This window comes from Alkalihalobacterium alkalinitrilicum (genome assembly GCF_002019605.1).
In the GTDB taxonomy this organism is placed as follows: domain Bacteria; phylum Bacillota; class Bacilli; order Bacillales; family Bacillaceae_F; genus Alkalihalobacterium; species Alkalihalobacterium alkalinitrilicum.
In genome coordinates, this window is sequence record NZ_KV917368.1 from 895,837 (window position 1) to 953,507 (window position 57,671).

A 57,671-nucleotide genomic window follows, 5' to 3' on the forward strand; every position below is an offset into this window, starting at 1 on the left:
TAAAGGATGGTGGATATTATATTGTTCAAGACCGTACGCCTGAAGATTGCCTCTTAGTGGGTAGTGATCGTCATATTAGAGGGTATTTCTTTGAACTTTTTCCGAAACTAAAGGAAAAAGAGTTAAATCGCAGGCATAAGAGTCAATTGGTAATCGAAACGCTAAAGAAAGTTGGTTTTAATAACATTGAAGAAATGAAGTTATGGGAAACAAGAAAAGTGTACGATACGAAAGAGCAGTTGCTACAAGATTTAAGTGAAAGAACGGGAAGAAGTATTTTGCATGAACTAGATAATGTAGAATTAAATCGTTTAGTCAATCATATCGATCATTCTTTGCCAACAGATGGAAAGATCGTTGAAAGAGATCGATGGACGATTTGGAAGGCAGTTAAATGATGGTATTGGGATTTATAAGCAGGAATTTAAGTAGATAGTAACAAGGAGTTAGAAGATGCAAATTAGATTAGCAAAGGTAGAAGAATTGCAACGGGTGTTGGATATATTGAATGAGGTTACATTAGATTTGAAACAAAAAGGAATCAACCAATGGATTGAACCTTGGGATGAAAATAAAGTTTTAGATCAGATAAATAATCATTACATTTATGTTTTATTAAACAGTGAGGAAACCATCACAGGAACCTTTTGTTTATATGATATAGATAGGATCAAAGAGGTATCTGTTGGTGAAATAAGTAAATATCTATCTCAAATTGCTATTTTGCCAAAATATCAAGGTAGAAATTATGGTTCTAAAATCACACAATTTGCTTGTTCCTTAGTAAAAGAAATGAATCAAACGTTATATTTAGACTGTTGGGCTGGAAATGATAAGTTAAAAGAGTTCTATAGTAACAATGGATTTGAATATATCGGGGATTTTCCAGAAGAAGACTACTTGATCAGCATGTTTAAATATAATTAACTACCCAATAAATAGGGTATATTAGGTTTGATTTACTGAAATAAGAGCTCTAGAGTCCGCTTAAGTTAAAAAAAGCTAGTTTAATCATTAAGAAGTTTAAACAAATCCTGTATTCATTTGTACAGGATTTATTTTTTGTTAACGTATATCGATTTCATGTAAGAAATAAAATGAATATTCATCCGAAATAAATTTCTACATAGCCGTATTAACGATACCTTCAATGGATTATAGGCACCGATATCAGTAACAACTACCTAAAAGGAATCATATTTTGTTGAAGAGAGGAAACGGAATATCTGGTGTTTTTATATTTTTAAATCTAATCAAAAACTTCGTTCAACTCTCCAGTCAGGTGCTGGATTAACCTGATAATTAAATACAAAGGGGAAGAAAAATGCAAAATTATCAAAACCAATTTCAAAATTATCAAAACCAACTGCAAAATTTGGAAATGGATCAATACCAGGTTGGTGAGTTAATGCCTATGGATACTTATAGTCAAGATGAACGCCAATTAGGTCTGTTTGGAGGCGGAGGCTTCCATCGTTGTGGAGGTTTTCGTTGCTTCAGTTGCTTTAATTGTTTTAACTGTTTTAATTGCTTTAACTGCTTTAACTGCTTTAGATGTCATAACTGTTTTAGATGTCATAACTGTTTCCGCTGTTGGGGGAGTTAATCGTTCATTAAGAAAATTTAGTTATTTAATGAAAAAAAGTGTCCTTGCATGTCTAATCGCAGGGGCACTACTTTTTTAATTAATCATAAGGGACAAATAAAACTACATAAAATAGTAGTGCATATTTTGAATCGATTAGAAATAAGGAGGAGCTGAATGGCAAAAATTAACGCTTCCGCACGTCTGAAGGTAAAAAGAGATACATTTTATCTACCTGATCAAGAAGGTGGTGTGTATTTTAGAAATAACGAAAGCTCATTCCGAATAAAAGGAAATACCATCTATCTGTGGATTGAAACACTGATGCCAATGTTCAACGGGGAGCAAACATTAGGTGAATTGACAAAAGGACTAACAATCCCTTATAAGAAGAGAGTATATGAGATTGGAGAAACGTTGTACAAGAACGGGTTTGTACGAGATGTAAGTCAAGATCGTCCACACCAATTAAATCGTACAGTTCTTGAAAAATACTCTTCACAAATTGAATTTATTGAGAATTTTGGTGATTCTGGTGCGTACCACTTTCAAGAATACCGTCAAGCGAAAGTTCTAGCAGTCGGTGCAGGCTCCATTCTCGTTTCATTAGTTAGTGCATTAATCGAATCTGGACTTCCTAAGTTGCATTTTATGGTTACGGATTCAATACCTACTAATCGGACCCGGATTTATGAACTGGTGGAGAATGCCCAAAAAACTGATTCCGAGATTGAAGTAATGGAGGTCTCTTTTGAAAAAGGGAAGCAAAAAAGTTTTTGGGAACAAGTGGTGCAGGACTATGATGGGGTTCTTTATGTCTCGCAGAACGGAAATATAAATGAACTAAGGGAACTTAATTCCGTGTGTAAAGAGGAGAGGAAGGTATTTCTACCTGCCATATGTTTAGAGCAAGTTGGGCTATCAGGTCCAGTCGTTCATCCTGATTCAGATGGATGCTGGGAGTCTGCATGGCGTCGCCTCCATCAAGCTGCTGTTCATGCCGATCGACAGCCTACCAATTTTTCTTACACAACTGGATCGATTTTAGCCAATGTCCTTGTATTTGAATTTTTCAAGAAAGCTGTAGGAATTGCAGGGTCAACTCAAAGTAATCAAATTTACCTGCTGAATTTTGAAACATTAGAAGGAAACTGGTTATCATTCATCACACACCCGTTAGTTACCTCTACAACTAAAACGACCATGCTGATTGAAGACCTTAATTTAAGGATTAAACAGCAATTGAACAGAATTACCTCAACTAGTAACCTATTGGAATACTTTAGTAGATTAACTTCCGAAGAAATAGGAATTTTGCATTTATGGGAGGAAAGTAATTTGCCACAGCTTCCTCTGGCACAATGTTATGTTCAAGCAGTTAATCCGTTGACTTACGGACCAGCAGAGCTCCTTGAAAAAGTTGTTTGTGCAGGTTTTACACATGAGGAAGCAAAAAGACATGCTGGGCTGACTGGCATTGAAATGTATGTTACACAATTAATCGATGCACAAGTTAAGGGATTCTCAAGCCAGAATCATCATGTTGACTCAACCATACCAGAGGGTTTATTAGGCATTGGAGCAGGGGAAACAATCGAAGAGGCTGTATGTAGAGGGCTACAAAGATTTTTAGATGAAACATTAAAAGAAAGAAAGGTGGAACAACGGAATACGATTTTTGATTTGCAACCAGGTTCAATAGATGATAAACAATGCAGATTTTATATAGATGCGTTGACTACCTTACATGGTCCACTAATCATCGATGAAAAAGAGGATATACTAGGCTTCCCTGTTATAGGAGTAGGTTATAATGGTCGATGGTCCACTAAGGCAGGTTTAAATACAACGTTAGCATTACGAAATGCATTAGAACAAGCACTTTTGAATACTGAAAACGAGACGAATTCACTGGAAAGGCATGAAATGGAGCCAGCCAAATTTCTTGAAAAGAAGGAATCCAAACTCAAAATTCCTTCTTGTGATGAAATAACTCAATTTGAGCTATTACAATCTTCCATTCAGGTCCTAACAGAAAACAAGAAACGCTTATTCGTTTATGATCTTTCTATCGAACCTTTTTTAAAAGAGCAACTAGCAGGAGTTTTTGGCGTCCAAGTTCGAGGGGAGGAATCATAATGGCATCCTTAATTCTAATGGATGGAAAGGGGTTATTGGCAGATTTTGTCTATAATCAATTGTCCGGAAACATTCTCATAAAGCGTCAAAGTATATTAGAAGACTTTCCTGATGAAACAGAATTGGCTCTGGTGCTCCACGATTCTTGGCATCCAAAGGTTCATCAAAAAGCGGAAGAAAGATTCAGGGACGTTGGTATCCCTTGGCTTCGAGGTTTCATTTCGTTTGGGGAGGGAATCATTGGTCCCTTAGTACGCTCCGATACATCGGGATGTTCTTTCTGTGCTGACATGCGACGTATCATAGCGGGATCTGATCGTCAAGAAATGTGGAAGTTTCAAGGAAGAATGCCAGAAGAAGAAGCTATACTGCAAGATGCTTGGGCATCACAAATAGGTCTGTTTCAAATGGCAACTTTGATAAGTAATGAAGTGCGGCGGATTCTTCAAGGCGAATCCAGCAACATCGAAGAAAAAGTGTTCATTTTGAACCTGAGAACGTTATCGAACTCTCGTCACTTTTTCTTGCCTAATCCATCGTGCCCGATGTGCAGTTCATTACCCAATGATACATCAGAATTAGCTCAAATACGGTTAAAATCTAGTCCTAAAATCAATGGTGGCGGTTATCGCAGTCGTTCGATAGATGAATTAAAAACAGTGCTAGTCAAAGATTATCTTGATTATCGTACTGGGCTCATGAATGGGAAGATGCAGGATGTCAGGCTACCATTTGCTGATGTTTTAGTGAACATGCCGCTGTTTGGAGGAGATGAGGGAGTAGCAGGGAGATCTAATTCTTATGAAATGAGTGAGCTTACTGCTATTTTAGAAGGATTGGAAAGATATTGTGGGATCGAGCCTCGAGGAAAAAGGACAGTCGTTCATGATAGTTATCGTCATTTAGAAAATAAAGCACTAAATCCTACAAGTGTTGGTGTACATGAAAAGGATCAATATGAAAAGCCTCATTTTCCGTTTAAACCTTTTAATCCTGATGCCCCAATGAATTGGGTCTGGGGTTATTCTTTCTTACAAGAACGTCCTATTCTGATTCCAGAGTTACTTGCTTACTATAGTTTGGGCTGTGGGGAGGGCTTTATATACGAAACATCAAACGGATGTGCATTAGGGGGGACTTTAGAGGAAGCCATTTTCCATGCTATTATGGAGGTTGTCGAGCGGGATTCGTTCTTGTTAACCTGGTATGCGAGGCTCCCTCTTCCGCGGCTTGACCTTCGTTCAGCTAACGATATAGAATTACAGCTGATGGTCGACCGTATTTCTGAGGTTACAGGTTATGACCTTTATTTTTACAATTCGACGATGGAACATGAAATTTCAAGTGTTTGGGCAGTGGCAAAAAACAGAAGATCCAAGGGTGTAAACATTATTTGTGCAGCAGGTGCTAACCCTGATCCTGTAAGGGCTGTAAAAAGCACGATTTACGAGCTTGCAGGAATGATGTTTAGGGATGATGAAAAATTGGAGATAAACCGACAGAAATATAAAAGGATGCTTAAAGATCCGTTCGCAGTACGTACTATGGAGGACCATGGTATGCTATACGGTCTGCGAGAAGCAGAGGAACGACTAAATTTTTTGTTGGATAATCATCGACCTTTACGTACATTTGCTGAGGAATTTAAGGAACCACCAACCAATACTGATCTAAAAGATGATCTTCAGGATATCCTTCAGAGGTTCCGCCGTTTAAATCTTGATGTTATTGTGATTGACCAAACCACGCCTATAACCAAGCGCAATGGATTGTTCTGTGTAAAGGTATTGATTCCTGGTATGCTACCAATGACATTTGGACATCACCTCACCCGTGTAAAAGGGTTGGAGAGGGTACTTAGTGTACCCATGCAACTAGGGTTTGTGAAGAAACCGTTATTGTATGAACAGCTTAACCCATATCCCCATCCATTCCCATAATGGAAGAGTAGGAGGACAAAAGATTTGGAGCTTGATACATTTCTTCATCAACTACATTTTGACACGGATAAAATCTTTCCACCAGATTGGCAGGTAGATTGGGAAGGTGCACCACTTCCCTATAAATTATATCAGGAGGCATTACCTGAGATCGCGCTTACTTCAGAAGTACCCTTAACAATCAAAAAGAGAGAAAATGCTCTAAACCCTAGTCTTGAAGAGCTTGGTCATTTCTTATGGTATGTTTACGGTCTTACTCAATACTCTCAATCTATTTTACTTGATGGAACCGAGGAAAAGAATGTGAGCTTTACTCAATCTTTACGGAGATTTGTTCCCTCTGGCGGTGCCTTGTATCCTAATGAATTATATGTGTATGTAAATCTGGATGACGCTCCTAAAGGAATATATCATTATGATGTAGCGCACCATCGTCTTATTTTGTTACGAGAAGGAAATTACGATTTCTACTTATTTAGAAGTCTTGAAAATGGTCTTCCTATTTCGGATTGTTTTTGCACCGTTTTTGTCTCGACCGTTTTTTGGAAAAATTTTTATAAATACAATAATTTTTCCTACAGACTCCAAGGGTTAGACGCAGGTGTATTAATTGGGCAATTATTAGAAGTAGCCAATCGAATGGGGTTCTCTACACGGGTAAATTATCAATTTCTTGATCAGTCTATTAATCATTTGCTAGGGTTATCCGAACAGGAGGAAAGTGTATATGCGGTAATCCCATTAAGTATGAAACCTTCAATTACTTGTGTTGACAACGATCAAAAAAGAGAAGAAATGGTTTCTGCATCTGAATTGTGTCGGGAAGTTCCAGTGTTGAATCATGTTTCCTATAATCGTTCAAAGAGAGTCATTGATTATCCGATGCTGAGAAAACTTAATAAAGCTTCGATGTTTGAAACAACGCATTCATTTGTGAAAATCAAGAAAATTAGTTGTGAGAATCCTCCATTAGATAGGGAGATGGTATTGTTTCCATTTACGGACTGTTTTTCGTACGACCTCGCATCTGTTTGTAGGAAGCGGTATTCTCCCGATATTGATTTTATGTTAGGAAAAGTAAGCCAAACACAATTATCTACTCTTTTAAAAGAGACATTTTCTTTCTCGTATCAAAATGACATTGACGATACACAGGGCCAAGTTGAGACTCGTGTTTCTTTATATGGCAGTTTTTATAATGTAGAGGGAATTCCTAATGGTGCCTATTCTTATGAATATGGCACTCATGCACTTCGGAGAATAACAAAGGGGGATTACCGGGAGTTTTTACAATCTGGTTTAACCATGCCGAATGTAAATTTGTATCAAGTTCCACTCTGTTTTCATGTGGTTGGAGAAAAGGATCATCTCAAAGGGATATTAGGGTATAGAGGATATCGTATTCAACAGATGGAAGCGGGCATTCTTGTGCAACGGCTGCTCTTAGTGTCGAGTGCTTTAGGAATGGGGGGGCATCCGTTGTTAGGATTCGATGCGAACCAATGTGATGATCTCTATAGGATCAGATCGAAAGGAAAAACAAGCTTGATCCAAATTCCCGTCGGTTCATACCGTCCACGTGCCTGGTTAAGAGGGAGTTTACGTAGCTAAGTGGTAAGAGTAACACACTGTTTTTCGTGCAAAAATGGATTTTTACAGTATAGGATTTCATAGGTACTGAACTTGAGCAGGATCATTGATTCGATAGAATGGTAGATGCAGTTTTGACTTATGGGAAGATGATGTACGACGATAAAAGGGAATTAACTGATGAAGAAATTGATTATTTTTTCAGCAAAAATACGATAAGTACATGGTTGGGTTGTTAAGGAAAATTCACAATATGGAAAACCTTCAATAAACAGGATTGATATTGTTAAAGTATAAAAAGTAGGTGCAGAAGAAATCTTTCTGGACCTACTTTTTAGGTGGATTTATTAAATTTTTCTATACTAACACCAAACAATGATTTTAAAGGGTACTGTTTGGGCAGGGATGCTTTTAGTAGCAGGTCCGTAGATGACAATTAGGTTTCGGTTAGCGGGGTTATTTGTAAAAGGCTGTGCGTTGGTCAAAACGATTTCGGTATAAGGAGAGAGATTTAGTTTTAATTGGCCATCACGACTTACTAACTGTGAGTCAAAAAAATCAACTTTTACATTTTGATATGGGCTTTGTTTTACCATCACAAGGGCTTGGTATTGAGGTGGATAAATGAGCGGTACAGGTGCATCGCCATCATAATATCCCGTCACTTGGTCACCGATTCTTACGATTGCCTGGTTTACAAAATAGGTTGTCGGTGAAACGACGAAGTTCACAATTCCTCCCATTCCATCTTCTACAGACATGAATTTATAACAACCTGCACCTTCACCATTACCCCCAACGAAAAAATCTTGAATCGAAGTAAGTGTTCCTTGAAAAAACCTGAAGTTGACCATGCACATCCCCCTCATCATGTATAAACGTAACTGTCTGGGAGCTACAATGAAGTTTGGTGAAGGGATGCATTTGTATATTTGCGAGAACGTCTCCCAAAATAAATAATATGTTTAAAAAATTGAAAAAAGAACAAGAATTCGTTTATTAATAATCGTGTTACCCTTATTCATTTTTCAATCCACCTGCTGCTAACGGACCAGAATAGTTCATATTAGTCATAATCTTTGCCATTTCTTTGGGGACTCTTTACAAAGACTATGGAAGATGGTGTAAAGAGCTTGGAAAACTCACATAGTTCATATACTATGATTACTACTAGCTAGATGCAATTGAATCTCTTTCCACTTATTTAAAAGAACAAAAAGATATATATGTGAAGGAATTAATTGAAAACGAAAAAGGTATTAATTTACCTAGAATGAATACTGTAGCTATTGAAAAGGTCGAAAAAGGAATGTAATATAATGGTATGGATTTACTTGGTATAATTAACTATTCCCACAAACATATTTTAAATTTTTAGTGACATCAATTTTCAATTATATTTCGTTTCATTATAATAAAGCTTTCTAAATCTTGGGCCTTGCAAATGTTACTCTAATAAGGATATGTGTGTCTTACTAATCAAAGAAATCATTACAAAATGACAAGTTTTCTATGAACTATTTTAGTAATAATTGTGATAGTATTACTTATCACATGGGTTGAATTGCAAGGATTTTGTAATTCGTTTAAATTCTTTTTGTAAAAAATTTTACTTACATGTATTACATATAGAACTCATCACCTTAATTTTTATCTTACTCTAGCAAAGTAAAAAGTAGCTGAAAGAGTTTCCGCATTACTATCTAATGTACTTGTGGAATCGTTTTTTCAATAGATAGTTAGTTCCTAGTATAGAGCAATTGAAGTTAAGGGCTACGGTCAATAAATAACGTGACATATCTGAACAATATCTTTGTCTTACATTTTTGAAAGGAGGGACATGTTCTTGCCATATCGAGTAGTGAGTCAGTTTGATGATTTTTACAATTTGGAGAAAAGGCTTAAAGTAAATTGGGAGCGCTTTCATTCTGATGGAGTAATACCTAATTACCAAAGAGATATCGTCTTAACTTCTTGGGAACGTTGTATTCGAAACCAGATAGACCCTGTAAAAAATAATGGGAAAATCATCTCGTCTATACAAGAGAAGAAGGAACAAAATGAATACCTTATGAATATCTTTTTGCCTTTTTTGGATGAGATTTTTCAAAATTTTACTCATGATGATATGAGTATTGTCTTAACTGATCATGAAGGAATAATCATCGAAGAAAGGGCAAGTTTGAACACATTAAGGAAATTACAAAGTTATAATTTTCATATAGGCGCAGATTGGAGCGAGGAGGTTGCTGGAACTAATGCTATTGGAACTTCGTTAATAGAAAAAGTGCCAGTACAGATCTTTTCTTCTGAACATTTCTGTCAAAAATCGCATCCATGGGTCTGTTCAGCAGCACCGATAATTGACCCAGTTACAAAGCAAATCATAGGGGTATTGAACTTGACAGGAGGAAAAAATTTAGTAAAGGCACACGATATGGGGTTAGTAACAAATAAAGTACAAAAAATTCAACAAGGAATTGGCACTCACCTTATAAATAGCAATGTCTTTCAAATATACTCACTGCTAGAAACAATTAAAGATCCAGTTTTGATATTTGATATGAGTGGTAATATCCTACAACATAATGAAGCAGCACGATATTTATTTGGCGTAAATTTTGGTGAGCAGTTATCAAAAGTACTAGAAACCCCAATAAACCAAATGGATTTGAACAACAAACCGAAAAAATTCGTGCTAGACGACGTCAAAAAAGAAGGAGGAAATGAGTGGCGTATCACCATACAGCCTTATAAGTTGGGGACATACCTGTTAGGTGGGATGGCTACTTTTGAAAAAATTGCAAAAGATAAATCTGCCCAGGTTTCTTCAAAAGGGAATAGAACTAGATATGGGTTTGACCATATGTTGACAAATGAACCCTCAATGCTGCAACTAATTAAATTGGCTAAAAGAGCAGCATTTAGTGAAAATACAGTATTGATTGGCGGGGAAACTGGTACAGGTAAGGAGATTTTAGCCCAATCAATCCATGACTATGGTCCTCGTCAAAAGAAGCCTTTCGTTGGTGTTAATTGTGGAGCTATTCCTAGGGAGCTATTGGCAAGTGAATTGTTTGGATATGAAGGAGGTGCCTTTACTGGAGCTAAATCTCAAGGGAAAAAGGGGAAATTCCAGTTGGCTGACGGAGGATCAATTTTCCTAGATGAGATCGGTGACCTTCCTTTAGACGCTCAAGTTTATCTTCTTAGGGTACTTGAGGAACATACAGTCATACCAGTAGGTGGAATAGAGCCAGTGCCCATAGACGTAAGGGTAATTGCTGCTACCCATAAGGATTTAAAACAGGAAATTAGAAAAGGTAAATTTAGAGAAGATCTTTTTCACCGATTGAATGTTATTTCATTAACGATTTTACCCCTTAGAGAACGTCGAAATGATATATCTTTACTTATTGAATTTTTTCTAAAGGAGGCAAGTAAAGGAGTAAATTGTCCGCAGGTTGAGGAGGAAGTTTGGAGAGCTTTTCACACTTATTCTTGGCCAGGTAATATAAGACAATTAAAGAATGTAATAGAACAAGCAATTTTTCATACCGATGACGGGGTAATTACAAGAAAAGATATTCCTCAAGATTTACAAAGTGTAATAATGGGTTTACCTGTTCCAGAAACTGAGGCTTCTGTTCCTGGTCAGTGGAAAGGTCAATGGAAGAAAAAATTAAACCGGGAAAATTTAATTGATGTTATACAAAAGACTAATGGGAACATATCTGAAGTCGCTCGGTTTTACAATGTTTCAAGAATGACGATTTATCGAAAGCTCAAACAGTTCGGGTTGGAGTAAAAGTGTTAATGCCTCATCAAACTATCTGAGTAAATTTATCTCCTACTTGTAGTAACCATTTAATTATCCGAAAAATCAGAATAGTGTAACAAGTGTAACAAATGTAACAGCTGTAACAATTTGTAACTAGTGTAACTATATCTGTTTCAAATAATTGCTGGACAACAAAAAAAGCAATATAAACATAGGATATTGATAGTCTTTATGGCCATCAATATCCTTTTTTAAGTTGGCATGATTTTTGCATTTTAGGTTATAAGACCGAAAGGAGGTCAGTGCAGAAGTAAGGGGAAATGTGTTCAAAAAAATTAGGCATGGGAAGGAGAATTAAAATGGGGCTTTTAATTAACATTGACAATGGTGGAACTTTTACTGACGTTTGTGTCATGGATAAAGAACAAGTTATTCGTGCTAAGACATTGACGACACCATTTGATTTAACAAAATGTTTTACTGAAGTTTTAAAAGCGGCTTCTAAGGAAAAGTACGGACAGGAAAACTTACAGAGGATACTAGGAGAAACAGAATATATTCGATACTCTACAACTTCAGGAACTAATTCGATCGTACAGAAAAAGGGTCCTCGTTTAGGCTTGATTTTGAATGATGATGTGGATCGTTCGTTCCTTTTAGAAGGTAAAGAAGAGAAAGAAATGTTTGCAGCTATAGTAGGTGACAGAGTTGTAGGAATTAGTGTAAATGATGAGCAAAGCTTACTTGAAACGCAAGTCGTGGAGGTTGTTAACGATTTACTTTCAAAAGGTGCTACTCGACTTGTTGTTAGTCTAAGTGCGCCTTCTATGGTTGAAGATGAAAAGAAGGTTCGTAATATTATACTTAATAAATATCCCCGGCATCTATTGGGAGCAGTACCAGTCTTATTTTCACATGAAATGGTGGAAGATTATGATGACATAAAGCGAACATGGGGAGCACTTATTAATTCATTCTTACACCCTGGTATGGAGCGTTTCTTATATAATGCTGAAAATGTATTAAGGGAGTACCGTGCAAAAAATCCACTACTTATTTTCCATAATGATGGAAACTCGGCTCGTGTAGCTAAAACAAATGCGATTAAAACATATGGTTCAGGTCCACGGGGTGGCATGGAGGGGACTAAAGCGCTAGCGAAACATTATAATATCCCTACCTTATTGACACTTGATATTGGTGGAACGACTTCCGATATTGGGTTAGTAAAGAACGATAACATCCTTGAGGATTTGTATGGCGAAGTAGAAGGTATACCAACTTCCTTCCGTCTCAGTGATTTGATTAGTGTTGGTGCTGGAGGGAGCTCTATTATCCGTGTAGAAAATGGAAGAGTAGTAGTAGGACCAGAAAGTGTAGGAGCAGCTCCAGGTCCAGCGTGCTTCGGACGAGGAGGCCAACAACCTACTATTACAGATGCTTACCTACTAATGGGAATTTTAGATTCTAAGTCATATTTTGGTGGAAGTATGATGCTAGACCAATCACGGGCTAGTGCAGCAATCGAGGGGAAAATAGCTGAAGAGCTAGGGGTAAGTTTGGAAGAATCCTTGTTATCTATGGAAAAGGCTTACGAGCAAAAAATAGCTGAGGGGCTCTCAATCTATCAAGAAAATGAAGGTAAATCTGCTCTCCTTGCTTTTGGAGGAGCTGGTCCGATGAGTGCCTGCGGTGTCGCTCGTGAAGCTGGAATTGAAGAAGTTATCATACCACGCTTAGCAGCAGTGTTCAGTGCATATGGAATCAGTTTTAGTGACATTGCACATGAGTATCAAATTAGCTTAAAAGAACGAAAACCAGAAATTATTCAAGAAAAGGTCAACCAATTGAAAACAAGAGCAGAGCGAGATATGTTTGCTGAAGGATTTACACTTGCCGAGTGTAAAATAGATGTTTCAATTGGAGTAGTCTCCAATGGTGAACTTAAGCACATAGATATAGCTGACGCTGATGAATTATTTAAAGAGGACAAAGCCTATGATGATATTCAGGTATATCTAAAGGTCGTCAAACCGATAGCGCATGCAAAACTACAAACGAACGTAAAGTTAGAAGAAGAAAAACCTGAACTTGTAAGGCAGCAACGTATTCTGCTTCCTTCTGGCGAATGGCAAGAGGTACCTGTCTACAATTTTGAAAACATGGCGATTGGGTCTTGTGGAGTAGGTCCAGCATTAATTGAAGATGAATACTTTACTTGTCGTGTACTCGATGGTTGGACGTTTAGAGTAAATGAAAACTCTGATATCTTTATGAAGGATGAGAGGAGTAACCCAAATGAAAATTAAAATCACGGAATATTTGGAAATTAATTTAGAAGATGAAACTTGGTGTTGTAGTAAATGTAACCATAAGGTTGGACCAGCGCGCAAAAACTATAAGGAGGGACTCTTAGTTTATGCAAGAGACCCGCGAGAAGTACATCGTCCTATATTAAATCCAGATTTATATGAATATACATTTTCCCCAGACCCTAATTGGTTACAGATAGTCGAGTATTATTGTCCAGAGTGCTCCACTATGATGGAAGTTGAGTATTTGCCACCAGGACACCCACCGCAATATGATATGCAGTTTGATATCGATGCTTTGCAAGAGCGTTATAAAGGAAAAAGAGAGGGGTAAAACCATGAAAAGAATAAGTGTAGATATTGGGGGCACCTTTACCGACTGTTTTCTAGTTTGGGATGATTTCTACTTGGAAACCAAGGCATTAACAACTCACCATAATCTTGCAATAGGCTTTATGGAAGCCCTAGAACAGGGATGCAGTAAGTTAAATCTAGATGTTAGGACGGTCCTCTCTGAGGTCGATTCCGTACGATATGCCACCACTCTTGGAACGAACTCTTTAATTGAGCGAAAAGGTCCGCAAATTGGTCTTTTAACAACTGCTGGTTACGAACATTCTGTCCCGTTAAGCCGTGGACGTGGATATGGTGAAGGGCTTACTCCTTTAGAACAACAAGACCTTGCCGCTGCAAATCGTCCTGAACCACTTGTACCGATGAGGATGATAGCAGGGGTTAGAGAAAGAATCGATTATAAAGGTAAAATCGTTATGCAGCTTGATGAGGAGCATTTACGCAGACAGATTCGGCTACTAGTTGACCGCGGAGCACAAGCTTTAGTTGTGTCGCTAATGAATGCAGTTGTTAACCCAATAAACGAAAAAAGAGTAGAAGAAATTATTATGGAAGAGTATCCATCCAGTTTGCTGGGTGCGATGTCAGTAATTCTATCGCATCAAGTAGTTGGCCGTAAAGGGGAGTATGGGCGCACTACATCAGCAATCTTAGATGCTTATCTACATGACAAAATGTATTATGCCTTAAGCTCCCTGGAAATGACGTTGAAAGATTATGGTTATACAAAGCCGATGCTTGTCGTTCATAATACTGGCGGAATGGCCCAACTGAACTCAACACATGCACTTCAGACCATTCACTCTGGACCCACTTCAGGTATAAATGCAACTGAACATGTTGCAGAGAAATTCTCCACAGGTAAGGTAATTGCCATGGATATGGGTGGAACGAGCTGTGACATTGGTTTGGCTGTTGGTGGCGGAATTAGATTCTATGATTTCAACCCTACGATTGATCGTTGGCTAGTAAATCATCCAATGCTTCATTTAAAGATTATCGGCGCTGGTGGAGGATCTATTGCACGCTTTGATCAAATGTTCAACACGATTGAAGTGGGTCCACAAAGTGCTGGGTCAGATCCAGGACCAGCTTGCTATGATCGAGGTGGAATGGCTCCAACTGTAACAGATGCTGACCTGATTCTTGGATATCTAGATCCAGAATATTATGCAGAAGGAACTATTAAATTAAATCGTAAACGTGCAGAATTTGCAATACGCGAAAATATCAGCGATGAAATGGATATTTCCGTAGTTGAGGCTGCTATGCAAATAAAGAAAAAGGTAGATAGTAACATGGCTTATGCTATTTCACAAGAACTTGGTGTTAAGGGGTATGACACCAAAAATTTCACCCTTTTAGCTTACGGTGGAAATGGTCCGTTGCATAGTTGCGGGATTGCGAATGTACTAGGTATAGACCAAATTTTTGTCCCTCCATTTAGCCCGATTTTCTCAGCATTAGGTGCGGGAATTATGAACCAGTTGCATATCCATGAAAAGAATGTCTTTATGAATATTTACGACTCGAACACACGTAGCTTGTTGAACCAGTATGAAACATTCAATTCTACTGTCTCGGATCTGGAAGAGGCTGGTAGGGAAGATCTCCTTCGTCAGGGTATGTCAGAAGAGGATATTCAATTTCGCCTAGAGCTAGATATGCGTTATGGGAATCAGGTGGCTGAGACATCTGTTATTAGCCCAACTAATCGACTGAATAATGTGGAAGATGTTTTTAATCTCATTGCTAAGTTCGATGAAAACTATGGTGAGCGATTTGGTCGGGGGAGTCAATCTCCAGAAGCTGGGATACGGATTAATACGATCCGTGTAACTTCTTATGTTTCCCTTGATTCCATTGAGTTCGAACAAGGAAAATCCTATCAGAAGAGTGAGTCAGTACCAGTAAGGGAGCGACCTTGCTACTATGTCGGTTTTCCGAATCCGATTATGACAAAAGTTTACAATGCAGATGATATTGAATGCGGAGCAGTTATTGAAGGTCCAGCACTGATTGAATCTCCACGTACTTCTTACTTAATTGAACCAGAGTGGAGTTTGGCCATGGGGCCACAAAGGTCAGCTTGGATTACACATAAACGGGTTGGTTCTGGCGTTCAAGGGCGATTAAACAAGGTTCAAACTCAACGATAAAGGAGTGAAGGTTGAATGGAACAATCACAACGCGAAAAAGAGTTAGTGGATAAGTTTTTAGAGGATACCACCTTATTTCTAGGTCCAGACCCAGAGATTATATATGATCACGGAATGGCACCAATAACGGAAGTTGAGGAAGAAGCTATTGCAAATGCTTCAGATGCAACAATTAGTGTAGTGCGTAGTAAATTACAGGCCGCTTCCATGGAAGCATTTGAAATGTTAGAACAAATTGGAGCAGCACCTGGAGCGAAATGGGGGGATCTAATAACGGGCTTTTATACAGCGGAGGGTGATCTCTCACTGGCCTCAGGTGGAGTATTAGTTTTCTCCACTACCGCTCAATTTGCGGTAAAGTTCACTCGTAAATACTGGGTAGATGAACCTACTGTGGGAGTACATCCAGGGGATGCCTTTATGCATAATGACGCTCGCTATGGAGGGGTTCATAATGCTGACCACAGCATTATGCTTCCAATTTTCCACGAAGGCAAACTAGTTGCATGGGCAGTTGCTGTCGTACATGAAGGTGAAAACGGAGCTGTTGAGCCAGGTGGTATACCATCTGCTGCAGAATCGAAATTTATGGAAGGGTTAGTACTCTCCCCGATTAAGGTTGCAGAAGATTATACGCTAAAAAAAGATTTAGTTACTTTTATGCAGAATTCCGTGAGGGAACCTAAACTTCAACTACAGGATATGAAGGCAAAGCTCCACGCAACTATTCGGATGAAACAGCGGATTGAAGAAGCAATGGAGGAATTTGGAGTTGATGCGGTAATCGCGACTCTGCGTAAAACTCTTGATGATACAGATGCAGAAGTAAGACGTAGAATTTCCAAGTGGCAAGATGGTACTGTGAGAACCATGGCAGTGATGGACGGGACCTTACGCGAAAACATCCTCATTAAGTCCCAACTAGAACTAACCAAAAAAGGCGATGAACTTCACTTTAACGTCAGTGGTTCGGCTGCCGAATTTGCTAACCGTCCTAATAATACTACAATTACAGGTTATAAAGGATTGATGGCTCAACTATTCCTACAGTTTATCTGGCCTGATTTACCACGTAACCAGGCTGTCATTGCGCCAATGAAGTTTACCGTAACATATAAATCGATTTATGATTCTTCTTATGAAGCACCTAACGCTCAAAGTATGATGACTTACTTCCCGATGTTTTCAGCTGCTCAGCACGCCCTTGCTAAATTCATGTATAGTTCACCAGAACAGCATACGAAAGTGGTGGCACCTTGGTACAACATGATCGCTACGTTCATTTATGGAGGAACTACCCAGAACGGTGAAATAGTGGGGAACATTGGGACAGATTTAAATGCTATGCCTGGAGGAGCAAGAGTAGATAAAGATGGGGAGCATGCTATTGCTCCAATATTTGCGGCAATGGCAGAACAAGGAGAGCAAGAATTAATAGAAGAGGAAATCCCTATGATGCATTTATCACGCAGACTCCTTAAAGATAACCAAGGCTTTGGGAAGTTCCGAGGAGGGCAAGGTTATCAGATTATTACAGCCGTAAAAGACAGTCCATTATGGGGGCTGATGTCTACAACAATTGGTTCTAAATATCCGACTGTAAGCGGTTTATTTGGTGGATATGGTTGTCCAGCCTATCCACTAGCAAAGGTGAAAGGAATTAACGCATTTAAGATTATGGAAGAAAACCCTGAATTATTCCAGTACACAATGGAAGAAATCATGAATGAACAGCCGTTTGAGGGGGCTGAGTATACTACTCACCATCGTGGACTTCAATATGAAATTGTTAACGAAGGCGAAATTTATATGCTCTCCCAAGGTGCTGGTGGTGGTTACGGAGATGTATTGGATCGTGATCCGAATCTAGTGATAAAAGACTTAGAAGACGGTTTAATTTCAGAATATGTGGCTAAAAACATCTATCATGTTGCTTATGATGAGAGTTCTTTTATTTTAAATAAAGAAGAGACAGAAGAACGACGTCGAGTGGAAAGAGAAGCACGTAAAAAGCGAGGCGTTCCTTTTGGAGAGTTTGCTAAGCAATGGGTCACTGAAGAACCTTCTGAAAACCTACCTTGGTTTGGGTGTTGGGGAGACCCTGAAATTGTTTATGGAGGTTCACCAGAAGTAAAAATGACTGCCGATACTTTACAACCAGTTACTCTTCCAGATCCTAAAGATGTTCGGATTAAGCAGTTGGAAGCTCAACTAAATCAATTGGGAAGTAAATAGGAGGGAGACCATGACAAGTCCAGTCCAAACATTGTTTAAGGCACCTCGTGGTATTTGGCTAGATTATATTGACTATGCTAAGCAACTATTTTCATCTAGTAACCAAAATATTTTTCAGAATTCTGCCCTCCTTATCTCGACTTACAGTCAAGCACAAGGGTTGCTTAAATCTGACGTTATCCATTTATCTGTCGATCAGATTTACAGTGCATGGATTGACACTCATCCAGAGGATGTAAAATCATGGTATGGAAAGAGACTGACATTTGCTTTAAAGAAATTGTTAGCGATGGAGGAGCCTCGAAATATTTTGGTTGATATGATAAATGGATTGGCCCAACTGAATAGAGATGCTAAACCTTTTGCGTTAAACATAGGTTCCCCACAATATTGGCTGCAAAAGATGAGTGGGATTATTCGACCAAATGAGGAACAAGTGATAGGAAACGAGGATATTGACAGCGCAGCAATGTATCTATCAGACTTTTTACGCGCATTTTCAACATCTGGAATATCTGCAATTGTCATTCAAGAGGTAAACGACCCTTCAGTTGGTCTACAGGAGGCCCTTGAGCTTTATCAACCAGTCCTGAATTTGGCTAAACATTACCAATGGGCTACAGGACTTTCCTTACCAGATGCTTCAAGCAGATGGGAAGGTTATGAAACGCAGGTGGATTTTACTCTTTTTGGTGGTGAAAGCATCAGTTGCTTGCAATCCTTACAGAGTAAAAGTACGACAATTGGCGGAGGATTAAACGAGGACTTCTGGAACCGTAAAGAGAATTTAGATAAAAAGAGTATTCCACAAGGTGTTTTGTTTGGCAAAATACCACAAAATGCAAATCCAGAAACAGTGCTCGAACTCTTAAACCAGATTCGTCAACTAGTAAGGTAGTAATAATATAAATCAATTGATAACCTCGCAGCTATACAGAGCTGCGAGGTAATCTTCTTAAATCTTCATATTATAAATAATTAATAAAAGGTGGAGTAGATATGCTCGAGACAACATTAGGTGAGTTGTTTGATAAAGCTGTGAGCCAATACTCAGACAAAATTGCGATAAAAGATCCTAATCGAAGTATCACGTATGCTTCTTTAGGAGAAGAGGTAAACCAGTGTTCCAATGCCCTTTTACATATGGGTATTGAACCAGGTGATAGGATTGCTCTTTGGACAAAGAATTGTATTGAATATGTTGTTTGTGAGTTTGCAATTTCCAAAATTGGCGCTGTTCGTGTCCCGTTAAATACTTTTTTAAGTGAACAAGAAGTACAGTATAGATTAGAAGATTCTGAGGTTAAAGCAGTAATTTGCGAGTACGAATATGTTAATAGTGTTATAAATATCGTTGAACAGATTAGTATAAATCCTTTAGTAATTCATCTCGGTGATAGTGGAGATAGTAGCTTAAGAAGTCTCCAAAATTTGTCTACTGTAGAAAAACCCGCAATAGAAGTTAAATGTGATGATTTAGCTGCAATAATGTATACAGGGGGAACGACTGGACGTTCTAAAGGGGTTATGCACACCCATAAATCAACCATATCCCTAATGTATAGTGAAATAGTAGAATTTGAGCTTGAACGAGGTGTGACTATGCTGCACGTAGCTCCACTGCCACATGCAGCAGGTTTTCTAATCCTCCCTGGTCTATTACGTGGCGGGACACACATTATAGACTACGGCTTCAACGCTGAATCATTTTGTAAAAAAGTTGAGCAGGAACGGGTAACCTTTGCATTTCTAGTTCCGACGATGATATATAACTTGTTGGATTTTCCAGATCTACATCAATATAACCTTTCGAGTTTAAAAACTCTTTTTTATGGAGCAGCCCCCATGGCACCAGCAAGAATTGAGCAGGCATTAAAAACTTGGGGTCCTATTTTATTACAAGGCTATTCACAGATGGAGGTAGCTAATCAAACTACGATACTAACTAAGGCGGACCACCAGATTGGTCCTGAAGAAGAACCAAAGCGCCTTGCATCCTGCGGTCGCCCAGTGATTATGTCGAAAGTAAAAATAGTAGACGAAAAAGGTAATGAAGTTCCACAAGGGGAATTTGGAGAAATAATTACCCGTGGACCACACTTGATGCAAGGGTATTGGCGAAAGGAAGAGGAGACACAAAAAACGATACGTAATGGATGGCTTTATACAGGGGATATGGCTTATCAGGATGAAGAAGGTTACTTCTATATGGTGGATCGTAAAAAAGATATGGTAATTAGTGGCGGGTTCAACATTTATACAACAGTAGTCGAGAAAGTTTTGTTTGAACATCCGAGCGTACGTCAAGCTACGGTAATCGGGGTCCCTGATGAGAATTGGGGAGAAGCGGTTAAAGCAGTGGTTGTAACAGATAGCCTAATAAGTGAAGAGGAACTTTTGAGTTTTTGTAAAAGCCGCCTAGCTAAATACGAGGTGCCCAAATCAATAGATTTTATCGATTCACTACCTGTCACTGCATATGGAAAGATTGACAAAAAAGCCTTGAGAGCTCCATATTGGGCAAATCAAGCTCGACAAGTAAATTAAGAGGGAGGTATAAAAGTTAATGCGAAAAGTTGTAGTTCAAGGAGTTGGTATGACTCGATTTGGAAAACATTTAAATCGGAGTCTGAAGGATTTGACAAATGAAGCATTGCAAGGAGCGATGCTGGATGCAGGTGTTAACTTGTCAGGAATAGAAGCTGCATATATCGGAAATGCGATGGCTGGTATTATTTCAGGCCAAGAGTGTATCCGAGGTCAAGTAATGTTATCCGGATCTGGATTGGAAGGAATCCCTATGTTTAATGTAGAAAATGCATGCGCTAGTGGTTCTTCCGCATTTCATATGGCGTGGATGGCAGTTGCCTCAGGAATGTATGATATGGTACTCGCTATAGGTGCAGAAAAGATGAATCACCCAGACCGTTCTAGGGCATTTAGAGCACTGCAAGGGGCAGTAGATGTCGAGGATATGGAAAGGAATTCTGAGAAGAGTGAGAACCGTGATAATCAGAGTTTATTCATGGATTATTACGCAGCGGAAGCACGTGAACATATGAGTAGATTCGGCACAAGTATTGAAACAATAGCAAAAATAGTGGTAAAAAATAGCCGTAATGGAAGCTTAAATAGTCGTGCGCAATATCAAATACCACAAACCTTAGATGCCGTCCTCAATTCTCGGACTATTAGCGATCCTTTAAGATTATTAATGTGCTCTCCAGTTAGTGATGGTGCAGCAGCAGCTATTATCTGCAGTGAAAAAGCTGCGAAAAAGTTGACGAATCAGCCAATATTTGTAGCTGGATCTGTCGTCTTATCGGGCAATGCGAGTGATTATAAAGGTGCTTCTAGTACGGAAAGGGCGGCTGCTAAAGCGTATGAGATAGCGGGAGTTCAACCTTCCGATATACAAATAGCAGAAGTTCATGATGCTGCAGCCCCTGGGGAAATTTGGGCTTATGAACACTTAGGAATTTGTTCTCCTGGAGAAGGAGGGAGATTATTGGAATCTGGTGCTACAGAAATTGGTGGACGGATACCAGTTAATCCTAGTGGAGGTTTAATATCCAAAGGGCATCCTGTGGGAGCAACTGGACTGGCACAAATAGCAGAAGTAGTTTGGCAATTAAGAGGTCAAGCAGAAAGCAGACAGATTCCAACTAGGCCTAGATTAGGGATAACACAGAACGCTGGAGGGTTACTGCATGGTGGAAATGCCGCGGTAGCGATTAACATATTATCCTCTTAATTAAATAGGGAAGAAGCTTCTAACTCTAGTGAGCAAAACAACCGCCTATAGGGAGAAGCTCTCTATCTTAAAACATTTAAGTGATATGGAACTGAAAATAACCTCTTTAAAGATTGCTACTGAAGACCTTAATGGCCACTACAGGAAACATTAAGATTGGAATTATGGCCTTTCCGCTTGCAGTTAATAATATCAAAAAACCATTTAGCCTTATCCCATGAGCTAAATGGTTTTTTACTAGTTAAATACCTTTCCTTCTGTTGAGTGTTTCAATTAAAGTAAAGTACCGTTAGGCTTTCGGATAACCGTTGGATCGGTTGGTTGACCAAGTCTAGTTTTTTCTCGACGCGGTGAAGTAGGCATAGGGTCACGACCACATGGAAGCCAAATTCACTTAAAAGCGGTAGCCACGAATCAATCTTGAAATCCTACACTCTCGTACGAAACTAGTGGAAAAGGAAGAGGGAAGACCTCCTCCTTTTCCGCTAGTTTAACAGTGATATTTACTTTACTTATTTATAATTATCCAGCGTGGTAATGGATTAAGGGATCTTACGTGTATATAACAATACGTTCGCTACTATAGCCGATTTAGGTTTAACGACAGCTGCCATTTGGTAAATTGGTCCTCTTGTTATGGAGTAGGTCGAGTTTTAAAAGAAAATGACCCTATCCCAAAAGCTTAATCTAATAGAAGACAATTACATTGTTGACTTCTATTTAGAAGATACCATATTTGTTTTCTTTTAATAAATTTTATTACTGTCTGTTTTTACTCTAATCATATGTAGAAAGAATACTAGCATATTTTTAACCGATCATGAGTACTGGAAAAAGATAAAGAGTGAATGAAAATGCAAAATCATTATTTAAACCTAACGAAAAAACAACAGGATCAATTCGGGCTTTAAAGGAAGAATTGGGAGTTGAGCTCATTCCTTTTCCTAAAAATTAAGACCCATAGCAAGGGGAGTATTATGAGCTGTTTGAGGACGATAGGATTTAACACAAATATTATATTATGTATTTATATTAATGAAAGATGTTCATATATTAGTTGGTATGGCAGGTTTAATTTTATTTTGCTTTTATACTTTTTTAAGTAGTATAGGGGTAATTAAGAGTTTACACGTTAGGAAAGTGTTATAGGGTGAACTGACTTATCTTATAATGTACCTAATATTGGAGATGTATTTTTTGTACAGATTGACGAACATTTTAGAATTTAATATATGGCTTACTCAAGTTAAAGGAAAGAAAATAACTAGGGATTATTTTCCACTTAAAAAAGATTGTAAAATTAAATTGAACATGATATATTATTTCTTGTCGCTTCTCAGACAACAAACGCACGATGGATTAATTAATTTTACTCTCAACTATTTACTTTACCAAAAATTAGTTGTTGATGAGATGAAGTCTTCGTGTTAAGATTAAATTCCTGTCGCTGAGATGACAGATTAAAAAGTTCTTTGAAAACTGAACAAAAAGCCAAGCGAAATAAAGAGATACATGATATCTCGTCAATGTTTTAAAAACGTCACAGTGATGATGACCTTCGATTAAGAACGCGAACGTCCTGCTCCTGCGATTACTCGTCGCAAATTGATGCGAAGAAGTATTTCGAGTAGAATTTGTTCGCAACATCGAAGCCAGCACATCCTGTGCAAGTGAGCTTATATCAAGCTATTTTCAATTTATTGGAGAGTTTGATCCTGGCTCAGGACGAACGCTGGCGGCGTGCCTAATACATGCAAGTCGAGCGAACCTTTCAAGAGCTTGCTCTTGAAAGGTTAGCGGCGGACGGGTGAGTAACACGTGGGCAACCTGCCCTGTAGACTGGGATAACTTCGGGAAACCGGAGCTAATACTGGATAATCAATGACACCACATGGTGTCATTGTAAAAGTTGGGATTTCTAACACTACGGGATGGGCCCGCGGCGCATTAGCTAGTTGGTGAGGTAATGGCTCACCAAGGCGACGATGCGTAGCCGACCTGAGAGGGTGATCGGCCACACTGGGACTGAGACACGGCCCAGACTCCTACGGGAGGCAGCAGTAGGGAATCTTCCGCAATGGACGAAAGTCTGACGGAGCAACGCCGCGTGAGTGATGAAGGCCTTCGGGTCGTAAAGCTCTGTTGTTAGGGAAGAACAAGTACCGTTCGAATAGGGCGGTACCTTGACGGTACCTAACCAGAAAGCCACGGCTAACTACGTGCCAGCAGCCGCGGTAATACGTAGGTGGCAAGCGTTGTCCGGAATTATTGGGCGTAAAGCGCGCGCAGGCGGTCTTTTAAGTCTGATGTGAAAGCCCACGGCTCAACCGTGGAGGGTCATTGGAAACTGGAAGACTTGAGTACAGAAGAGGAGAGTGGAATTCCACGTGTAGCGGTGAAATGCGTAGAGATGTGGAGGAACACCAGTGGCGAAGGCGACTCTCTGGTCTGTAACTGACGCTGAGGCGCGAAAGCGTGGGGAGCAAACAGGATTAGATACCCTGGTAGTCCACGCCGTAAACGATGAGTGCTAGGTGTTAGGGGTTTCGATGCCCTTAGTGCCGAAGTTAACACATTAAGCACTCCGCCTGGGGAGTACGGCCGCAAGGCTGAAACTCAAAGGAATTGACGGGGGCCCGCACAAGCGGTGGAGCATGTGGTTTAATTCGAAGCAACGCGAAGAACCTTACCAGGTCTTGACATCCCTTGAACCCTCTAGAGATAGAGTTTTCCCCTTCGGGGGACAAGGTGACAGGTGGTGCATGGTTGTCGTCAGCTCGTGTCGTGAGATGTTGGGTTAAGTCCCGCAACGAGCGCAACCCTTGATCTTAGTTGCCAGCATTTAGTTGGGCACTCTAAGGTGACTGCCGGTGACAAACCGGAGGAAGGTGGGGATGACGTCAAATCATCATGCCCCTTATGACCTGGGCTACACACGTGCTACAATGGATGGTACAAAGGGCAGCGAAACCGCGAGGTCGAGCCAATCCCATAAAACCATTCTCAGTTCGGATTGTAGGCTGCAACTCGCCTACATGAAGCCGGAATCGCTAGTAATCGCGGATCAGCATGCCGCGGTGAATACGTTCCCGGGCCTTGTACACACCGCCCGTCACACCACGAGAGTTTGTAACACCCGAAGTCGGTGGGGTAACCTTTTGGAGCCAGCCGCCTAAGGTGGGACAGATGATTGGGGTGAAGTCGTAACAAGGTAGCCGTATCGGAAGGTGCGGCTGGATCACCTCCTTTCTATGGAGTATTTACTCTAGTCGATGCATACTTCGAGTATGTACGCTTTGGTCTTTTTTGTTCAGTTTTGAGAGAACTCAAAACTCTCTGATTTACTTTTTGCATCTGTGTCTACGAGCAACGCTTCGAAGTAAGCTTCCTCGATGCAAGGCTGCAAGAAGTATAACTTAGATGACTGTTCAAGTTGTAATTGAAGTCAGTTGCCTTGTTCAGTTTTGAAAGAATTTACTTCTTTCAATTGATATATTTCTAAATTAAGTGACGAATTAGAAGCAAGGAGTACGAGGCGGCAAGCTCACGAGTAGCGGAATGTACGTTTAAAGTGTACATGAGCAACGCAGAGAGCGCAGCCAACGAAGTAATCCGCCGCTTATCATTCGTCAGTGGTTCTTTGAAAACTGGATAATGACTAGAAATGACATCAAGATTTCACTGGGTTGCACATTGTGTAACCAAGAGTAACTTGAGTCGTCAAGAATTCAACAACCTTTATAGATTTAAGAGACAAATTAGAAGCAAGGAGTACGAGGTGGCAAGTTCTCAAGTAGCAGAATGTACGTTTAAAGTGTACATGAGCAACGCAGAGAGCGCAGTCAACGAAGTAATCCGCCGCTTATCATTTGTCGAATGGTTAAGTTAGAAAGGGCGCACGGTGAATGCCTTGGCACTAGGAGCCGAAGAAGGACGCGACGAACAGCGAAATGCCTCGGGGAGCTGTAAGTAAGCTTTGATCCGGGGATATCCGAATGGGGGAACCCACCATCCGTAATGGGATGGTACCCATACCTGAATACATAGGGTATGAGGAGGCAGACCTGGGGAACTGAAACATCTAAGTACCCAGAGGAAGAGAAAGCAAATGCGATTTCCTGAGTAGCGGCGAGCGAAACGGAATTAGCCCAAACCAAGAGGCTTGCCTCTTGGGGTTGTAGGACGTCTCACATGGAGTAAGAAAAGACGATCATAGGCGAAGCGGTCTGGAAAGACCCGTCAGAGAAGGTAACAACCCTGTAGCCAAAATGATCGTCTCTCCGAGACGGATCCTGAGTACGGCGGGACACGTGAAACCCCGTCGGAAGCAGGGAGGACCATCTCCCAAGGCTAAATACTCCCTAGTGACCGATAGTGAACCAGTACCGTGAGGGAAAGGTGAAAAGCACCCCGGAAGGGGAGTGAAAGAGATCCTGAAACCGTGTGCCTACAAGTAGTCAGAGCCCATTTACGGGTGATGGCGTGCCTTTTGTAGAATGAACCGGCGAGTTACGATCCCGTGCAAGGTTAAGCTGATAAGGCGGAGCCGCAGCGAAAGCGAGTCTGAATAGGGCGAATAAGTACGTGGTCGTAGACCCGAAACCGTGTGATCTACCCATGTCCAGGGTGAAGTTCAGGTAACACTGAATGGAGGCCCGAACCCACGCATGTTGAAAAATGCGGGGATGAGGTGTGGGTAGGGGTGAAATGCCAATCGAACTCGGAAATAGCTGGTTCTCCCCGAAATAGCTTTAGGGCTAGCCTCGAGGGAAGAGTATTGGAGGTAGAGCACTGATTGGGCTAGGGGTCCCCACAGGATTACCGAACTCAGTCAAACTCCGAATGCCAAATACTTATCCTCGGGAGTCAGACTGCGAGTGCTAAGATCCGTAGTCAAGAGGGAAACAGCCCAGACCGTCAGCTAAGGTCCCCAAGTATACGTTAAGTGGTAAAGGATGTGGAGTTGCCCAGACAACCAGGATGTTGGCTTAGAAGCAGCCACCATTTAAAGAGTGCGTAATAGCTCACTGGTCGAGTGACTCTGCGCCGAAAATGTACCGGGGCTAAACGTATCACCGAAGCTACGGCTTGTCCTTACGGACAGGGGTAGGGGAGCGTTCTAAGTGCAGCGAAGTCAGACCGGAAGGACTGGTGGAGCGCTTAGAAGTGAGAATGCCGGTATGAGTAGCGAAAAGAGGGGTGAGAATCCCCTCCGTCGAAAGCCTAAGGTTTCCTGAGGAAGGCTCGTCCGCTCAGGGTAAGTCGGGACCTAAGCCGAGGCCGAAAGGCGTAGGCGATGGACAACAGGTTGAAATTCCTGTACCACCTCCTCACCGTTTGAGCAATGGGGGGACGCAGTAAGGTAGGGTAAGCGCGCTGATGGATGCGCGTCTAAGCAGTTAGGCTGGTAAGTAGGCAAATCCGCTTACCATAAAGGCTGAGCTGTGATAGCGAGGGAAATTAAGTACCGAAGTTCCTGATCCTACACTGCCAAGAAAAGCCTCTAGCGAGGTGAGAGGTGCCCGTACCGCAAACCGACACAGGTAGGCGGGAAGAGAATTCTAAGACGCTCGGGAGAACTCTCGTTAAGGAACTCGGCAAAATGACCCCGTAACTTCGGGAGAAGGGGTGCTCTGTTAGGGTGTATGCCCGAGAGAGCCGCAGTGAATAGGTCCAAGCGACTGTTTAGCAAAAACACAGGTCTCTGCGAAGCCGCAAGGCGAAGTATAGGGGCTGACACCTGCCCGGTGCTGGAAGGTTAAGGGGAGTGGTTAGGCGCAAGCCGAAGCTGTGAACCGAAGCCCCAGTAAACGGCGGCCGTAACTATAACGGTCCTAAGGTAGCGAAATTCCTTGTCGGGTAAGTTCCGACCCGCACGAATGGTGTAACGACTTGGACACTGTCTCAACGAGAGACCCGGTGAAATTATATTACCTGTGAAGATGCAGGTTACCCGCGACAGGACGGAAAGACCCCATGGAGCTTTACTGTAGCTTGATATTGGATTTTGGTACAGCTTGTACAGGATAGGTAGGAGCCTTGGAAGCGTGAGCGCCAGCTTACGTGGAGGCGTCGGTGGGATACTACCCTGGCTGTATTGAAGTTCTAACCTCGAACCGTGATCCGGTTCAGGGACAGTGTCAGGTGGGCAGTTTGACTGGGGCGGTCGCCTCCTAAACAGTAACGGAGGCGCCCAAAGGTTCCCTCAGAATGGTTGGAAATCATTCGTAGAGTGCAAAGGCATAAGGGAGCTTGACTGCGAGACCTACAAGTCGAGCAGGGACGAAAGTCGGGCTTAGTGATCCGGTGGTTCCGCATGGAAGGGCCATCGCTCAACGGATAAAAGCTACCCTGGGGATAACAGGCTTATCTCCCCCAAGAGTCCACATCGACGGGGAGGTTTGGCACCTCGATGTCGGCTCATCGCATCCTGGGGCTGAAGTAGGTCCCAAGGGTTGGGCTGTTCGCCCATTAAAGCGGTACGCGAGCTGGGTTCAGAACGTCGTGAGACAGTTCGGTCCCTATCCGTCGTGGGCGTAGGAAATTTGAGAGGAGCTGTCCTTAGTACGAGAGGACCGGGATGGACACACCGCTGGTGTACCAGTTGTTCCGCCAGGAGCATAGCTGGGTAGCTACGTGTGGACGGGATAAGCGCTGAAAGCATCTAAGCGTGAAGCCCCCCTCAAGATGAGATTTCCCATTACGTTAAGTAAGTAAGACCCCTTAGAGATGATGAGGTTGATAGGTCTCGGGTGGAAGCGTGGCGACACGTGGAGCTGAGAGATACTAATCGGTCGAGGGCTTATCCAAATAGAAAAGCTGAAATGCCTTGGTCAGATTTGCCGTGCATTGAAGCTTTAGAAGGCGAAGTGGTGACACTTCAACTGAAGAAGCGAAATGACACAAAAATCTATGCATTGAAGCTAGACAAACATAAAGCGTTGACATTCTTCTAGTACATTATCCAGTTTTGAGAGAATGACTCTCAATCATAAGCATCGTATAAATGCGAAGCTTATCAAAATTTTAAAAAGGATTTTCAGAAGCAAGAAGTTCGAGGAAGTGAAATTCTGAGGAGTGGAGCGTTTCAAGACATACGTGAACACCGAAAGAATTGAGACTGACGAAGAAATTCGCCGCTTATCAAAATCCGTCTAGTCTAGTGGCGATAGCGAAGAGGTCACACCCGTTCCCATGCCGAACACGGAAGTTAAGCTCTTCAGCGCCGATGGTAGTTGGGGGCTTCCCCCTGTGAGAGTAGGACGTCGCTAGGCACCAGGCACAATCCATGTGGGTTGTGCTTTTTTGTATGTAAACGATAAGTAAGCTTAAGAGCTTTTAACTCGAAGAGGCAACATCTGCGGTGGGCAAGCCTATGGAATCTATATGAGAGAACAGAGAAGCAAGGCATCATGTCCCTTGTGAGAGGAAACCTTTCTTTACGTAGAACGATATGAATGCTACAAAAGACAAAGAGAGGATTAAGATGTTAGCAATGGTTTTATTGAAGGGGTATTATTACAACATCACAAGTTTTACAAGGAAAGACCACTTATCGTGTAATAGGTGGTCTTTCAACGTAGTTTGGAAAACTAAGCAAGGTTAGAGTACTTTTTTTGAGGACTTATTAATTATTGTTATTGTTGTTGCGGTTGTTGATGTTGTCAACGTTATTATCACGAGCTAATTCAACGTTAGCATTATCAACGTTTAATTCTTGGTCATTATTATTGTTGTTATTGTTGTTGCGGTTATTATTACGATTGTTTAAGTTGTTGTTGTTGTTGTTGTTTGTCATTTTTAACACCTCCCGAAAATTAATGTACCCTTTTAATACTGAGATATTCACCTCAAAGTATAATTGTAAATTAAAACTTACTCCAATAAACTTTCTTAATGTCAACAAATATGTCTTTTTCTTAAAAAAATCTTCAGTTGCTTCAGTTGACTGTAACACTTTAGAAGTGACAGCTCATCATTCGACTCAAATATTAGAGGAAGGGAATTTTATAATTTAAATACTCTCATACAACAAGGTAAAAAGAGAAAATTGGTAAAAGTATAAGAAAAAATATTTAAGAAATAATATCAACGTATTACATATTACGGAGGTGTCCTCATGTTCTTTAACGTAAAAGAATTACAATACACAGCAAAACCTAGTAAACCTGATCTGTCTATGCAAAAAAGCTTCAGGAGGTGTTAGGAGGCCAGTTTGGTGAAATATCAGTAATGATGCAATATCTATTTCAAGGATGGAACTGCCACGCAGAAAAAAAGTATCGTGATATGTTGCTGGATATTGGTACTGAAGAAATGGCGCATGTTGAGATGCTTGCTACAATGATTGCCCAACTTTTAGATAATGCACCTGTTGAAGAGCAAGAGGAGGCAGCGAAAGATCCGATCATTGCAAGTGTTATGGGTGGTATGAACACTCAACATGCAATCGTAAACGGATTAGGCGCTAGTCCTAACGATAGTACAGGATACCCATGGACGGCTCGGTACACTATTGCTAGTGGGAATTTGTTAGCCGATTTTAGAGCCAACTTAAATGCCGAATCACAAGGTAGGCTTCAAGTCGTTCGTTTATATGAGATGACTGATGATCCTGGGGTAAGAGACATGCTTTCTTTCCTTATTGCCCGTGACAGCTACCATCAAAATCAGTGGGCAGCCGCCATTTCAGAGTTAGAAGAGAAGGAAGGCTTAGTTGTTCCTAGTACGTTTAACAGACAATATGAGAAATCAGATGTTGCCTATACTTTTATGAATTGTTCAGAAGGGACGGAAAGCCTACAAGGACGTTGGGCATCTGGTACCTCTATGGATGGGTTAGGAATGTTCAAGTATGAAGAGAAGCCAGTCGGCACAGGACAAGCACCTGAATTATCTCCTGCCCCTGGTTATATTCATGGAACACCCAACAAAACACCTTAAATAATCTAACATTGTACCGATTGAAATACTAGAGCCAAGACATAGTAAAGCTTAGATATACAAGATAAAATAAAGGTAAAATTATCGACTTTAATTTTATCAGCTAGAGTCCAATAACATCAAAAAACCATTTAGCCTCATCCAATGAGCTAAATGGTTCTTCGCTAGTTAAATACTTTTCTTCTGTTCAGTGTTTCGATTAAAGTAAAGTGGCGCAAGGCTTTCGGGTAACCGTTGGATCGATTGGTTGACCATGTCTAGTTTTTTCTCGACACGATGAAGTAGGTAAAGGGTCACAACCACAGGGAAGCCAAACTCACTTAAAAGCGGTAGCCACAATTCCATCTTTAACTCCTCCTTTTTAATGAAACTATGAAAAAGGAAGAGGGAAGACCTCCTCCTTTTCCACCATTATGGTTGATTAGAATTCAATAACTTCTACAGTGCGGTCAACGACACGTGCGCTCTTTTTTTCCACTAAGTTCCCACCTGCAGATGTAAATGCATTTTGTGCGATGATCTCATCCATAGCCGTAGCAATGGCGGCTGGATCAACAGGATACACAGGGTTTTCTAAAGAAATTGTTACTGTTTTGGCTTGCTCATTTTCAAATACGAGTTCTAGTCTTTTCGTCATCGTAAGTCCTCCTTTCTACACGATTTTCATAGAATTATGCTTCAAGATTATACGTGTTACTTCGCTCGATCTTTTGCGGTGTCCAAGCTTGAAGTTGTGTTAGTGCATCGGCAACAGCTTTTAACTGTTCGTTTGATGCACCAGTCTTAATGTTGTTAAAACTCTTCGTTTTCAAGATCGGCTCACCAATTTGGTTGATCCCTGTTTCGAATACAATCACTAAGCGAGAATTAGTAAGCATGTTCTCACCCCCTTTCACTATGTAAATATGAGTAAAGGTGAGAAAAACACATATGGAGTTGAAAAATTTTTTTGAAACCATCGCTTTAATGAAGTTCGCGATAATTAAGCCTTCATTTCAAGATAGAAGAGACAATCATACCAAAAGCAAGTGTGATGTTAAAATCGAACCCTTATGTATTAATATATCCCGATGAATATACGGAGCATGAGATACCTGATATTATCAAAGGGTTTTATTATGACACTCTTTTATCTTAAACCTTTTCTTCAAAGATTTAATTAACATAAAGAACAGAAAGATGTAGAAAAAGAAAAGTTGCTTATTGAGAGCTTAATTTAATAAAGAATTTGAAAATAAGTTGACTTCAACAATTAATTTAATCATAATATTTGACAAAAGCAATTAAATTTAAGGGGTGACTATTTTGTCAAATATTTCAAAGGAAGAAAGAATAAATGCTGTTCGCCATTTTAATCGTTTTATGACAAAACAAATTGGTGCTTTGCGAGAGAGCTTATTACATAGCCCTTACTCACTGACAGAATCTAGGATAATATTTGAAATTGCTAACAACAATAACCTTACAGCTTCAAATTTAATTCACGATTTGGGATTGGATGCAGGTTATGTAAGTCGTATATTAGCTCGATTTGAAGAGAAAGGTATTATACAGAAAGAGCGTTCTACTAGAGATGCTAGGCAACTAATTCTAAAACTTACGCTTGAAGGAGTAAAAGCATTTTCTCAGCTCAATGAACGTTCAAACAATGAAATAGCTGAACTCATTGGAGAATTGTCGGAAAGTGAACAACAACAATTAATTAATGCTCTGAAAACAGTTGAAGGTTTGCTTATTAAGAAGAAAAGTCTTAAATTTTCAGGACCATATTTCCTTCGTCAACACGAACCTGGTGATATGGGGTGGGTTGTTCACAAACACGGTATCTTATATTCACAGGAATATGGATGGGATGTGAATTTTGAATCACTTGTTTCACAAATTGTAGCTGATTTTATAGATAACTATAATCCAAAACGTGAACGTTGCTGGATTGCCGAAATGAATGGAGAAATTGTGGGTTCTATTTTTGTTGTTGAAGGAAGTGAAGACACAGCTAAACTCCGTTTACTAATAGTAGACCCAAAGGCTCGAGGATTAGGTCTCGGTTCACAATTAGTTGAAGAATGTATTAACTTTTCTAGAAGGGTTGGATATAAGAAACTCGTCTTATGGACAAATAGTGTCCTTAAAGAAGCTCGGCATATTTATCAGAAAAAAGGATTTACACTTGTGGATGAAGAAAAACATCATAGTTTTGGGAAGGATTTAGTTGGAGAAACGTGGGAGTTGTCGCTTTAGAAACAAATTCAAGTCGCCATCATTAAACGTTAAGGTGCAAGAATTAAAGATGGAGGTTTTTGCGGTACACTTTATTCTTATTTCAAAGTCAGTTTGTGAAAGATTGGAGCTTTAGTTTAATAATCTAAATGATTAAAAGACGATAATATACATTTTTTGTATATTATCGTCTTTTTTATATAAAAACTCATACATAGTTTAATTTCAAGATACATCATTCATAAGTTAGTAGTTCATACATGTATAAAAGGAAGTTATCTACCATCGAAAAATCATACATATGAACGTTGTCTGATTAATTTTTATTATATTTATGCAATCATGGGCTTGTCTTTTTATCTGAAAATTGCTAAAATTTACTACTAACAAATTCTGATATACTAAATGTAAGTTTTCTTTTTAATATATTAAAAAAATTGAATTTGAGAAATGATTTATTATATTCTCTATTATAACAAAAAAGAAATAAAGTAATAAAAATATAAAGGTTACTTGCTTTGTTAATAGTAGAGCTAACTTTTAAACAGGAGAAATTACAAATGATGAAAAATAATCACAAAACTTTAACAGCCCGTCAAAAGCAAGCACTGAAAACAAGAAAAGCATTACTTGATAGTGCTTTAAGGTTGTTTAAAGAAAAGGGTTTCGATGAAGTACATGTTGAGGAAATTGCTAAGGAAGCTGGAACTTCTAAGGGATCTTTTTATACTTATTTCAAATCAAAAGATGCTGTAATTTTAGAACAATATAAAGATATCGATGAAACGTATTTAAGTGTATATCATAAATTACCTAAAGACATGTTAGCTACTGAAAAAATTCGTGTTATTCTTTCTGAAGGTATTAATATATTTATAGATTTAGGTTTTGAATTTGTAACCATCGTTGCCAAAAGTCAATTAGATCCGAAAACGACCCCTTATATATTTACTGGTGACCGAACGGTTAATCAGCTAATCTTGCAGATAGTAACAGAAGGTCAAGCCCGAGGAGAAATAAGGGATGATATGACTAATGAGGAAGTAGCTGAGATGATCTTATGCTTTTATCGTGGGATATATATTGAGTGGTGCTATTTTAGCGGAAACTTTGATATATTAAGTAAAGGTAATCAATATATTGATTTTTTTATAGATATTATTGCGAATAAAGATAAGGACGTATAGTAACGCGATCGGAAAAGGCGATTACTATAGGTTACGGTACACCTATAAGTATTAATTTTAACAAGAAATTAACAGCATACATCGTGCATAAAAACGCTCATATTTTAGTATATGAGCGTTTTTGCGTGTCCTTAATCTTTTTTGCGAATGACTTCACCTCTCCTTTTTGTCGGATAAAGACCAATGCCTTGATTAGTTTTCATCAACAAGGATAAACAGGAGATTTCAATGGTGTTAAAAAAACGTCAACATTCATTCAAAAAAGGGTTGCGTTCGATCATCAAAAGGTACTAAAATTAATTTTCAGAAAACGATCGTTCAAAATTTAAAAAAATATTTGATTTTTTGGAATGGTATATTTATAATAATACTAACTCAAGTCATTGAATCGAGTTAACGAAATTTTAATTTTAGTTTTTGCTATTAGTAAATTTGTATTGGGGGAGCTAAAGTGGAACTCATGATGCCAAAGGGTGATTATGAAAAAAAAGGGTATTGGAGAAACGAAAATATTTTTACATATTTAATGGATGCTTACTTAAGTAACCCGAAACGTATAGCAGTTGAGGATGGTTTTGTCTCTTATACGTATGAAGAACTTTATGATAAGTCAGTAAAACTTGCATTCTATTTAAAAAAAATTGGTGTTGAGAAGGGCGATGTTGTTTCGTTCCAATTACCAAATTGGTCAGAAAGTTTAATTATTCATTATGCTGTAGCGATGATCGGTGCAGTATGTAATCCCATCATTCCTATTTATCGAAAAAAAGAAGTGCAATATATATTAAATCAATCCCGAACAAAAGTTCTAATCGTCCCAAACACATTCCGCAAATTTGATTATTTACAGATGATTAGAGAATTACAAGATGAATTAAATGGATTACAAAAAGTAGTGATTTTGGATAAGTATTCAGATCAACCTGATCTAAATGAGAAAGGTGAAGTTTTCTTCGAAGAATGTGTTAGTCATAACTTAGGCCTTCATTCCAATGTTGAACCTGTGACGGAAAAGGATCCTTTCTTACTGATGTACACCTCAGGAACAACGTCAAATCCTAAAGGTGCGGTACATACACATAATACATTGATCCATGAAAATCATTCCGTGATTTCTTTGTATCAGTTAAGCGAAAATGACAACGTTTTCATGCCGTCACCCGTGACACATATTGCAGGATTTATTAATGGCCTTGAGTTACCTATCATGCTTCAAGCGACATTAATTTTACAAGATGTTTGGGAACCAAGAGCAGCCGTGGAAAAAATCGTTGCAGGAAATTGTACGTTTTTACTTGGTGCTACACCATTCCTACAAGGGATCTACGATGTTGTGAAAGAAACCAATCAAGAAATCCCATTGAAATACATCCTTTGCGGCGGAGCCGATGTACCACCAGAATTAGTCATTAATAGTAGTAAACTATTAAACTGTTTCGTCACACGTGTGTACGGTTCAACGGAATATCCGACTTTTACCTTATGCGGCCCAACTGATACCTTTGATAAGACCGCTTATACAGATGGTCGAGCATTGGAAGGATCTGCATCGCTAATTCTTGACGATAATATGGAAGCTCTATCTGTCAACGAAGTTGGAGAGTTAGCTGTCAAAGGCCCAGAGATGTTTTTAGGGTATTTGCAATCCGAGTTTAATGAAGACTCTTTTTATGATGAATATTTTCTGACGGGAGATTTAGCTTCCATCGATGAAGACGGATATATTCAAATTATTGGAAGAAAGAAAGACATCATTATCCGTGGTGGAGAAAACATCTCTGTGAAAGAAGTAGAGGAACTCCTTTATGAGCATGAAAGTGTCAATCAAGTTGCAGTGGTGGCCATGCCCGACGAGAAAATGGGTGAAAAGGCTTGTGCTTATATCAAGCTAAATAAATACACAAACCTAGATTTGGAAACGATGAAAGACTATTTACTTCGTAAAGGTGTAGCTATTCAAAAGGTTCCTGAACGTCTTGAAATTATTGCAGAAATGCCGATGACGACGAGCGGAAAAATCCAAAAGTTTGTCCTGAGAGAGGATATTAAGAAAAAGCTTACCGTGTAAAATAAAATTTAAATGGGGTGACGTTGTCAATGAATGGCTTAGTAAAACAAGGAGATCGTCTCCAATTATTGGATGTCGAAGAACCAAGGTGTCACGATAATGGGGTAAAAGTAGAGATTAAGTTTACTGGCATTTGCGGGACTGATCTTCACATTCACCATAATGAGTTTGAAGTAACCGATTCGATTATTATCGGCCACGAGATGTCAGGTGTAGTTGTAGAAGTTGGTAAAGATGTAAAAACGATTAGCGTTGGTGACCGCGTTGCCGTTTTACCATCGAATGTGCATACGTGTCAAAACTGTGAGTATTGTGACAAAGGTTTATATACACTTTGTCCTGAAAGACAAGGAATGGGACTCCATGTGAATGGCGGGTTTGCCAAGTACGTAGTTGCTAGAGAGGACATGTGTTATAAACTGCCAGACCATATCTCCTATGAGGTTGCTGCGATGTCTGAGCCATTGGCCGTTGTCACACAGCCGATTGAAGAATTAGGTTCAATTACAAAAGATGATGTAGTCTTAGTATCAGGGCCGGGACCGATTGGATTATTGGCGGTATATGTTTTAGTGAAGAAGGGCTGTAAAGTATTAGTAGCAGGAACGAAACAAGATCAAGAGCGTTTGAATATCGCAAAAGAAATTGGCTGTGCTAGAACAACTGATGTATTAACGGAAGATTTACAGGCGGTTGTAAAATAGGAAACTGCTGGCCTTGGTGTCCATTTCGTTGTTGAATGCTCAGGTAGTGCCAACGCGGTCAGAAGCGGACTGGATGTATTGAAAAAAACAGGGACATTTCTTCAGGTCGGCCTAATCGGGAAAGAGATTACCGTTGATATAGATACGGTGTTATACAAGCAACTCGTCATCAAAGGTTCGATGGGACATGGGCTAGCTACGTGGGATAAAGTGATGGAAATCTTAAATTCGTCAGGCGAAGATTTAGAGAAAATTATCACGCATCGCTATCCTCTAAGTCGCTGGGAGGAAGCGTTTAAGATTTGCGAAGCTAGAGATGGAGCTAAAGTGTTAATCTACAATGATTAAATTGAACTACCTTTAAAAAGTAAAACTACGCTATTAATTAACTGAAGATTTAGATGTTTCTAAACATTGGAGGAGATAGGTGAATGGAATTTGGTGTTAAAGGAAAAGTCGCACTAGTGACGGGTGCAGGTGGCGGAATCGGTGGTAGCATAGCTCAGTATCTAAATCAAGAAAATGCGTTTGTCTATTTAATAGATAGAGATGAAAAGGGACTTAATGATGTTCTAAACAATTTACCTAATCAGGAATTAGCGAAAGTCATTCCATTAGATATAACTGATTATAACGCAGTTAAGACAGTAATAGATGATATTGCATTAAATCATGCAACTCCAGAAATTGTTGTTAATGCTGCTGGTATAGCGGGATTAAATACACCTATTTTTCAATTAGAAGAAGAGGATTTTAATAGAATAGTTAAGGTTAATTTGAACGGAACGTATAATATCATCCGCCACGCCTCGTTACACATGGTCGAATTAGGACGAGGTAAAATTATTAATATCGCTTCAATGGCAGGTGTAGCAGGCTCAAATTTATTTCAGTCACATTACGCCGCATCAAAAGGTGGAGTCATTTCATTGACACGATCAGTCGCTAAGGAGTTGGGACCAAAAGGAATAAATGTGAACGCGATTGCACCTGGAGTCATTGAAACCCAAATGATCGCTGGAATGAAAAGTGAAGCGAAACAGGATTATTTTTCAAAAATTCCACTTCAAAGAATTGGAAATCCTGAAGATGTTGGAAAAGTAGCATTATTTTTAGCATCGGATTTGAGTATTTATATGACGGGGCAAATTTTGAATGTAGATGGCGGAATTGTCATGGCGTAATGGCTTTTATAATGAAAGGAGTTGTAACCTTTGAGCAAAAACATAACAAAAGAATTTAAGCTCGATCTCTATGAAAAACTATATTTATCAAGACGTTTTGAGGATGAATTGCAAGGGTTGTTTGCTGACAACAAGGTTGTTGGATGGATTCATTCTAATAAAGGACATGAGGCTATTGGTGTTTCACTTGCAATGGCGATGAATGAAAATGATTATTTAGTTCCACACCATCGTGACCGCCCTGCCTTTTTAGCTAAGGGATTATCCGCTAAATCAATATTGGCAGAGATCATGGGTAAAACAACAGGCGTTTGTGGCGGCCTTGGTGGAGAATTACACATTATGGATGTAGAAACCAAAATATATGGTCCAACTGGAGTTTTAGGTAGTAACATGCCAATTGCCTTAGGTATTGCTTATGTAAATAAGTTAGAAGGCAATAACAATGTGGTTATCTGTAATTTTGGTGAAGGCGGAAGCAATAGAGGTTCATTCCACGAAGCTATGAATATGGCAGCGTTATGGTCATTACCTATTGTATTTGTTTGCGAGAATAATAGATTTGTTGAATTTACTCCAGTTCATTTACATATGAACGTTGAGGATGTTGCTGGTCGTGCAGCTGGATATGGTGTAGAAGGCGTAATTACAGATGGTTTTAATCCTATTGAATCTTATCACACATTTAAAAAGGCTATTGATAAAGCTAGAAGTGGCGAAGGTCCAACTTTAGTTGAGGCAAAAACGTATCGATTAGATGGCCATTACGAAGGGGATCCGATGAAATATCGAGATAACAAAGAAAAGATCGAATGGGAGAAAAGAGATCCTTTAATTGTTTTTCGAGCTGAATTAGTTAATGATTCTGGCATCGAAGAATTAGAAATTGAAGCGATTGAAAATCGAGTCAATCAACATATGGAAGAAGCAATTGAGTTTGCGTTAAAGTCTGAACATCCAAAAGCATCAGATACTTTTAAAAATGTCTATGCATAAACAGCAAATGAAAGGATGGAATAATTGTAATGGGAAAATTGAACTTTAGATGGGCAATTACACAAGCACTTGATGAAGAGCTAGCTCGAGATGATAAAGTATTTTTGATTGGACAAGATATCGGACAATCTGGTGGTGTATTTGGCTTAACAAGAGGACTTTACGATAGATATGGTGGATGGAGAGTGAAAGATAGTCCGATAAGTGAAGAAGGTATAACAGGGCTAGCCGTTGGGGCAGCAATGATTGGCCATCGCCCAGTCGTTGAAATTATGTACATGGATTTTATGTCACTTGCTATAGAAGAATTGGCTAATCAAGCAGCAAAAACTCATTATGTATCTAACGGAAAAATCAAAGTCCCAATGGTAGTTAGAACTCTAGCTGGGGGTGGGTTTAAAGCAGGTATCCATCATTCTCAGAGTTTAGAAAGCTGGTTTACACATATTCCAGGATTAAAAGTTGTGTATCCTTCAACTCCATATGATGTGAAAGGGTTACTAAAATCAGCAATAAGAGATGATAATCCCGTTGTATTTATCGAACATAAAGGTTTATTTAGCGTAAAAGGTGAAGTACCCGATGAGGAGTACGTCGTTCCTTTAGGGAAAGCCGATGTCAAAAGAGAAGGTTCAGACTTAACGATTATTTCGTACGGAAAAACCGTCCATCAGTCTTTAGAAGCAGCCGAAGCTTTGGCTGAAGAAGGGATTGATGTAGAGGTAGTAGACTTAAGAACATTGGTTCCTATCGATCAAGAAACGATATTTAAATCGGTTCAAAAGACAAACCGGGTAATGATTGTTTACGAAGCAACGAAAGAAAGCGGTTTTGGTGCCGAAGTATCCAGTATGATTTCTGAAGAATTAATTTATGATCTAGATGCTCCTATTAGACGGGTTGCAGGTGCCTTTACCCCAATTCCTTTAGGAGCGGCCGAAGATGCGCATTTTCCAACAGTCGAGAAAATTATTAAAGAAGCAAAAGAGATGTGTCACTAAAAGGTGGGAAGAACAATGGCTACTGAACTGAAAATACCCAAAATCGGGGTTGAAATGACAAGTGCATTAATTGACCAGTGGAATATTGATGAAGGAAGTCAAGTAGAACAAGGTGATGTCCTCCTTAATATCCAAACGGAAAAAGTCACCTATGAAATTGAGTCACCAGTTTCCGGGTTTGTTAACCTTATAGGTAATGAAGGCGAAGAGTATAATGTTGGGGCTGTTGTTGCAAAAATTGCTCAGACTCAAGATGAATACGATCAACTAAATGATGGTCCAGTAATTGAGTCAGAGAAGGCAACCGAACCGATAGCAGAAAAACAGCAAGAGTTAGAGGTGGATGGCACTTCTTCTGAATGTACTAAACGATCAAGTAATTGCAAAATTGCCCAACTGAATAGAAAAGTGAGGTCTACCCCTCTAGCTAAAGCAATCGCAAGAGAAAATGGAATTGATTTATCCACTATTAATGGGAGTGGTCCTTCAGGAGCAATTGTCAAGCAAGATGTTCTAAAAGCGATTGCAAATAAGGTTGAAAACGTCCCGACCGAGCAACCGACAACCCTACCAGAACCCGCAGCAGAACCTGTAACAGAAACTGCAATGGAAACAACAGAGTTGAAACGAGTGGCGGAAAGAAAACCTTTAAAAGGAATGCGAAAAAACATTGCTAAACATATGATGGCGAGTCTCCAAACCACTGCGCAACTAACAGACATTAATGAAATTAATGTTAGCAAACTCGTGCAGTTTAGAGATGAATTAAATGAAGAACTTGCGGATCACTTAGGATACAAGATATCGTTCAACCATTTATTTATCAAAGCAGTTTCCATTATCTTAAAAGAGCATCCTGTATTTAATTCCAGCATAACGGATCAAGAAATTATCCACTGGGAAACGATAAATATTGGATTTGCCGTATCGGTAGATGATGGATTAGTCGTCCCAGTCATCAAACAAGTCGACCAATTATCACTGAATGAAATTGCGAGTCAATTCACTGAATTAGTGGATCGCGCAAGACATGGAAAGCTTACCTCCGATGATATTTCAGGTGGAACATTTACGATTACCAATGTTGGTAGTTATGGTGGATATTTCTCCACACCTATTTTGAACCAACCTGAAGTGGCCATCTTAGGAATTGGGAAAATAAAAGAGAAACCGATTGTTAATGAAAACCGTGAAATTATCGTCGGTGACATGCTTGGATATAGCTTAACTTTCGACCATCGTTTAATTGATGGCGCGACTGCTGGAGAATTCCAAAAAGCATTTAGTCATATTATGGGTAACCCCAAATTACTTTTGGTTAAATAAATAGTTGAATAAGAGAGAGGAGAGAACAACGTGGAAACAAATTGGCAAACTGTTGTTATTGGTGGCGGCCCAGGGGGTTATGCTGCAGCAATAAGGGCTGCACAATTAGGGTTAAAAACACTTTTAATCGAAAAAGCACAGCTTGGTGGAACGTGTTTAAATGTCGGTTGTATTCCGACGAAATTTATGGTGGAATTTGCAAATTCCAAACAAAAACTGAACCACCTTGCAAATATTGGTGTTGATGTCACTTATAACGGCCTTAACATGGACAAATTCCAAAAAAGTAAACAAAAAGTTGTAAAAAAACTAACTGGGGGAGTCAATGCGTTACTAACACATGCTGGTGTCGAAGTGATTAACGGTACAGCGGAGTTTGTTTCAGAACATAAAATAAAGGTTGTAACTGAAACAGAGTCACTAGAAGTTGAAGCAAGTCGTTTCATAATTGCGGCAGGTACACGACCTGCTGAAATCATCATTCCATTTGATGGAGACCGAATTGTTTCGAGTACTGATGTGTTAAGTTGGAGTGAGCTGCCAAAATCGCTAACAATCGTTGGTGCTGGTGTTATTGGAATGGAATTTGCGAGTATTTTTTCACAATTAGGGGTTGAGGTATCCGTAGTTGAAGTAGCTCCTCATGCCTTAATCAATGAAGATCAAGATGTTGTCAATCATCTAATAAAAGCATTGAAAAAACGCAAAGTAAAATTCTATTTTAATGCGAAGGTTGAATCGGCTAGTAAATCAGAGAATGATGTGACACTATCTGTCGATCAAGATGGAAATCAAGTTTCAATATCTTCAGAAAAAGTGCTGCTCGCTGCTGGCAGAACAAGTAACGCAGATACGTTGAAGCTTGAAAATACGAGTGTTGAAACCGACAAGGGCTTCATCAAGGTGAATCAACAGATGCAGACCAACGCAGAGCATATTTATGCCGTTGGAGACATTGCTGGAGGTTGGCAATTAGCACATGTCGCTTATGAAGAAGGGGTAGTCGCCGCGGAAAATATTGCTGGAAACAAAGTTGAGTTTAATGACAAATATACACCACGCTCAGTCTTTACGTCTCCAGAAATTAGTTCCGTAGGCTTAACCGAACAACAAGCGCGAGAAAGATATGACCAAGTAGGCGTCTATACCGCTTCTTTGCAAGGAAATGGTAAAGCATTAATTAACGGTTTAGGTAAGGCTGAAGGGATAGCCAAAATCACTGTCGATGAGAAGTATGGTGAAATATTAGGTTTCTCGATCGTTGGTGAACATGTAAATGAATTGATTGCCGATGTAACGAGTGTGATGAGTTTAGAGAGTACGATTGAAGATTTAGCTTCTATTATTCACCCACACCCGTCATTATCGGAAATTATCAAGGAAGTGGCTCTTTTGGCTACAGGAAAACCATTACACACGATGTAATGTAACAATAAAAAATTATAAGTGGGGGCATGAGTAGATGAAAAAAAATCTGATCATTTTAATGTTTGTATCATTATTTGTATTGATGGTAGCAGCTTGTAGTGGAGGTGGATCTGAACCTTCAAATTCTGAAGGGGCATCTAATGAAGGCAATGATAGTGGAGAAGCAGCAAATACAGGTGAAACAATTAAACTTCGTGTAGCGACTGGATTAAGTGAACAGCATGGTTGGTGGCAAGGATTTATGGTTCCTTGGATGGACCGCGTTGAAGAGTTAACAGACGGACAAGTTCAATTTGAAGGCTTTGCAGGTGGAGAGTTAGTTGAAGTCGTTCAGGAGCCAGATGCTTTGAAGAATGGAACGGCTGATGTTGCGATCTTAATTCCTTTCTATCATGAAAATTTATTCCCAGCATCATCAATTACATTCTTACCAGTTAGTTTTACAGATGAGTTCATTAGTGGTGATGCATTAAACAAATTAATGGAAAGTGATGTTGCGTTAGGTGATACTGGTAAAACTTACTATGAGTCTCATTATGGAGATAATGGATTTAAGACATGGGCGCTGAATGCTGGTGCAGTCTATTCGATTTCAACAACAGGTCATGAGTTCAATTCAGTAGATGATGTAAAAGGAATTTCTATGCGTACACCAAACCTTTTATTTGAACTTATGGCGAAAAACATGGGTGTAAACAGTGTATCGATGAATATCGTTGAAGCTTTCGACGCATTAAATCGTGGTGCATTTGAAGGGATCTTCCATACCGTTGCGGACTGGACAGGTGCAGGTTTCCAAGATTTATTAACATACACAATTGATGATTTATTCTTAGGGTCTTCCAACGGTGTATTTGCGATGACACAAGAAACTTGGGATAGCTTACCAAGTAATGTACAAGATGCGATGAACCAAGCTCAGCAAGAAATGTACGAAAATGGAATTCAAGAATGGGTAACGCGTGCAGAAGAAACAAGAGCGTATAATGTTGAAGAAGCTGGCGGCCAGTTTATTTCATTCCTTGACTTACCAGAAGATGTTCAACAGCATATCACAGAAGCCAATGTTAAAACGTGGTATGACTATATTGATTTCTTAGAAAGCAACGGCAACCCTGGTAAAGAAATTGCCATCCTATGGCGTGACCTCTTAATCGAGGCTGGTGGGGATGTACCTGATGAGTTAATGAATTTAGAAGACTATTAAAATATTTTATCCCCGCTACACTTACTATAATAGTAAATTATGGCGGGGATAAATGAAATTAATAATAAGGTTCTATAGCACCACAATACATAGTGCTAACTCGTTGAATGCCACAATATAGAATTAAACTAGGTGAAAAAAAATTAAATAAAGGCTGTTTTCGTAAACTGTGTTGCTTTTGGACCGTTTTTTGAAAATAAAATAGCCTTTTCTAGACAAATTCATTTGTCTGAACGGCTATTTTATTTTCAAAGCTGCTTACGGTCCAAAAGCAAATAGCAACAATTCTTGAGAAAAGAGCCTAAATAAATGACTTAGTATCGATTCATTTTCTCAAATTGATTGAAGGTTAATAAATAAACGTTTGGTGGTGACTTAAAGTGGATGCTGTAGCTACTATTATCGTAGTATTAATATTATTTATTGTACTATTACTATTTGGTTTATATATTCATTCGGTTTTACTTGCTTCAGGGGTTATTGGGTTGATCCTTTTAGATGGTTTTGGAATACTAGAAGGTTTACTAGGTAATCAAGCTTATCATAGTGTTGCTACCTATTCATTATCTACTATTCCATTATTTGTATTAATGGCCCAATTTATCTTACAGACTGATATTGTCAAAGACTACTTTAATATAGTACATCGCTTGTCACGTGGAAGTGGTAGCTTTCTAGGAGGACTAACGATTGTAGCGGGTGGATTTTTAGGAGCTGTATCAGGTTCGGGAACGGCTTCTTCTGCAGCATTGGGACAAGTTGCCGTACCTGAATTAACAAAAAAAGGATTTAGTCCAGCACTTTCTGGAGCCATTGCGGCTACGGGTGGATCTTTGTCTAGTATTATTCCTCCAAGTATTACATTAATTATTTATGGAATTGCAACAGAAACACCGATTGGCCAATTATTTATTGGTGCTATTTTACCAGGGGTCCTAACAACTATTGTTTTTATTGTAGTAATGTACTTTTTAATGAAATCCTCTTGGAATAAGCGGAACTTAGTCCAATCAAATGACCTGACAGAAAATATAACCATTCCACTCACTCGGTTGATTATCATTACATCCGTTGCCGTTATTATTGTTGGTGTCATTTTCGGTGGTATTTATATGGGGTTTGTTACACCTACTGAGGCGGGTGCTGTTGGGGCGTTTGTTGCTTTCCTTTGTGCTCTCGTATTAGGAAAGGTCAATAAAAGATTTGTGATGACGTCCATTCGTGAAACCGTAAAAATCTCGGTTATGGTTATGTTAATTCTTATTGGTGCGAAAGTATTCGGTCGTTTCATTTCACTATCTTTAATCCCTAGAAGATTAATAGAAGTTATCGAGCCGATAATGGCTTATCCAGCGATTGTGTTAGGTGTTCTACTAATTATTTACTTCTTCTTATTCATGTTTATAGAAGGGGCTGCTGTTATTTTAATGACAACTCCTGTTGTTATTCCGATTGTTAATGCTTTAGGTGTTGATCCATTATGGTTTGGTGTTTTCGTTTCCGTTATTGGAACCATTGGGTTAATCACCCCACCAGTTGGTATTAGTGTTTATGCTGTATCAGGGGCAAGTGGATTATCATCCGACTCCATATTTAGATTTACGTTAATTTTCGCCATTGTGGCGTCGATAGTCGTAGGGGGAGCGATGATTGCCTTTCCAGATCTTGCACTATGGTTACCTAACTTAATGAGATAATTTTGCAGATGGGGTGATTTAAAAATGAAAATGCTTGAGAAAATCTATAATGTTTTTCAATCTATCAAGTCTTTCGGGATTGTTATATGTGGAATTAGTATTTTTGCGATGATGTTATTCATTGTGGCGGATGTATTCAGTCGAAATTTCCTTTCTGGCTCTATAAATGGAAGTATTGAGTTTATACAATATTACTTAATGCCTCTTGCCGTCATTCCAGGCTTAGCCCTTGTGTACGGCAGCGGTATCCTTCCGAGAATGGAGCTTTTAATCGACAAGTCTCAAGGGAAAATGAAATTTATCACGGCTAATGCTTTGTTAATCTTTGAATTTATCTTATTTGCGTTCGTGATTTACTATTCAATGAAGTTTGCGATTAGCGGTGCGGCATCTGGTTCTTCCTTTACAGCAGGTGGAAGAATCTATCCTTACTATCACATTCTGTTTGTTATCCCAGTTGCATTTCTATTTGTAAACTTGGAAATCCTTTTCATCGTTATTCGGAATTTTCACAAGAAAAGAGGCTTTTTTAAATTTTATGCATCTGAGGAAGAACAAACAAATACTAACTAATTTAAAGGTGAGGTGTGAAAAATGAAAGTATTTTATCATCGTGTAACGAATCGAGACCAGGTAGGTTCTTATGAAGAAATCGAGGACCCTAGAATCGGCGAAAATGAAGTGAAAGTGAAATTAAAATATGCTGGTTTAAATCACCGTGATTTATTCGTATTAGGAAGACAGAACGAAGGAGATCCACCACTTATCATAGGGTCAGATGGTGCTGGTGTAATAGAAGAAATTGGTACTGACGTTAAGGGGTTTAAAGTTGGAGATGAAGTGGTTATCAATCCAAGCTTGAGATGGAAAGAAAAAAGTGATGGGGCTCCACAAGGTTTTGAAATATTAGGTGGAAACCATACGGGTACTCTCGCACAAAAAATCGTCATTTCCTCAGAAAATATAGAATTAAAGCCAGCCCATTTAAGTTGGGCGGAAGCAGGAGTGCTTCCTTTATCCGCTTTGACTGCTTATCGTGCCCTAATAACAAAAGCGAATATTCAACCAAATGAAACTGTATTCTTGCCAGGAATCGGAAGTGGAACCATAACGTTTGTATTACTTTTTGCAAAAGCTCTAGGTAACCGAGTAGTTGTTAGCTCCAGATCAGAAGCGAAACTCGAAATGGCGAAAAAGCTTGGTGCAGATGTTACGATTAATTCAAACACAGACTGGGAAGAAGAACTTAAAGAAGAAAAAATTAATGTTGTCATTGAAAGTATTGGCGAAGCAACATTCAATAAATCATTAGAACTCCTTGAAGATGGTGGAAGACTTGCAAGTTTCGGGGGAACTTCAGGATATAATTTAAATGTTAATCTTTTTGAAATTTTTTATCGACAAATTTCAATTTTAGGAACGACAATGGGAAGTCAAGATGAATTCAAAGAGATGTTGAAATTTGTAGAAAAACACAAAGTAAAACCAGTCATCGATCAAGTGTTCCCAATAACAGAAACAGCAGAAGCTTTAAAACGTATAGACGAAGCAATACAATTCGGTAAAATTGGGATTGAAATTGAAGATTAAGCAACTATATATGAGAGATATAAGTCCTAATGTGAAGAATATTCCCTTTACATTAGGACTTTGATTAATGGTATGACAAATAATTAAAAATAGAAAGCTTCTTAATAGAAAGAGGTAAAGAAATCACGAGATATTAAAGAACAGGCCCGCACTATCTATCGGTAATCTTCAACTACCTTCTTCTCTTATACCATACCTTACTATAATTAATTCCTCCAGTTTGAAATAAGTTGATTCCTTCCATTGACTTTTTTTCGTTATAAAATAATTGAAAGGTATTGTGGTGGATTAATAGTACTTTGTTACTGTCGATTAAATGTTGTTCAATGGCAAGGATGGCTTTGAGCTGGTCTTCCCGTTTAGGGATCGTTGTGATTTGGTCTAATTTGGAAAATAGGTCTTGTTGTTCTTTTTCAGCCATCGTGTTGCATATAAAACCTAGCGGACTACTAAATATGCGGGTAAGTGAAAGGACAATATCTTCTTCCACGATAACGCCAACCAAAATGATATCGGCTGTATTACGATGTTGTTCCATCAGGAGATCCGAAATCGACATGGATTGTACTTCTAAGTGAATGCCATAAACTCTACAAAAACTTATGATTTTTTCAACTAGAGGGTCTTTTTTCTTTTCTATATCCACATAGGGGACAACCAAGTTTAAGACTTCCCCTTGATAGTCTGCTTCGGTTAATAACTGTTCAATCATGTTAGTATCATAAAGGGGAGGGCCGGCTCCTAGCTCAGAATGTTGTTCATATAAAAAGTGATAAGCAGGTCGTGTCAGTTCATCTGTTGCATGATTCTTACAATTCCAAATAATTCGATATAATGCCTTTTTAATCGCGGGGTGGTTGTGTATGCCAGGTTTGCTTGTATTAATTGATAAGTAGGAGGCACCGTTGGGAGTTTGATAAATTGGTTTCCAATGGGCACCTTCATGATACATATCAGGATAACTAAATAAAAGTGAGTCGGTTTGGTAGTTTTGATTGACGTAAATCAATTCAATTCGGTCAATATGTGGCCTCATTTGAAAATAGTGCTCATGAGCGACGAGAATAATTCTTTCTTCACTCCATTTGAGTACTTTATAAGGACCCGTACCAATAGGAGTATTTTTTTCAAGCACGTATTCTTTCCACTCTTTAGGTAAGATTGAGGTTCGCCTACTACATAGTTCATTTAATAATAAATAGTTAGGTTGGTTTAGTGTAATTTTTAGTGCGTATTTATTGATCACAGTGATTTCTTTATAATGGACCGATTCATTCCTATCTTTATAATCATTTGTTTCACTTAAATGTTCGATCGTAAATTTTACGTCGTGGGCATCTACACATCTCCCATGATGAAAGTAAACCCCTTTTCTTATATATAAAAACCACTCGGTTCCGTCCTCAGAATGTTCCCAATGAAAGCAAATATGAGGTTGAATGCTTTGAGATTCATAGTCAAACGTAAACAAAGAATCAAAAAGGTGTTGCGTGATCTCATGCTCTTGTCTCGTAAGACTTTTTAACGGATCTATACTCTTCACTTTTTGCCGAATGGGACATCTTAATACATCAATTTCAGCTTGACTATTCTGTTCCTGCTCTAACGATAATCCAAAATAACCTTCTAAAAAATGTTCCAATTCCTCTTGAATATGTAAATCATATTTATTGAGCTTCTCGATGACTTCTGTATATTTCCCTTGTTGAATTAAATCTTTAACGAGAAAATGCTCCATTTCTGATTTCGAATACAAGAAGGTGAGCAATGGTTTCTTTCCTCGCCCTTTAAATACTTCCCAAGTAATCCATCCTAGTTCCTTCATATTTTTCATAATAAGCTTTGCATTCCGTTCCGAGCAAGCTAACAAATCAGCCACTTCGTGGATGGTTAGATTGAAGGGGTAACATTCAGAAAATACAGAATATTTAACGCGCAATATTAAGTAATGTTCTTCTAGCCTCATAATATCCTCCAGAAAAAACGTGATAATAATAATTTTTATTTTACACTTTTTAGCTAAATATTGGAATCTTATAATAAGGGTAAGGTTATAATTAGAAAATGTTGGAGGGATTTCTATGATGCACCATTTTACAGTTGAGTCCAAAGTGAATGAACATAAACATAGAGTGAATCAAATAAATAAAAATTCTTGGAGAAACAATGAAATATCTAAACGCCGAAGTTCAACGTCGCAACCATTCATGAAAATCGCACTTGCAGCACTTTTGAATAAAAAAATATAATGAGGACGCAAAAGAAAGTTCAACCGATTAGATATGACAAGATAGATGCCCAAATGCTTTATGGAAAACAGAACATGCACAATTGAAAGAGAAGATAGTCTTAGGTTACCTTTTCGATATCAGTACGGTTGCATTTATGTGGATTGTGATGTGAAGGAAAAGGTACCAACATATTTGTAATAAGAAGAGCTATTATTAGTATAAGGACGTCGTTGCTTCCATTGAGGAAAAATTAGACTAATCTGGTTTGATTCCAAAGAATAAGGAGGCTGCTTTATTCTTTGGGATTGTATACTGAATTGGTGAGGTGCTTCAACGCGAAGCAGCATATCACCCTATTTTACGAAGTGAGTTTTAGTCCAATGGCAGACTTTAAAAAAAACTCAATAAAAAATATTCTTTCTAGTCCTTTCGTTCTGTAAATATAGATAGAAGCATCTATTCTCTTATTTCATTTATCGTTAACCCAATTTCCGCAGGTTCTGCTTGGTTTTATGATTCGATCTGTTTTTTATTTAAGGAACACTCCTATCATTAGGAAGCAATAAAAAGAGGATGTTTAGCGTTAGGTTTAGTAACATAGCGTACCTGTTGTCCTTTTGCATCTGGAAACTTATTCATTTTATGAAAATAAAGAATTGTAGGTTCGTAGCCTCCTAGCAACTATTAATTAAAACTTAATCGAGATCGAAACGTTTGGGTGTAGGGAATAACCCAAGCGTTTTAGTAATGCTAATGTTCTCTTACCCCCTTTAATCTATTAGGAGAATGGATATTGTGTAATGACTATGATAGAATTTTGAATAAAAAGGAAGAGTTACAGTGGAACCTTATAACCTAACCTTAACGAAAAATTTACGTCATGAATTACATATGCATCCAGAGCTTTCTAACGAAGAGGTATGGACGAAGCAGCGTTTGATAGATTTTCTTAAAGACCATACACACCTAGAAATTGTAGACAAAGGGAAATGGTTTTATGCCATTCATTGGGCAAAGGAGGCTAAAAAGAACATTGCATTTCGTGCAGATCTTGATGCACTTCCGATTGCGGAAACGATAGATGTTCCTCACGCCTCAAAGTTCTCAGGAGTTTCTCACAAATGTGGGCATGATGGTCACTCGGCATGCCTTGCTGGGTTTGCCCTTGAAATCGACCAGAAGGGGTCTGATAAAAATATCTTCTTCTTGTTTCAGCATGCAGAGGAAACAGGGGATGGGGCGGCTCAGTGCGTTTCTTTAGTTAAGGAAAATCATATTGAAGAAATTTATGCTTTTCATAATATGAGCGGAATGGCTCTTAACACCGTACATGTCATTGATGGAACGGCTCACTGCGCATCCAAGGGAATGTCGATACATATGGAAGGTACGCCAGCACATGCAAGTCAGCCTGAGGATGGAGTCAATCCATCATTTGCCATGGCAAAGATTATTCAAGCAATCCCTGAGTTTACTTCACGTGAGAAAAATAACGGGGAGGTACTATGCACCGTCGTTCAAGTAGATATTGGTGAAAGAGCGTTTGGAGTTTCAGCAAGCAAAGGAAACTTACTTTTAACCATTCGCGCATTTTATGAAGAAGAGTTAGATCAGCTCCAGAAAAATTTTGAAAATTTTTCTCTAGAACTCTCTGCACAGTATGGGTTGAAGACGAGTTTTTCTTACAATGATACCTTTCCTGAAACTGTGAATCATAAAGAAAGCTCAGACAAAATTCGTTATGCCTGTCAAAAGAAAGGGCTTCAGCTTGGTGAAATGAAGGAAGCCTTTCGTGCATCAGAAGACTTTGGTCATTATTTAAAAGAGACAAAGGGAGCGATTTGTTACATCGGAAACGGAGAGGATTACCCTCCGATTCATACTGTGGAATATGACTTCCGTGATGAGATGATCGAGACTGCGGTTGAACTTTTTAAAGGATTGGCTGAATTATAGTCCCATTGATGGAGAGGAGAAGGGGCTGTCGTAAAATTAAATTTTTGAAGACAGCGACCTTTCTTTTTACGTATTAGTCTTTTTTCGTATGATCTTCTAATTTGAAGTTAAAGTGGCATACTCCTTCTTTTAAAATATATTGATCATGTTCCACTTCAAAATTTGGGTTATACCCTTTGGCTACGGCTGGATCAATCATCTGACAATATAAAATTCCATATTCATGCATGTTATCATCCGCCCATTGCTGACCAAAAGGACATTTCGTAAATGTCTGTTCAATTAATTGTGGTTTGAAGATGTTTTCAAACTCAAACAGATTGCTACGACCCATATCATAGTTTGATAGATAATTTTCAATCGTATTCGGCATACCAAGGTGAGCGGCTCTTTGAACAATTCCTTTTCCACGTTCTTCTCCAAACGTTCGAACACCTTCTTTGATTGCCTCTTTACCTTCTTCACCGTAGACATCTACAACAACTTTAGTGACTTGAGCAAATAATTTAGCCATTAAACCATAAATTGTTATTTCGGAATATTTATTGGCGCGATCAAAGTCCTTTGGAATGTAATCACTTAACACGTGATCTTCACCTTCACGTGAAGCTAGTACAGCAATATCGTGTGCCTCTTTATATCCGAAATTTTCAAGGCCTTTTTGAAGTAACTTTTTCCCTTCTGTATCAAAAGAGGAAGTAACAGACTTCTCTATATGACTAAACAGCTTAGCTGTAATTCTATACATCGATAAAGGTGGTAATGGAGTCTTGTTAGATAACATAAATTATCTCCTCATTTTTATTTTCTACTACTATTTATGTTGTTTGTTCTGTTTCAATATAAATTATTTCGTTCAAAACGCCAGTTGAAGCCCCTAACTTTCTCCACTTAAAAGGACGGCTCTTCTGTTTCTGAATTCAGTAGCAAGAACCGTCACTATGGAATTCTCAGTTAATTATTTAATTTCGTCGATCATCAAACCAACTCATTAAATGTTGTAGACGCTCTAAGCGATGTTTCGGTTTACCAGAGCGTGAAAGGTTATGGTTTTCATCTGGGAAGCGAACGAGCTTCGTTTCTACACCTAATCGTTTAAGGGCAATATACCATTGTTCTGCTTGCTCCATCGGACAACGTAAATCTTGTTCACTGTGCAAGATGAGTGTTGGTGTTTTCACATTACGAGCATAGGTGAGTGGTGATACTTTTAATAGCTTCTCAACATCATCCCATAAATCAGCATGTCCATGCTGCCATTCAGTGAAGAAGAACCCAATATCACTAGTTCCATAGAAACTATGCCAGTTACAAATACAACGTTGCGTAACAGCCGCTTTGAAACGATCTGTTCGAGTCACGATGACATTGGTCATGTAACCACCGTAACTTCCTCCTGTAACGAATAATTGGTCGTGATCGATGTAGTTAAAGTTTTCTAAGGCATAATCTACACCAGCCATTATATCTTCATAATCCATACCACCGTAATCACCAATTACCGCATTTACAAATTCATGACCATAGCCATGACTTCCTCTTGGATTCGTATAAAGCACCACATAACCTTTAGAGGCCATTACTTGCATTTCATGGTGTAAACCATTTCCATAAGCTGTTGCTGGACCACCGTGAATTTGAAGGATCATCGGGTATTTTTTACCTTCTTCATATCCATAAGGTTTTAAAATCCAACCTTCAATTTCTTTACCATCTGTACTCTTATAATGTAAATTTTCAGGAGTACTTAGATGAACTTTATTATAAATCTCTTGATTCCAATTCGTTAACGTTTCCACGTTCTCCACATTATTTAAATCTTGTGTAACTAAATCTCCAGTAGAATGAGGAGTAGCAAGAACGAGGACGGCTTGATCATAGTTGACGATATCATAGGACGTAACAGTTGCGACAGTAGGAGATAAGGCTGCTGTTACCTCACCGTTTAGATTTACTTTAAATAACTGGCAATCACCACCAACTGTTGCACTAAAATAAATATGAGTGCTAGTCGAGTCCCAAATTAATCTCAATTCTGCGGTGTCATATTTCGCATCGACACCTACAAGGTTTCCAACGGTGTAATCAAAGTGTTCCGTTAAGTTTGTTAATTGACCAGTTTCTACAGAAAGGAGGAGAACATTCGCATTCCCTTGACTTCTCTCACCACGTGTATGCCCTGCCACTGCTAGCCATTTACCGTCTGGTGAAAGAGAAGGTGCCATAATATTTCCAATTCCTTGATAGAACAACGTCTCTTCCTTTGAAGCAATATCATATTTCCAAATAGCAGGGAGGTAGCCCCACTCTTGATCATCTGCCTTCGTTCCAACAAAGAATAAGCTTTTTCCGTCTGGTGAGAAACCAGGTTGACCAAAATCATGGTCGCCTTCGGTAACCTTTGTATAAGCTTTTGTCTCTATATCAAATAAATAAACATGCTTACGGTCGTCGTTATAAATACCAACTCCGTCACCTTTATAACGAAGTCTTGTAATCACCTTCACATCACTTTTTTCTTCATCCTCATCAGAGGTCACCTTTAATTCACCTTTAATCGTAAGAGCGAGCTGGCTGCCGTCTGGCGACCAAACAAAATCACCGATTCCTTGCTTGACGTCTGTTAATTGTATAGCTTCACCACCATCTGTATGTAAAAGCCATATTTGATTTTTTCCTGTACGGTTTGAACGGAAAGCAATCGTGCTTCCATCTGGTGACCACAGTGGAGTCGTATCCTTAACTAATGTCTCGTTTGAATAATGAGAGGTAAATTGTCTGCCTTCACCTTTTAAATTAGTTACATAGATATAAGAATAGTAACCATCTTTTTCTTGATCTACATGAGTTAAGACATAGGCCACTTTGTCGCTGTTAGGGTAAACCTGAGGATCACCGACAAACTTAAATTTAGTTAAGTCTTCTGTTGTAATAGGACGTTTCATCATTTTAAATTCCTCCATAATTTACAATCTATAAGTCTATCTTAACATTTCGGCAATCGAAGTAAAATATTTTTATTGATATTTCAGTATATTATTTTAGGGTGGCTCTCTAAAGCCTTGAAAAAAATCATAGAGATGGTTCAATCAATAAAAGTTAACTTTAAATAAATCCCCTTGCAAAATAATTAATTATCATCTATAATACTATTCAAATAACAATAAATTTAATAGCGATAGACTTCTTATCCAGAGTGGTGGAGGGACAGGCCCTTTGAAACCCGGCAACCATTAAATCATATTTGATTTAAACGGTGCCAATTCCTGCAAGGTGTATACCTTGGGAGATGAGAGGATCGTATATAAATACGATAACCTCTCTATATTTTAGAGAGGTTTTTCTTATGGGAAGAAGATTTATCGCTCAAATGAGGAGCGAATTAAAATGGAAAAAGCAGTATTTGGTGCAGGTTGTTTTTGGGGAGTGGAAGCGTTTTTTGAAAGTATTCGTGGAGTTGAAGAGACAAGAGTAGGGTATACAGGTGGTCATGTTGAGAGTCCTTCCTATGAAGTAGTGAAAACGGGAAAGACTGGTCATGCTGAGGTGATTGAAATTTGGTATAATCCTTGGAAAATTTCTTATGCAGAACTCGTGACTAAATTTTTTGAATGTCATGACCCAACAACATTAAATCGCCAGGGAATTGATGTAGGAACTCAATATCGTTCGGTTATTTTCTTTCAAAATTTTCAACAATTAGAAGTCGCAAGTAAAATAAAAGCGGATCTTAGCCAAGCGAGCGCTAAAAAAATTGTCACTGAAATTTCGCCAGCCAAAACGTTTTATCAAGCAGAAGAGTATCATCAAAAGTACTTTCAGAAAAATGGATCCGTTGCTTGTGGAATTTAAATTAAAAAATAAAACAGCTAGTCTTGCAGAACTAAATGTAAAAAAATTCTCGAATTTATTACGAGATGATGTTTCAATGTAGTAGCAATGACCTGTTGAATATATAATTACCCAAACAGCTAATGAATAGCTGTTTGGGTTCATTTTTTCTGTGGTAGTATAAAATTTAAAGGACCTTCATTCCAACTGGAGATACCTCTTCTGAAAAGGTAGAATGGGAATCCTTGCTAGCAAAAAAAGCTAAAAATTTTGCAGTTTCATCGCCTTTATTTATTATATAGTGTGGAACAGAAGGTGGAATAACGACGAGATCGCCAACGGTTATGGTGCAACGGTCGTTTCCAATCATTACTTCTGCATTTCCGCTTAAAACAAATAAAATTTCCTCACTGCTTTCAGAATGTTCTCCAAGCTCGTTTCCTGCTTCTACCTCAAAATAGACAACCGTCGTCTGAGTACTGTTAATGCCAGACCAGAGCGGAAACTGTGGGGTGAATGGTAAATTGGCTTTCCACTTTTTCTTTTTGTCACTGTCGTACCACAAATCCAATAGAGGTAACTTGTTAATATTTACAGTTTTCAAAGGGTTTCCTCCTTTAGTTTTAGCAAAATAGCTCTTGTTGTTTGTTCAATACATATACCTTTGTCCAAGCCACTTAATTTTCTTAACGTTCGGTAAAAGAGGGGGTGTAACAAGCTGCGGATGAAGCCTCCGATTTGTTCTTTTCGATCGTTTGGAATAGCCGTGTCCTGGAGTAAGACCTGTACAGCGGCTTTAATTAGAGCCTCATTTTGTAAGGCCGAATTCCTCATAACTTTAGATTGTTCTGATAGGCGAAACGAGAGCCAAACGAGTTCCATCGTATTTTCATGGAAGGAATAAAAGTCAGTTACGATCAGTGTGACTTTTTCATCAAGTTCGTGTAAGTGTAAATACGTATGAATTTGAGGTAACTTATTGATCTTCAGAAAGTGATTCGCGCATCCCCGAAATAAATCTTCATTCGTCGGAAAATATTTACGAATTGTGGGTATCGAAACTCCAGAATGTTCTGCGATTATTTTTATATCGGTGACCCCTTCTGAGTGCATCGTGTAAGTAGCTTCAATAATGCTTTCAATGGTGGATTGTTTTCTTTTTTCACGAAGATCAGAATGATAAGTGCGTTTCTTTCTCATAGTACAACCTTCTCCTATAAATCGGTACTATTGGTCTAGAGGTGCAACATTACCTTCCTCATATTTGCAAAAATTCTTTTAATTATTACATATGACATTATATGTAAAATGGATATATATAGACACTATTCAATATTAAAAATATATATCGAAAATAAAACCAATTTGAAACACTGCAAACTGTTTACCTCAGTTTGCGTTAAAGTTTATTTACACTAGCATCGTTGTGTTGAAGTGAAAAGGTAGAATTAGTGTATAGTAGAACTTGTTAGGGATTTAAAGAAAAAACCATGAAAATAAACGATTAAGTAAGAGGGCGATCATTCTTGAAGCTGTTCCGATTTTTACGAAAGCCGAAGATTAATATTGAGTTTTGTGTAAATAATATAGATCAATTTTTAACAGATGAACATGTTTCTAAGTATAACGAGCTTTTCAATCAGGTTAATGTGAACTATAAAGAATATGAGTGTTTAAGTAAGTGTGAACAATGTAAAAAAACTTCTTATGCCGTCATCAACGGAAAATTGATCGAAGCAGATGATTACGGTGAATTATTAAAGGTAATGAAGGAAGTAGAAAAATCCGTCTAAAGCATAGGCACAATTACAGCGAGGAAAAAGCATATGTTAAAGATTTTTTATAGAAGAGAAGATAGTCAATTGCGGATGATCAAAGATGGGAAGCAAGAGGTACTGACGGTACGCTCCAGCCCCTATTATTACGTTTCAGAAAACGGAGATTATGTTATTTATCGCGATCAAGCAAAGCATTTCCCAAAAGAGGACCTCTATATCCTGTTCGAGGGCAAGAAGCCAAAACAGGTTGGCACAAATGTACATCTTATCCACGTATCTCCAGAAGCAGATCTTGTTTTGTTCATCGATAAATATGCTAACTCTGATTATCAAGGCTCTTTATATATGATCGAAAATGGTGAAAAGAAAACGTTTCTTGACCGTAACGTTTCTGGAACAGTAATCGTCATAGAAAAGGGAGATCGTCTCTTCAAGGTTCTTTACACGAAATATAATAAGAACTTAACGAATACAA

The 57,671-nt window shown here is 38.8% G+C and carries 43 protein-coding genes, 3 rRNA genes, 2 pseudogenes and 1 riboswitch (2 of these 49 only partly in view); of the genes and pseudogenes, 37 read left to right on the forward strand and 11 right to left on the reverse strand.

Annotated features, from left to right (window positions below; genetic code table 11):
• From BK574_RS04305 to BK574_RS04330, 6 genes are all read left to right on the forward strand, one after another.
• Positions 1-398, forward strand: partial view of a class I SAM-dependent methyltransferase gene (locus tag BK574_RS04305; RefSeq protein WP_078427652.1) — the 3' portion only. It extends 379 nt beyond the left edge of the window; the window shows 398 of its 777 coding nt (coding positions 380-777); its start codon lies off the left edge, out of view; its stop codon occupies positions 396-398.
• Between the two features lie 55 nt (positions 399-453).
• On the forward strand, positions 454-927 hold the full coding sequence (locus BK574_RS04310; RefSeq protein ID WP_078427653.1) for a GNAT family N-acetyltransferase: 474 nt from the start codon (positions 454-456) through the stop codon (positions 925-927).
• A gap of 481 nt (positions 928-1,408) precedes the next feature.
• Positions 1,409-1,606 carry a hypothetical protein gene (locus BK574_RS29140; protein WP_420796987.1) on the forward strand — a complete coding sequence of 66 codons (198 nt, stop codon included), beginning with the start codon at positions 1,409-1,411 and terminating at the stop codon, positions 1,604-1,606.
• Between the two features lie 156 nt (positions 1,607-1,762).
• Complete coding sequence (locus BK574_RS04320) at positions 1,763-3,724, forward strand: putative thiazole-containing bacteriocin maturation protein (RefSeq protein WP_078427655.1); 1,962 nt, start codon at positions 1,763-1,765, stop codon at positions 3,722-3,724.
• On the forward strand, positions 3,724-5,664 hold the full coding sequence (locus tag BK574_RS04325) for a TOMM precursor leader peptide-binding protein (RefSeq protein ID WP_078427656.1): 1,941 nt from the start codon (positions 3,724-3,726) through the stop codon (positions 5,662-5,664). Before BK574_RS04320 ends, BK574_RS04325 begins: the two co-directional genes overlap by 1 nt.
• A gap of 24 nt (positions 5,665-5,688) precedes the next feature.
• A complete protein-coding gene (locus BK574_RS04330; RefSeq protein WP_078427657.1) occupies positions 5,689-7,275 on the forward strand; it encodes a SagB family peptide dehydrogenase in 1,587 nt (528 codons plus the stop codon).
• 341 nt (positions 7,276-7,616) lie between these two features.
• Here BK574_RS04330 and BK574_RS04335 read toward each other — a convergent pair whose 3' ends face one another.
• Positions 7,617-8,108 carry a hypothetical protein gene (locus BK574_RS04335; RefSeq protein WP_078427658.1) on the reverse strand — a complete coding sequence of 164 codons (492 nt, stop codon included), beginning with the start codon at positions 8,106-8,108 and terminating at the stop codon, positions 7,617-7,619.
• A gap of 992 nt (positions 8,109-9,100) precedes the next feature.
• Between BK574_RS04335 and BK574_RS04340 the strand changes: the two genes are divergently transcribed.
• The 8 genes from BK574_RS04340 (at position 9,101) to BK574_RS04375 (ending at position 21,849) form a co-directional block, all read left to right on the forward strand.
• Entirely contained in the window at positions 9,101-11,062 is a 1,962-nt protein-coding gene (locus tag BK574_RS04340) for a sigma-54-dependent Fis family transcriptional regulator (RefSeq protein WP_158211528.1), read from the forward strand.
• Positions 11,063-11,394: 332 nt separating this feature from the next.
• Complete coding sequence (locus BK574_RS04345) at positions 11,395-13,344, forward strand: hydantoinase/oxoprolinase family protein (RefSeq protein WP_158211529.1); 1,950 nt, start codon at positions 11,395-11,397, stop codon at positions 13,342-13,344.
• Positions 13,334-13,681: an acetone carboxylase subunit gamma gene (locus BK574_RS04350; RefSeq protein ID WP_078427661.1), complete on the forward strand. Its 348-nt coding sequence runs from the start codon at positions 13,334-13,336 to the stop codon at positions 13,679-13,681. Before BK574_RS04345 ends, BK574_RS04350 begins: the two co-directional genes overlap by 11 nt.
• A 4-nt stretch (positions 13,682-13,685) precedes the next feature.
• Positions 13,686-15,860: a hydantoinase/oxoprolinase family protein gene (locus BK574_RS04355; RefSeq protein WP_078427662.1), complete on the forward strand. Its 2,175-nt coding sequence runs from the start codon at positions 13,686-13,688 to the stop codon at positions 15,858-15,860.
• Between the two features lie 15 nt (positions 15,861-15,875).
• Positions 15,876-18,095 (forward strand): hydantoinase B/oxoprolinase family protein, encoded by a 2,220-nt coding sequence (locus BK574_RS04360; RefSeq protein WP_078427663.1) that lies wholly within the window; start codon positions 15,876-15,878, stop codon positions 18,093-18,095.
• Between the two features lie 10 nt (positions 18,096-18,105).
• On the forward strand, positions 18,106-18,993 hold the full coding sequence (locus BK574_RS04365; protein ID WP_078427664.1) for a hypothetical protein: 888 nt from the start codon (positions 18,106-18,108) through the stop codon (positions 18,991-18,993).
• A gap of 101 nt (positions 18,994-19,094) precedes the next feature.
• Positions 19,095-20,642, forward strand: coding sequence for a long-chain-fatty-acid--CoA ligase (locus tag BK574_RS04370; RefSeq protein ID WP_078427665.1), 1,548 nt, complete (start codon positions 19,095-19,097; stop codon positions 20,640-20,642).
• Positions 20,643-20,661: 19 nt separating this feature from the next.
• On the forward strand, positions 20,662-21,849 hold the full coding sequence (locus BK574_RS04375) for a thiolase family protein (RefSeq protein ID WP_078427666.1): 1,188 nt from the start codon (positions 20,662-20,664) through the stop codon (positions 21,847-21,849).
• A 269-nt stretch (positions 21,850-22,118) separates the two neighbouring features.
• On the opposite strand, the gene BK574_RS28695 is transcribed toward BK574_RS04375, so the two are convergent.
• Positions 22,119-22,268 carry a YvrJ family protein gene (locus BK574_RS28695; RefSeq protein WP_078427667.1) on the reverse strand — a complete coding sequence of 50 codons (150 nt, stop codon included), beginning with the start codon at positions 22,266-22,268 and terminating at the stop codon, positions 22,119-22,121.
• Positions 22,269-23,546: 1,278 nt separating this feature from the next.
• Between BK574_RS28695 and BK574_RS04390 the strand changes: the two genes are divergently transcribed.
• The 4 genes from BK574_RS04390 (at position 23,547) to rrf (ending at position 29,123) form a co-directional block, all read left to right on the forward strand.
• Positions 23,547-25,098, forward strand: a 16S ribosomal RNA gene (locus BK574_RS04390).
• Positions 25,099-25,727: 629 nt separating this feature from the next.
• Positions 25,728-28,659: ribosomal RNA gene (locus BK574_RS04395) — 23S ribosomal RNA — on the forward strand.
• Positions 28,660-28,673: 14 nt separating this feature from the next.
• A complete protein-coding gene (locus BK574_RS28700) occupies positions 28,674-28,805 on the forward strand; it encodes a hypothetical protein (protein WP_274379396.1) in 132 nt (43 codons plus the stop codon).
• A gap of 202 nt (positions 28,806-29,007) precedes the next feature.
• Positions 29,008-29,123 (forward strand): 5S ribosomal RNA (gene rrf / locus BK574_RS04400).
• Together the 16S, 23S and 5S rRNA genes form the textbook arrangement of a ribosomal RNA operon.
• A gap of 353 nt (positions 29,124-29,476) precedes the next feature.
• Here the strand turns inward: rrf and BK574_RS26890 are convergent.
• Complete coding sequence (locus tag BK574_RS26890) at positions 29,477-29,806, reverse strand: hypothetical protein (protein WP_142247894.1); 330 nt, start codon at positions 29,804-29,806, stop codon at positions 29,477-29,479.
• Positions 29,807-29,968: 162 nt separating this feature from the next.
• On the opposite strand from BK574_RS26890, the pseudogene BK574_RS04405 reads away from it, so the two are divergent.
• Positions 29,969-30,792: pseudogene (locus tag BK574_RS04405) on the forward strand (manganese catalase).
• Positions 30,793-30,960: 168 nt separating this feature from the next.
• Here BK574_RS04405 and BK574_RS04410 read toward each other — a convergent pair.
• The 3 genes from BK574_RS04410 to BK574_RS04420 all read right to left on the reverse strand — a co-directional run bounded on the left by BK574_RS04410 (position 30,961) and on the right by BK574_RS04420 (position 31,670).
• Complete coding sequence (locus BK574_RS04410; RefSeq protein ID WP_078427669.1) at positions 30,961-31,137, reverse strand: YvrJ family protein; 177 nt, start codon at positions 31,135-31,137, stop codon at positions 30,961-30,963.
• Positions 31,138-31,213: 76 nt separating this feature from the next.
• Positions 31,214-31,429, reverse strand: a complete 216-nt coding sequence (locus BK574_RS04415) for a DUF2922 domain-containing protein (protein WP_078427670.1) — start codon at positions 31,427-31,429, stop codon at positions 31,214-31,216.
• Between the two features lie 34 nt (positions 31,430-31,463).
• Positions 31,464-31,670 carry a DUF1659 domain-containing protein gene (locus BK574_RS04420; protein WP_158211530.1) on the reverse strand — a complete coding sequence of 69 codons (207 nt, stop codon included), beginning with the start codon at positions 31,668-31,670 and terminating at the stop codon, positions 31,464-31,466.
• A gap of 418 nt (positions 31,671-32,088) precedes the next feature.
• Here BK574_RS04420 and BK574_RS04425 point away from each other — a divergent pair, with 418 nt between their 5' ends.
• The 14 genes and pseudogenes from BK574_RS04425 to BK574_RS04485 all read left to right on the forward strand — a co-directional run bounded on the left by BK574_RS04425 (position 32,089) and on the right by BK574_RS04485 (position 47,400).
• Complete coding sequence (locus tag BK574_RS04425) at positions 32,089-33,033, forward strand: bifunctional helix-turn-helix transcriptional regulator/GNAT family N-acetyltransferase (RefSeq protein ID WP_238457948.1); 945 nt, start codon at positions 32,089-32,091, stop codon at positions 33,031-33,033.
• 539 nt (positions 33,034-33,572) lie between these two features.
• Positions 33,573-34,199, forward strand: coding sequence for a TetR/AcrR family transcriptional regulator (locus tag BK574_RS04430; RefSeq protein ID WP_078427673.1), 627 nt, complete (start codon positions 33,573-33,575; stop codon positions 34,197-34,199).
• 460 nt (positions 34,200-34,659) lie between these two features.
• Complete coding sequence (locus BK574_RS04435) at positions 34,660-36,267, forward strand: AMP-binding protein (protein ID WP_238458114.1); 1,608 nt, start codon at positions 34,660-34,662, stop codon at positions 36,265-36,267.
• Positions 36,268-36,296: 29 nt separating this feature from the next.
• Positions 36,297-36,971, forward strand: coding sequence for an alcohol dehydrogenase catalytic domain-containing protein (locus BK574_RS04440; protein WP_238457949.1), 675 nt, complete (start codon positions 36,297-36,299; stop codon positions 36,969-36,971).
• Positions 36,972-36,986: 15 nt separating this feature from the next.
• Positions 36,987-37,319, forward strand: a pseudogene (locus BK574_RS28250) (zinc-binding dehydrogenase); the annotation flags it as partial.
• An 83-nt stretch (positions 37,320-37,402) separates the two neighbouring features.
• The gene (locus BK574_RS04445) at positions 37,403-38,155 is read left to right on the forward strand and encodes an SDR family oxidoreductase (protein ID WP_078427675.1); all 753 of its coding nucleotides are present in this window, start codon (positions 37,403-37,405) and stop codon (positions 38,153-38,155) included.
• 30 nt (positions 38,156-38,185) lie between these two features.
• Positions 38,186-39,151: a thiamine pyrophosphate-dependent dehydrogenase E1 component subunit alpha gene (locus tag BK574_RS04450; RefSeq protein ID WP_078427676.1), complete on the forward strand. Its 966-nt coding sequence runs from the start codon at positions 38,186-38,188 to the stop codon at positions 39,149-39,151.
• Between the two features lie 29 nt (positions 39,152-39,180).
• Complete coding sequence (locus BK574_RS04455; RefSeq protein ID WP_078427677.1) at positions 39,181-40,152, forward strand: alpha-ketoacid dehydrogenase subunit beta; 972 nt, start codon at positions 39,181-39,183, stop codon at positions 40,150-40,152.
• 15 nt (positions 40,153-40,167) lie between these two features.
• A complete protein-coding gene (locus tag BK574_RS04460) occupies positions 40,168-41,478 on the forward strand; it encodes a dihydrolipoamide acetyltransferase family protein (RefSeq protein WP_078427678.1) in 1,311 nt (436 codons plus the stop codon).
• A gap of 30 nt (positions 41,479-41,508) precedes the next feature.
• Complete coding sequence (lpdA, locus tag BK574_RS04465) at positions 41,509-42,903, forward strand: dihydrolipoyl dehydrogenase (RefSeq protein ID WP_078427679.1); 1,395 nt, start codon at positions 41,509-41,511, stop codon at positions 42,901-42,903.
• A gap of 37 nt (positions 42,904-42,940) precedes the next feature.
• Positions 42,941-44,113, forward strand: a complete 1,173-nt coding sequence (dctP, locus tag BK574_RS04470; protein ID WP_078427680.1) for a TRAP transporter substrate-binding protein DctP — start codon at positions 42,941-42,943, stop codon at positions 44,111-44,113.
• A 380-nt stretch (positions 44,114-44,493) separates the two neighbouring features.
• Complete coding sequence (locus BK574_RS04475) at positions 44,494-45,810, forward strand: TRAP transporter large permease (protein WP_078427681.1); 1,317 nt, start codon at positions 44,494-44,496, stop codon at positions 45,808-45,810.
• Between the two features lie 24 nt (positions 45,811-45,834).
• Entirely contained in the window at positions 45,835-46,383 is a 549-nt protein-coding gene (locus tag BK574_RS04480; RefSeq protein WP_078427682.1) for a TRAP transporter small permease, read from the forward strand.
• Between the two features lie 21 nt (positions 46,384-46,404).
• Positions 46,405-47,400 (forward strand): zinc-binding dehydrogenase, encoded by a 996-nt coding sequence (locus BK574_RS04485; RefSeq protein ID WP_078427683.1) that lies wholly within the window; start codon positions 46,405-46,407, stop codon positions 47,398-47,400.
• A 172-nt stretch (positions 47,401-47,572) separates the two neighbouring features.
• Here BK574_RS04485 and BK574_RS04490 read toward each other — a convergent pair whose 3' ends face one another.
• The gene (locus BK574_RS04490) at positions 47,573-49,366 is read right to left on the reverse strand and encodes an ABC transporter substrate-binding protein (protein WP_078427684.1); all 1,794 of its coding nucleotides are present in this window, start codon (positions 49,364-49,366) and stop codon (positions 47,573-47,575) included.
• A gap of 1,105 nt (positions 49,367-50,471) precedes the next feature.
• Between BK574_RS04490 and BK574_RS04495 the strand changes: the two genes are divergently transcribed.
• The gene (locus tag BK574_RS04495) at positions 50,472-51,587 is read left to right on the forward strand and encodes a M20 metallopeptidase family protein (protein ID WP_078427685.1); all 1,116 of its coding nucleotides are present in this window, start codon (positions 50,472-50,474) and stop codon (positions 51,585-51,587) included.
• Positions 51,588-51,660: 73 nt separating this feature from the next.
• Here the strand turns inward: BK574_RS04495 and BK574_RS04500 are convergent, their stop codons facing one another.
• Positions 51,661-52,371 (reverse strand): L-2-amino-thiazoline-4-carboxylic acid hydrolase, encoded by a 711-nt coding sequence (locus BK574_RS04500; RefSeq protein ID WP_142247895.1) that lies wholly within the window; start codon positions 52,369-52,371, stop codon positions 51,661-51,663.
• A 178-nt stretch (positions 52,372-52,549) separates the two neighbouring features.
• A complete protein-coding gene (locus BK574_RS04505; RefSeq protein ID WP_078427686.1) occupies positions 52,550-54,535 on the reverse strand; it encodes a S9 family peptidase in 1,986 nt (661 codons plus the stop codon).
• Between the two features lie 236 nt (positions 54,536-54,771).
• Positions 54,772-54,883, forward strand: a riboswitch (SAM riboswitch).
• Between the two features lie 91 nt (positions 54,884-54,974).
• On the opposite strand from BK574_RS04505, the gene msrA reads away from it, so the two are divergent.
• Positions 54,975-55,439: a peptide-methionine (S)-S-oxide reductase MsrA gene (msrA, locus tag BK574_RS04510; protein ID WP_078427687.1), complete on the forward strand. Its 465-nt coding sequence runs from the start codon at positions 54,975-54,977 to the stop codon at positions 55,437-55,439.
• 166 nt (positions 55,440-55,605) lie between these two features.
• Here msrA and BK574_RS04515 read toward each other — a convergent pair whose 3' ends face one another.
• The gene (locus BK574_RS04515; RefSeq protein ID WP_078427688.1) at positions 55,606-56,022 is read right to left on the reverse strand and encodes a cupin domain-containing protein; all 417 of its coding nucleotides are present in this window, start codon (positions 56,020-56,022) and stop codon (positions 55,606-55,608) included.
• Positions 56,019-56,618: a TetR/AcrR family transcriptional regulator gene (locus BK574_RS04520; protein WP_078427689.1), complete on the reverse strand. Its 600-nt coding sequence runs from the start codon at positions 56,616-56,618 to the stop codon at positions 56,019-56,021. The genes BK574_RS04515 and BK574_RS04520 overlap by 4 nt, the downstream gene beginning before the upstream one ends.
• A gap of 326 nt (positions 56,619-56,944) precedes the next feature.
• Between BK574_RS04520 and BK574_RS04525 the strand changes: the two genes are divergently transcribed.
• Complete coding sequence (locus BK574_RS04525) at positions 56,945-57,211, forward strand: DUF1450 domain-containing protein (protein WP_078427690.1); 267 nt, start codon at positions 56,945-56,947, stop codon at positions 57,209-57,211.
• Positions 57,212-57,244: 33 nt separating this feature from the next.
• A protein-coding gene (locus BK574_RS04530; RefSeq protein WP_078427691.1) for a hypothetical protein crosses the window boundary here: on the forward strand, positions 57,245-57,671 show its start. The gene runs 629 nt beyond the window's last position; 427 of the gene's 1,056 nt are visible here — the first part of the coding sequence; the start codon lies at positions 57,245-57,247; its stop codon lies beyond the right edge, outside the window.

What these genes read in the sequence shown, in the direction of transcription:
- BK574_RS04445 (WP_078427675.1), top strand. Translation starts at nt 37,403, where the DNA reads ATGGAATTTGGTGTTAAAGGAAAAGTCGCACTAGTGACGGGTGCAGGT.
- BK574_RS04420 (WP_158211530.1), bottom strand. Translation starts at nt 31,670, where the DNA reads ATGCTTACTAATTCTCGCTTAGTGATTGTATTCGAAACAGGGATCAAC.
- BK574_RS04325 (WP_078427656.1), top strand. Translation starts at nt 3,724, where the DNA reads ATGGCATCCTTAATTCTAATGGATGGAAAGGGGTTATTGGCAGATTTT.
- BK574_RS04500 (WP_142247895.1), bottom strand. Translation starts at nt 52,371, where the DNA reads ATGTTATCTAACAAGACTCCATTACCACCTTTATCGATGTATAGAATT.
- BK574_RS28700 (WP_274379396.1), top strand. Translation starts at nt 28,674, where the DNA reads ATGCCTTGGTCAGATTTGCCGTGCATTGAAGCTTTAGAAGGCGAAGTG.
- BK574_RS04320 (WP_078427655.1), top strand. Translation starts at nt 1,763, where the DNA reads ATGGCAAAAATTAACGCTTCCGCACGTCTGAAGGTAAAAAGAGATACA.
- BK574_RS04520 (WP_078427689.1), bottom strand. Translation starts at nt 56,618, where the DNA reads ATGAGAAAGAAACGCACTTATCATTCTGATCTTCGTGAAAAAAGAAAA.
- BK574_RS04410 (WP_078427669.1), bottom strand. Translation starts at nt 31,137, where the DNA reads ATGGAATTGTGGCTACCGCTTTTAAGTGAGTTTGGCTTCCCTGTGGTT.
- BK574_RS04370 (WP_078427665.1), top strand. Translation starts at nt 19,095, where the DNA reads ATGCTCGAGACAACATTAGGTGAGTTGTTTGATAAAGCTGTGAGCCAA.
- BK574_RS04375 (WP_078427666.1), top strand. Translation starts at nt 20,662, where the DNA reads ATGCGAAAAGTTGTAGTTCAAGGAGTTGGTATGACTCGATTTGGAAAA.
- BK574_RS04490 (WP_078427684.1), bottom strand. Translation starts at nt 49,366, where the DNA reads ATGAGGCTAGAAGAACATTACTTAATATTGCGCGTTAAATATTCTGTA.
- BK574_RS04455 (WP_078427677.1), top strand. Translation starts at nt 39,181, where the DNA reads ATGGGAAAATTGAACTTTAGATGGGCAATTACACAAGCACTTGATGAA.
- BK574_RS04485 (WP_078427683.1), top strand. Translation starts at nt 46,405, where the DNA reads ATGAAAGTATTTTATCATCGTGTAACGAATCGAGACCAGGTAGGTTCT.
- BK574_RS04435 (WP_238458114.1), top strand. Translation starts at nt 34,660, where the DNA reads ATGATGCCAAAGGGTGATTATGAAAAAAAAGGGTATTGGAGAAACGAA.
- BK574_RS04430 (WP_078427673.1), top strand. Translation starts at nt 33,573, where the DNA reads ATGATGAAAAATAATCACAAAACTTTAACAGCCCGTCAAAAGCAAGCA.
- msrA (WP_078427687.1), top strand. Translation starts at nt 54,975, where the DNA reads ATGGAAAAAGCAGTATTTGGTGCAGGTTGTTTTTGGGGAGTGGAAGCG.
- BK574_RS04310 (WP_078427653.1), top strand. Translation starts at nt 454, where the DNA reads ATGCAAATTAGATTAGCAAAGGTAGAAGAATTGCAACGGGTGTTGGAT.
- BK574_RS29140 (WP_420796987.1), top strand. Translation starts at nt 1,409, where the DNA reads ATGCCTATGGATACTTATAGTCAAGATGAACGCCAATTAGGTCTGTTT.
- BK574_RS04355 (WP_078427662.1), top strand. Translation starts at nt 13,686, where the DNA reads ATGAAAAGAATAAGTGTAGATATTGGGGGCACCTTTACCGACTGTTTT.
- BK574_RS04440 (WP_238457949.1), top strand. Translation starts at nt 36,297, where the DNA reads ATGAATGGCTTAGTAAAACAAGGAGATCGTCTCCAATTATTGGATGTC.
- dctP (WP_078427680.1), top strand. Translation starts at nt 42,941, where the DNA reads ATGAAAAAAAATCTGATCATTTTAATGTTTGTATCATTATTTGTATTG.
- BK574_RS04460 (WP_078427678.1), top strand. Translation starts at nt 40,168, where the DNA reads ATGGCTACTGAACTGAAAATACCCAAAATCGGGGTTGAAATGACAAGT.
- BK574_RS04415 (WP_078427670.1), bottom strand. Translation starts at nt 31,429, where the DNA reads ATGACGAAAAGACTAGAACTCGTATTTGAAAATGAGCAAGCCAAAACA.
- BK574_RS04365 (WP_078427664.1), top strand. Translation starts at nt 18,106, where the DNA reads ATGACAAGTCCAGTCCAAACATTGTTTAAGGCACCTCGTGGTATTTGG.
- BK574_RS04360 (WP_078427663.1), top strand. Translation starts at nt 15,876, where the DNA reads ATGGAACAATCACAACGCGAAAAAGAGTTAGTGGATAAGTTTTTAGAG.
- BK574_RS04335 (WP_078427658.1), bottom strand. Translation starts at nt 8,108, where the DNA reads ATGGTCAACTTCAGGTTTTTTCAAGGAACACTTACTTCGATTCAAGAT.
- BK574_RS04505 (WP_078427686.1), bottom strand. Translation starts at nt 54,535, where the DNA reads ATGATGAAACGTCCTATTACAACAGAAGACTTAACTAAATTTAAGTTT.
- BK574_RS04345 (WP_158211529.1), top strand. Translation starts at nt 11,395, where the DNA reads ATGGGGCTTTTAATTAACATTGACAATGGTGGAACTTTTACTGACGTT.
- BK574_RS04480 (WP_078427682.1), top strand. Translation starts at nt 45,835, where the DNA reads ATGAAAATGCTTGAGAAAATCTATAATGTTTTTCAATCTATCAAGTCT.
- BK574_RS04350 (WP_078427661.1), top strand. Translation starts at nt 13,334, where the DNA reads ATGAAAATTAAAATCACGGAATATTTGGAAATTAATTTAGAAGATGAA.